Genomic DNA, 57189 nt, shown 5'->3' with positions numbered 1-57189 from the left:
ACAGCAGCCCTGGGATCAGGTGAGGTAAACCGAACAGGGCAAATTGCCGAGTGGGGAAATTATGTGTGGTATTGGTCGCCATAAGTCAGCCCTTTTAATCAAAATCTTGAGCACAGACTACGTTCTGGCTGCATAAAAGAGAAATTGATTATATGGTTATAACCTATCTGAATAAGTGGTTAATCGACATGGGCGGCTTTCATGCTGATTTCTGCAAACGTGGTACCATTAATAGTATTCACCCTGTGCGTTGTTGCCGGTCAGCAGCGCAGATTTTGCATTAATTTCAGTGACTTTTTTCGATGTCACCTTTGCTTAAAACCGAGACGCTATGCATATCACCTTACGTCAATTGGAAGTGTTTACCGAAGTGCTTAAGAGCGGTTCGACCACGCAGGCTTCGGTAGTTCTGGCGTTATCACAATCGGCGGTCAGCGCCGCGCTGGCCGATCTGGAAGGGCAATTGGGCGTGCAGTTGTTTGACCGCGTGGGCAAGCGTTTGGTCATTAATGAGCATGGCAGGTTGCTGTACCCGAAGGCGCTGGCACTGCTGGAGCAGGCGGGGGAGATTGAACAACTGTTCCGCCATGACGGCGGCGCATTGCGCATCAGTGCCAGCAGCACCATCGGCAACTATATGCTGCCGGAGATGATCGCCCATTATCGGCATGATTTCCCCGCTTCACCGTTGGAACTGAACGTCGGCAACAGCCAGGACGTGATCGGCGCTGTGGCGGATTTCCGCGTCGACCTGGGACTGATTGAAGGCCCTTGTCATATGCCGGAACTGATCACTCTGCCGTGGCTGGAAGATGAATTGGTGGTATTTGCCGCGCCGGACAACCCATTGGCCGGGCAACCGCTGACCCTGGAAATGCTGGCCACAGCCCCCTGGATCCTGCGTGAGGGTGGCTCGGGAACGCGCGAGGTGCTGCATCATCTGCTGCTGGCGCACTTGCCGCACTTCCAACTGGTGATGGAACTGGGTAATTCGGAAGCGATCAAACATGCGGTTCGCCACGGCATGGGGATCAGTTGCCTGTCGCGGCGTGTGATTGGCGAACAGTTGGCCAGTGGCGTGCTGGTGGAGCTGAATATCCCGTTACCGCCGTTGATGCGCACCCTTTATCTGATCCATCACCGGCAAAAGCATATCTCCAACGCGCTGCAGCGTTTTCTCGGATACTGTGGGTTTCAGCCTCAATAGCCTCTCCAAAAGCAGTAAAAAAGCATAAAAAGCTGCTCCCTGTCACATTAATGACAGTAAGTAAGGTATTCTGGCCTGTCGCTAATAATTAGCCCTGAATTATGAAGCTATCTTATATCAGTGGAATGTTATTAGTTCGCCGGCGGGTATTTGTTACAATCCGCCCTCATTTTTTTTGACCAGCAGATAGGGTAAGAATGGCTCAGCAGGATATAAAAACAACATCGGAGCAAGCAGTGCCCGGATTACGCCGCGAGCTGAAAGCTCGGCACTTAACCATGATTGCTATTGGTGGCTCTATCGGCACCGGTCTGTTTGTCGCCTCTGGCGCTACGGTTTCTCAGGCCGGTCCGGGCGGGGCACTGCTGTCTTACGCGCTGATCGGACTGATGGTTTACTTCCTGATGACCAGCCTGGGCGAATTGGCAGCCTTTATGCCGGTGTCCGGCTCTTTCTCCACCTACGGTGCCAAATACGTAGAAGAAGGCTTTGGTTTCGCGCTGGGCTGGAACTACTGGTACAACTGGGCGGTGACCATCGCCGTTGACCTGGTGGCCTCGCAACTGGTGATGACCTATTGGTTCCCGGATACGCCGGGCTGGATCTGGAGCGCACTGTTCCTTGGCCTGATGTTCCTGTTGAACTACATCTCGGTCAAAGGCTTCGGTGAAGCGGAATACTGGTTCTCGCTGATCAAAGTGACCACCGTCATTATCTTTATCGGTATCGGCGTGCTGATGATCTTCGGCATCCTCAAGGGGGGCGAGCACGCGGGCTGGCAGAACTGGACTATTGGCGATGCGCCGTTTGCCGGGGGCTTCTCGGCGATGATAGGCGTGGCGATGATAGTCGGCTTCTCGTTCCAGGGGACCGAGCTTATCGGCATCGCGGCCGGCGAGTCGGAAAACCCGGGCAAAAACATCCCGCGCGCAGTGCGTCAGGTGTTCTGGCGTATCCTGCTGTTCTATATCTTCGCCATTTTGATTATCAGCCTGATCATTCCTTATACCGATCCGAGCCTGCTGCGTAACGATGTGAAAGACATCAGCGTCAGCCCGTTCACGCTGGTCTTCCAGCACGCCGGCCTGCTGTCGGCGGCGGCGGTGATGAATGCGGTGATCCTGACGGCGGTGCTGTCCGCCGGTAACTCCGGGATGTACGCTTCCACCCGCATGCTGTTTACCCTGGCATCGGAAGGTAAAGCGCCGCGTATTTTCGCCAAACTGTCGAAGGGCGGGGTGCCACGCAACGCGCTGTACGCCACTACCGTGGTGGCGGGCCTGTGCTTCCTCAGCTCAATGTTCGGCAACCAGTCGGTTTATCTGTGGCTGCTGAACACCTCGGGGATGACCGGCTTTATCGCCTGGTTGGGGATTGCCATCAGTCATTACCGTTTCCGTCGCGGCTATATGATCCAGGGGCGTGATCTGAACGATTTGCCTTACCGTTCCGGTTTCTTCCCGTTGGGCCCGATCTTTGCGTTTGTCCTGTGCCTGATTATCACGCTGGGGCAGAACTATCAGGCGTTCCTGCAAGACCGCATCGATTGGTACGGCGTGACCGCAACTTATATCGGTCTGCCGCTGTTCCTGATTATCTGGTTCGGCTACAAGCTGACGCGCGGCACCCGTGTCGTGAAGTACAGCGAAATGGAATTCCCGAAAATGGACGTGAAGTAATCCCTGTCTATAGCCGTTAAATTTCAGGCTGCAGCTTGCCCTTTGGCTGCAGCCTGAAACTAATCCTTTCCTTTTATCCCCAGCGCTTGCTGCGCCGCCGTCATCAGGCTTGCTACCGTTTTATAATCCTGGGTTAACGCCAGTACTCCGGTATTCAACCGCAACGTCACCTCACCGAATGCGCCAAAGTCGTAAGGCACCTCCAACGGTGGAACGATACGCGCCAAAAATTCGCCTTCGGAACCGTAAGGCAGGCCGTGCACCAGGATCAGAAACTGACCACCGCTATAGCGGCAGACAAAATCACTCGGGCGCACCAGCATTTTCAGGCGCTCGCCGATGGTGCGTAACACGTCATCGCCGATCAGCACCCCGTGGCTCTGGTAGAGCGCCGCCAGTGGGGTGAATTCGATAATAAACAGGTGAGATAGCGGGTGGATAGTCGTGGCGGGATGGCAAATTTCTTGCATCACCGCTTCACCGCCTGCGCGGTTAAGGAAACCGGTCAAATGATCGCGATGGGCCGCTTTTTGTTTTTCTGCGGTGAGGGTGACGTATTGTGCGACCTGACGATGGTAAAACGCGATCAACCCATGGGCCAGCAGCAGCCACAGCGGGATGATATCCGCCAGTAAAAACAAATTTTGTACGCGTGACAGCGGTGCGGCCAACAGATAGGGCAGGGTCAGCAGCATAATTTCCAGCAGGGCAAAACGCGGGGCGGCGGCATGACGCTGCATCAGCCAGAATGCCAGTGCGGTGATCAACAGGCCGGCGGACAGGATCAGTAGCATACGGCCTGAAAGCATCGCCAGCAGTGCAATTGCGCCCACCAGTGCACACCACAGCAGTACCGTCACCAGCATGGCTGTTGGCCTGATAGGGGGAGTGACGCGCGCCAGCCACCAGCGCCCGGCGGTCAGTAATGCCAGCAACGCCAGCAGTGCAGCCGCGATTGCCAGGTTGCTCAGCCAGCCATACGCCAGCAGCAGCAGTGCCACACCGGCGGCATTCAGCCAGGGAGTGGTGGGGGATGGCACCAGCGTAAGCCGCATTTGGCGTTGAAATTGGGCGTTATCAGCCTGATGCGAACTTTGTAGCAGCCAATTCAGTAGCGCAGGTTTTTTAGGCGTTAACGTTGGGGAGCGACTTCTCATGGCGGCCTCTTTAGTAAAGGGCCCGCTAACGGGCCCTAAATATCCGGCATAAGGTGCCTGGTACACCCTTTGCCGGTCTGGCTTTGGATTCTATGTGGTTTTGTTGCAATTTGTCATAGTCGGGCGCGGGGCGGCCAAACTTTCGGAATTATTAACCCTGTACGCCATCGGAAGCTTGTCGGACCTGATTGGCTAATAGTCTTATAAAATAAAGCGTTACACATTAACATGGCAGGTAATAGCTATTGGTATGATTGATAAGTATTATCGTTTGCTTTATTGTTATCGGCTGCTTATCCCGTTCAAGCGGCCGTCTGGCGCGCCGCCATGGTCATTGTCGTAACAGGTATCCGAAATAATGAGCGTATCCACCGATCCTCTGTCTGACGCCAAGGGGCAACCCGACGTCAACGTTATGGGGCGTTATCACCATATTCTCCGCCACCGTTTATTGATGATGGGGGTGTTGGCATTGGCAATTTTGGGGTCGCTGCTGCTGGATTTTACCCTGGGGCCATCCGGACTTTCGCTGTCCTCCCTGTGGCAAACGCTGATTGATCCTGCGGCTGCAGATGCCGGTACGCGGGTGATTGTCTGGGATATCCGTTTGCCTTATGCCTTGATGGCCGTGGTGGTGGGGTTTGCGCTTGGCCTGGCCGGGGCAGAAATGCAAACCATCCTGAATAACCCGCTTGCCAGCCCCTTTACCCTCGGGGTTTCTTCTGCCGCCGCTTTCGGCGCGGCACTGGCCATTGTGCTGGGGATTGGCGTGCCGGGTATTCCTGACCAGTGGTTTATTTCCGCCAATGCGTTTATTTTCGCCTTGTTTGCCGCATTGATGCTGGACGGCATTACACGCTGGACGAGGGTTGCCACCTCCGGGGTGGTGCTGTTCGGGATTGCGCTGGTGTTCACCTTTAACGCGCTGGTCTCCATGATGCAGTTTATTGCCAGCGAAGATACGCTGCAGGGGCTGGTGTTCTGGACGATGGGTAGTCTGGCCCGCGCCTCCTGGGACAAACTGGGCATCCTGCTCGGCGTATTTGCCGTGCTGCTGCCGTTGTCGATGATGAGCTCGTGGAAGTTGACCGCGTTGCGTCTGGGTGAGGATCGGGCGGTGAGCTTCGGCATCGACGTGCGTCGCCTGCGCCTGACCACCTTGCTGCGTATCAGTATTCTTTCCGCATTGGCGGTGGCATTTGTTGGCCCGATTGGTTTTATCGGCCTGGTAGCGCCACATATCGCCCGCATGATTTTCGGTGAAGATCATCGTTTCTATCTGCCGGCCAGTGCGTTGATTGGCGCACTGGTGCTGTCGATGGCCTCAGTGGCCTCGAAAAACCTGATCCCGGGGATCATCATTCCGGTCGGCATCGTCACCTCGCTGGTGGGTGTGCCGTTCTTCCTGAGTATTATTCTGCGTCATCGGGGGAATGTATGAGCCAGGGATTGCGTATCGAGCATTTCTCCGCCGGTTATCCGAAGCGTCAGGTGATCGGCAATTTGGCGGTGCCAATGTTGCCACGTGGCCAAATCACCGTGCTGCTGGGGCCGAACGGCAGCGGCAAGTCGACGCTGCTGCGCTCGCTGGCCGGGCTGAACCCGGCGCAGGGGCAACTGTGGCTCGATGATATCGATCTGATGCAGATGCCCTTTGCCCGTCGGGCCGAGAAAGTGGTGTATTTGCCGCAATCGTTGCCTGCCGGAGTGCATTTGCACGTGCTGGAGTCGATCATTGTGGCGCAACGCGCCTCGGGCGGCCGCAGCAACGCCGGCAGCGAGTCGGAGGTTATGGCATTGCTGCAGCAGCTTGGCATCGCACATTTGGCGCTGAGCTACCTCGACCAGCTTTCCGGCGGCCAGAAACAGCTGGTTGGCTTGGCGCAATCACTGATCCGTCAGCCTTCACTGCTGTTGCTGGATGAACCGCTGAGCGCGCTCGATCTTAACTACCAGTTCCACGTGATGGATTTGGTGCGCAAAGAGACGCGTAAACGCAATATCATCACCGTGGTGGTGGTGCATGACATCAATATAGCCCTGCGCCATGGCGATCATGTGTTGATGCTGCAGGACGGTGAATTGATTGCCGACGGTGCGCCGGAAGAGGTGATCACGCCGCAGAGTTTGGCGCGGGTGTATGGCGTTCGCGGACGTATTGAGCGTTGTTCGCAGGGCACCCCGCAGGTGTTGATCGACGGATTGGTGAACCAGCCGGTGGTTTGAATTGTTCCCTCTCCTTTGGGAGAGGGTTAGGGTGAGGGGATACATACTAACGCGAAAGCCCCTCACCCCGGCCCTCTCCCTCGGGAGAGGGGGACGCCCACTTAAACAACGTCGTACATTCATATTCAGAACTGTACTTAACTGACCGGCATTACCCGATCTCGGGGCCTTTTTTATCGCATCAGAAGTTGTAGGTCATGCCGACGGTGTAACGACGGCCATCCAACACGGTATTGTAGTTATCGTAATCGACGGTTTTATCGAGGATGTTGTAAACCCCACCGGTAACCTGCAGGTTTTTATTCGCCTGGTAGCTAAGGCCAGCGTCAACAAAGGTGTAAGACGGCGTGCTCTTGGCCATCGATGCTCGGCTCATGTAGTCCGATGTCTTACTGCGGAAGTTAACGCGGGACCACAGGCTGACATCGTGAGTGGCCTGCCAGTCCAGCACGCTGTTAACCATATGCTTCGGCATCTGGTTCAGTGGTTTGCCCTGGAAATCCCCACTTTTTTGCTCTGATGAGGTATAGGTGTAGTTGGTGTTCCACTTCCAGTCTTTGCTGATTTGCCAGCCAAAGGTGGCCTCTACGCCACGCATATTGGCTTTATCGACGTTAGTACGGTCGCTGATAAAGTAATAAGGCGTGTCGCCGATCATGCATTGCGCGTCGCCGTCGCCGCTGTCGCAGCGGCGCACTTCGGTAATTTTATCTTTGAAGTCGGTGTTAAACAGGGTAACGCCGGCGTTCAGGTTTTGCTGGTTATCCCACATCACCCCGATCTCTTCGCTCAGGCTTTTTTCTGGCTGCAGGTCCGGATTGCCGATGATGATTGAAGTGCGGCCACCGCCGGTGATTTGCCCCCAATTGGCTGAGGATTGACGCAGATCCGGTGAACGGTAACCGGCAGAAACGCCGCCTTTCAGCGTCCATTGCTCGGCCAGGTGCCAGACGCCGTACATGCGCGGTGTCCAGTGGTTGCCGTAGTTCTGGTCCTGATCCATACGGATGCCGCTGGTCAGGCTGAAATCGTTGGTCATCGCCCATTCGTCTTCGGCAAACAGCGCCCAGCTCCAGCGCGTCAGTTTGTTCAACCCATCCGCTGCTGCCAACTGATTGCCACCGTCGCTCAATTTTTCGTAACGGTACTGGCCGCCGAGATTCAGCATATGGTCGCCGAGGTCAAACTGGGTTTGCGTATTGAAGATAGTGTTGTACATCTTCATGTCGCGGCCCGGGTTATTGGTTTCTTCGCGCTGAATGTAGCTGGTGGTATTGCCGAAGTCGTAATAACCGTTATGGGTTACGGCGTAGTTGGTCCGGGTGTAGAGGCTGTCGCTGGCGCTGTTAGCCGTGCATTTATTGTTACGGCAGTTTTCAGTCGCCATGGATTTGCCCGGCGTACTGTCACGATCCTGCAAAGAGCGGCCAATTTCGAAATCAAAATCGTTCTGTTCGTTTGGCGTCAGGTTGAATACCGCGGTGCCGCTGCGCATGCGCTGCTCGCTGTAGCCATTGAGGATTTGGTCCTCGGCGCGGCGGGACAGCAGGCCATTGACCCGCAGACCCAGCAGGCCTTCAATCAGCGGACCGGAAGCGTAGGCGTTAGTCTGGAACAGATCGCCGGAGTTGCTGTTCTCCTGGAAGGTGGCATCGCCGTGCAATGAACCTTTCCAGCCCTGGGTATTGGAGGTTTTGCGGGTGATCACGTTGATCACGCCGCCCATGGCGTCAGAACCGTACAGCGAAGACATCGGGCCGCGCACCACTTCAATGCGCTCAATGGCTTCCAGAGGCGGCAGCCAGCCCTGCTCAATACCCGAGTTATCGCTGTTCGGGCGGGTGCCACGGGTGTCCACGCGTTTGCCATCGACCAGAATCAGGGTGTATTTAGAGGACATGCCGCGGATGCTGATATCGCTGTTGCTGGCCCCGCCGGTTACCACCACGCCCGGTACGTCTTTCAACGCGTCGGTAATGTCGCGGTAGGCTTTGTCTTCAATCTGTTGGCGCGGGATCACCGAGATAGAGGCGGGCGAGTCCTGGATTTTTTGCTGGAAACCGGAGGCGGTCACCACCATGGTGTCCTGAGCGTCATTCTGCGGTGCGGCGAACGCGCCGGCGCTGCCGAGTGAGGCAATAATCAGTGCGGTGAGCTGGTTATAACGTGGCTTTTCCATGAGGCAAACCTTTCCTGGTCTGATGTAAATCGACAAAGTGTCGTTTTAACGTTTTGAATAATAAGTAGAAACGGAGCCTCGTCGTTGCGAGATTCGTCGTTCCGGCAGTATTTCGTCAGGCCATTGTAAGGATTTCAAACAAAATGTAAACGCAAATGATAATTCGTATCATTTGTATGCTTATAAAAGGAAAGGAGAACTAACGTATGAATTGATGAATTGAGGGGAAAACCGGCGCAGCAGGGCGTGCGCCGGGCAGAATCAGCGTTTCTGGATGTAGGTAATTGCCAACGCCAGGGCCAGCACCAGGCCTTTGATAATGTCCATCGCGTAGTAGGGGACGGAGAGCATCACCAGGCCGTTTTGCAGTACGCCGAGGATCACCGCACCGACCAGCGTGCCGAGCGCGTTCGGTTTGCCGGAGCCGGCCAGCGAAAAACCAATGTAGGCGGCGGCGACCGCATCCATCAGATAACCGCCACCGGCATTGACCTGCGACGAACCAATACGTGACGCCAGCAGTATGCCGCCAAGCGAGGCCAGCAGGGCAGAAATGACATAGGCAGCAACCCTGTAACGTACGGTGCGAATGCCCGACAGGCGTGCCGCTTCCGGATTACCGCCGATGGCGTACATGCGGCGGCCATGCTTGGTCAGCGACAGAAACAGCTGCACCACAACGGTGACCGCCAGCATAATCAGCACGATCACCGGTACCTGGCCCAAAGACGAGAAAATCTCCGGGATCAGGCCTTCTGCCATGTCACCGTTCGGCAGCAGCATATTTTGGGTGATGGATCCGCCGTAGCTGTAGGTCATCGCCACGCCCTGGATCACAAACAGGCTGGCCAGGGTTGCCAGCATATCGGGAATTTTCAGCACCACGATCAGGAAAGCGTTGAACAGACCGACCAGCGTGCAAATCAGCAACGTCAGCACAATCGCGCCGGTAGTGCCGAAGCCGTACCAGACAAACAGCGAAACCACCAGGGCGTTGGCCAGTGACGCGGTAGAACCGACGGAAAGGTCAAATCCGCCGACCGACAGTGAGATGGAGACCCCGATGGCGATCACCGTGACGATGGCGATCGAGCGTAGGATATTGATGATGTTGTTGGGATCGAGAAAGTTGTCCGACGCCAGCCCGAACAGGGCTATCAGCGCGACAACGGTGAGTAACATCCCCCACTTGTAGAGAAACTCAAACAGCTGATGGCGCCAGGGTTGCGCATTCTGCAGGGATAATTCTTTACTCACGCTGGGGTTCCTCCGGTGGAATACAGTAATAGGGTTTCTTCATCAATCTCGGCGGCGTCAAGTTCCGCCACTACCCGGCCATCCCACAGCACGCAGATGCGATCGCATAAACCGACCAGCTCCGAAAACTCGCCGGAAGCATAGATAATGCCTTTGCCGTCGCGCGCCAGCCCGTCGATCAGGGTGAATAATTCCTGTTTTGCCTTGATATCCACGCCCTTGGTGGGTTCATCGAAAATCAGCACTTTGGCGTCGCCGCGTAACCATTTGCCAATGGCCACTTTTTGCTGGTTGCCGCCGGAAAGCCTGGCCAGCCGCTGCTGTGGACCGGAGGCGCGAATATTCAGGCGCTGCATGATATCCCGCGCCCAGCGCAGTTCCTGACGACGGCTGAACAGGCTCCAGCGTGAAAAACTGTCGTCGGCGCTGACGCTCAGATTCATCGGGATGGCTTCATCAATAAAAATGCCTTCTTTACGACGCTCTTCCGGCACCAGCGCCAGCCCTTGTTCAACGCTAAGGTGTGGCGCACGCGGGGCCCAGGGTTTACCCAGCAGTTCGCCTTGTTCAACCCGTGCCGGCGTGGCGCCAAACAGCGCCTTGCACAGTTCGGTTTTGCCTGCCCCGGCCAGTCCGGCAATACCGAGGATTTCCCCCTGATACAGCCGCAGGCTGACGTCGCGCAGCTTGTGACGATCGCTCAGACCCTCCACCTGCAGCAGCGGGCGGGAACCGTGCGGTGGCCGCGGCGGCGGGAAGATATCATTCAATTGATGACCGAGCATTTTCTCGACTATCTGCTCACCGCTCAGGCCCTGCATGGCGTCTTCGCTGACGTGGCGGCCATCACGTAGCACCGTCAGGCGGTCGCAGATCTCACTCAGTTCATGAATGCGGTGTGAAATAAACACCACGCCAATACCTTCGGACTTAAGGCGGCGCACCACGCGGAACAGCCGTTCGCTTTCGGCGCGATCGAGCGGGGCGGTAGGTTCATCGAGCACCAGGAAACGGCAGCGGTGGGACAACGCACGCGCCAGCAGCACCTGCTGTTTTTCCGCCAGCGTGCACTCTGTCAATCGCTGACGCAGGTTAATGGTTAGATCCAACTGGGCCAGTAACTGCGCCGCCTGGCGATACAGTTGCGCCCAGTTCAGCAAATGCCCCGGCTCATTTAGCCAGTCGAGCATGATATTTTCCGCCACCGACAGCGTAGGGATCAGCGCCACATCCACTTCCTGCTGCACCACATGGATCCCGTACTGACGAGCCTGCAGCGGCGAATGGATATCCACTTTTTGCCCGTCGATAAAGATCTCGCCACGGTAATGATTGTGCGCGCCGGAAAGTATCGCCATCAGCGTGGACTTACCCGCACCGTTAGCGCCGACCAGCGCATGGGTAGAGCCGCCCTGCAGGGTGAAGTCGACGTTTTGCAGTGCGTTGAAGCCGGCAAAGGCGATCGAGATATTGCGCATCTCGAGGCGTGAGGGCGTATGGGTTGGCATAGTGTGATTAAAAGACGTTTAGGTGTTTAGATGGCTAAAGTGAGTATTTTGTAACACAGATTTTGTTTTTCTCAACAAACTAAATGGCATAACCAGGATGAAAATAATCTTTCGCCGATGAGGGCGCCCGTTCAGAGGCGATGGCAAAACTGAACGGGATGCCGCGGAAAGGGAATAGCTTATAGCGCCATCCCCTGGTCCGGTTTATCAGAAGGTCGTCGGGGTATGGGCGCTGACGATGCGACAGACGCGCGCCGAGGTATTGCTGAAACTGTGGGGAATGCCGGTGTTGATGGCATAGCTCTGACCGGCGGTCAGGCAGTGAGTCTGACCGTTGATGGTCAGCATAATCTCGCCTTCCAGCAGGGTACCGATCTCCTCGCCCTGGTGCTTGATTTTCTCTCCGGTGGTGGTGCCGGGCTGGTAGGTTTCCAGCATCATTGCCAGATTGCGGGTTGGGTTGCCGTTGTGTACCAGCTTCATCGAGACACCCTGACTGCCGATTTCGATCAGGTCTTCGGCCTCGATCACCACTTTGGGTTCATTGGCGGCCTCTGGCTCGGCAAAGAATGCAGACAGCGACAGTCCATAGACCTTCAGCAACTTTTGCAGCGTACTGATGGCCGGACTGACCTTGTCCTGCTCGATGGTGCTGATTGCGCTGTGGGTTAACCCGGACAGTTCGGCGACCCGGCGCTGCGACAAACCCAATTGCAGACGGATCTGTGACAGGCGCTTACCCGGCGCCAAGCTGACTTCGCTCATAGAGGGACTTCCTTCTGGTAGGGACGACAGGCTGAAATGGATATCGGTGTCAGGTACCTGTTCGAGTGGCTTCGACACAACATGATATCGGTAGTTGCGACCAATTTGGAAAATATATTGCCCATCACCACCCCCGTTCTGGCGGAAGAAATTCTGCACACAAAAAAGCAGTTAACGCCTTTTCGGTCAATATTTTATCAATTTAGCAGTCGGTGGCGAATAATCAAACAGGATTGTAACATTTGCAAACCATTTGTGTTAAGGCTATGTTTCATATTATGGATGTTATTTTGAGCGCCAGTTCTGGCGCAGTCTACAGAGAAATCAGACCATGTGTTGAACCTATCGGCAGGTGAACGCGAACGCGTTCTCAGAGCATAATGGCGGGTGATGTATGCAAACCAATATCGCAGCAGTTGAAAATTTTGCACAGCATAATGAAGAGAGGCGAAGTAGCGCGTTCCAACGTGAGGTTGCTCATTATTTGGAACGCCACCCCTCAACGCAGTATATCGATATCCTTCTCACTGACCTGAATGGTTCCTTCCGCGGTAAACGCATCCCTGTCTCCGGACTAAAAAAATTGGAAAAAGGCTGTTACTTCCCCGCCTCGGTATTCGCTATGGATATTTTGGGCAATGTGGTGGAAGAGGCGGGCCTGGGCCAGGAACTGGGTGAACCGGACCGTGTATGCATGCCGGTGTCGGGTTCACTGACTCCCTCAGCGGCGGACCCGGATAATATCGGTCAGGTATTACTGACCATGCTGGATGAAGATGGCACTCCCTTTGACGTTGAACCCCGTAATGTCCTGAATCGAGTGTGGCAGGCGTTGCGCCAGCGCGGCATGTTCCCGGTGGTAGCGGTAGAGTTGGAGTTCTATCTCATTGACAGGCAGCGAGACTCTGAGGGGTATTTGCAGCCCCCCTGTGCGCCCGGTACCCAGGAGCGCAACATGCAGAGCCAGGTTTACTCGCTGGATAACCTGAATCATTTTGCCGAAGTGCTCAACGACATCGACACACTGGCGCAGATGCAGGGCTTACCGGCAGACGGTGCGGTGGCGGAGGCGTCCCCCGGCCAGTTCGAGGTGAATCTGCAGCATACCGATAACGTGTTGCTGGCCTGTGACCATGCACTGGGGTTAAAGCGACTGGTGCGGATGGTGGCGGAAAATCATCATTTGCACGCCACTTTTATGGCCAAACCCTATGAAGAATACGCCGGTAGTGGCATGCACGTGCATATCAGCATGCTGGACGGCAACGGCAACAACCTGTTCGCGCAAGCAGACGGCGAAGACTCACCCTTGCTGCACCGCGCGCTGGCCGGGATGATCACCCTAATGCCGGCCTCCATGGCGCTGCTGGCGCCCAATGTGAACGCTTTTCGCCGTTTCCAGCCGGGCATGTATGTGCCTACCCAGGCCTCTTGGGGGCACAACAATCGCACCGTTGCACTGCGCATCCCGTGCGGCGAACCGGAAAATCATCGGGTGGAATACCGCGTTGCGGGTGCCGATGCCAACCCTTATCTGGTGGTGGCGGCGATACTGTCAGGCATTCTTTACGGCCTGGACAACGAATTGCCCTTGCCTGAGCCGGTGACCGGCAACGGGCTGGAGCAGGAAGGGCTGCCGTTCCCGATCCGTCAAAGCGACGCCCTGTACGAGTTTGAGCACCAGCATGAACTGACACAGTATCTGGGCGAACGTTTTGCCCACGTTTACCACGCCTGCAAGCTGGACGAACTGATGCAGTTTGAGCGACTGGTGACGGAAACCGAGATTGACTGGATGTTGAAAAATGCCTGAAGCGGCGTAAAATGTGCGTCATTAACTTGATAGGCGATAGAACGATAGCGGATTAATTCACCTGTAAGGGTTGTTTTCCGAACGATCGCGAAAAGAATTTGTGTAACGGGCCTTCCTGATCTTGTCATCAGGAGGGTTTCTGGTGCAAAATATCCTTAATGCAGATAGCCGACGTTTTAACGCGTCGGTTATTTTTTTTGCATTTGTGTTTTACAAACTGTGCGTTTCATACACCAAGCGAGGCCGGACACCGATCCGGATAGATAAATAGTTTCGTGCGCGATCAAATAAAACTTTATGGTCGTGACTCATGAGGATAAGAAAGATGGGGCAATTTTTCACTTTAGCACCGGTGCCCGCCGGTTTCCGCTGCGGTCGCAGCGATTATGGAGCAGCCAAGGCCGCCTTGACTCGTTATCCAGCTTCCAATCCCCTTCTTTTTGAATTCAGTCGCAAGTTGCGAAGTTTCCCCGCAACCTTAAGTCTTGGCGTGTCTACGCTCCGCAAGACCGAAGGTAAGGGGGGGCTGCGTCATGTCCGATAACATCATCAATGCCGCTCCGGCTGAACGCGCACAGCTGCGTAAAACCCTGACTTTAGTTCCGGTAGTGATGATGGGGCTGGCTTACCTGCAGCCAATGACCATCTTCGATACCTTTGGCATCGTATCCGGCCTGACCGATGGTCACGTCGCCACTGCGTACGCCTTTGCTCTGCTGGCGGTCCTGTTTACCGCACTGAGCTACGGCAAACTGGTACGGAAATTCCCGTCCGCCGGTTCTGCCTATACCTATGCCCAGAAAGCCATCAGCCCGCACGTCGGCTTTATGGTGGGCTGGTCGTCGCTGCTGGACTACCTGTTCATGCCGATGATCAACATCCTGTTGGCCAAGATTTACCTGGAAGCCATTTTCCCGGGTGTGCCTTCGTGGATCTTCGTGGCGGCACTGGTCGCGCTGATGACGCTGTTCAACCTGCGCGGCATCAAGCTGGTGGCGAACCTGAACTCCATTATCGTGGTGGTGCAGGTGGCGATCATGATCGTGTTCCTGTTCCTGGTAGTGAACGGCATTTCACATGGTGAAGGTGCCGGTACGCTGATCAGCAGCCGTCCGTTCTGGTCTGAGGGTGCGCATGTGGTGCCGATGATTACCGGTGCGACCATTCTGTGCTTCTCGTTCCTCGGTTTTGACGGTATCAGTTCGCTGTCGGAAGAAACCAAAGACGCAGAGAACGTGATCCCAAAAGCCATTTTCCTGACGGCGTTGATCGGCGGTATCATCTTTATCGTGGTGTCCTACTTTGTGCAGTTGTACTTCCCGGACATTTCACGCTTTAAAGATCCCGATGCGTCCCAGCCGGAAATCATGCTCTACGTGGCCGGCAAGTTCTTCCAGTCGGTGATCCTGGTGTTCTCCTGCGTGACCGTGCTGGCTTCTGGCATGGCATCTCACGCCGGTGTTTCGCGCCTGATGTATGTGATGGGTCGTGATGGCGTATTCCCGGAGCGTTTCTTCGGTTATGTGCACCCGAAATGGCGTACCCCGGCACTGAACGTGCTGCTGGTCGGCGTGATTGCGTTGTCTGCAGTTTCGTTTGATCTGGTTACCGCAACGGCGCTGATTAACTTCGGTGCGCTGGTGGCGTTTACCTTTGTGAACCTGTCGGTGATCTCGCAGTTCTATATTCGCGACAAGCTGAACCGTACCGTTAAAGACACCTTTAACTACCTGATCCTGCCAATTATGGGTGCGCTGACCGTGGGGGCGCTGTGGCTGAATCTGGAAGCCAGCTCAATGACGCTGGGCCTGGTGTGGGCGGCAATTGGCCTGATTTATCTGGCCTTTGTCACGCGCAGCTTCCGCCTGCCGGTACCACAGGCTAGCGAAGACGTAGCCTAAGCTTTATTCGGTAAGTATTAAGAAGGGCGCCTTGGGGCGCCCTTTATTGTTTTTGTCAGCCGACCAGCTCTTTGCCGTATTCAAACAGCGCTTTCAACAGCGCGGTCTTCTCTTGATCGCCTTCATGCAGGTTATACAGCGACTCCAGTTGCAGGACATAGCTCTGCACCCGCTCGGCGCTTAAGGCTTCCTGACGATGCTGTAACCAGCGGCGTTGCTCGGTGTCATCGAGCGTATTGGGGTAGTTGCGGGCGCGGAAACGGAACAGCAGCTCTTTCAGACGGCCATCGTTGAAGGTCAAATCCAGCGCCGGCAGGTTCTGCGGCTTGGTTTGCTGGATAATTTTCATCGTTGCCTTGTCGGCATCGCTGAAGAAACCGTCGTACAGCCGCGCATCGACATCATCAGAACCCTTGAAAGGCTCGGCATCGGCGAACAGTGCGACCACTTTTTCGCGCACTTGCGGATGCTGGCGCAGCAGCAGCAGGTTTTGCAGGCAGGCCTGACGATCGATACCCAGTCGCTCGGCGTTTTCCGGCAACAGGGTTTTCGCCGGTGCCAGCACCGGACATTTATTGATATGTACCAGTTTGATCGGCACCGGCGATTGGCCGGGGGCCAGATCCTCACGGCGGGTATACAGCCGTTCACGCAGCTCGTCGGCGCTCAGCGTCAGCAATGGTGTCATATCACCGGCCAAATCGCACATGATCACCGCATTCTTGTTGTCCGGGTGCCAGGCCAGCGGCGATACCCAACTGGTGTTGCCACGTGCCGCGCCGAACATGCCGGAAACGTGTACCAACGGCGTCATTTCTGCGATGTCGATCAGCGCGTTCAGCTTATGTTTGTTGCGGTGCTGCAACAGGAAATCAAATAACCGTGGCTGCGCCTGCTTGACCAGTTTGGCCATGGCAATGGTGGCGTAAACGTCCGACATGGCGTCATGGGCATGTTCATGTTCGACGCCGTTGGCGCGGGTCAGGTGCTCCAGACGGAAGCTGGGGAAGCCATCTTCGTTCTCCGGCCAGACGATGCCGTCCGGGCGCAGTGCATAACAGGCACGCATAACGTCGAGCAGATCCCAGCGTGAGTTGCCATTCTGCCAACTGTAAGCATAGGGATCGTAGAAGTTGCGGTAGAAAATATTGCGACTGACTTCGTCATCAAAGCGGATATTGTTGTAACCCAGAATACAGGTGCCGGGCACGCTGAATGCCTGATGAATTTGCCGTGTAAACTCGGCTTCGTTAACGCCCTTGGCCAGTGCCAGTTGCGGAGTAATACCGGTGATCATCACCGCTTCGGGATCGGGCAGGTAGTCATCGGCCGGGGTGCAGTAGATGATCAGCGGCTCTTCGATAATATTGAAGTCCATATCGGTACGCACGCCGGCAAACTGCGCCGGGCGGTCCATCGATGGGCTTATGCCGAAGGTCTCGTAGTCGTGGATGTAGAATGTGGCCGGTGCCTTGCTGCTCAAAATCGCATCTCTCGCGTGCGTAGGGAATATGCCCCTATTGTAACGGCGAGATGAACGATGCCAAGCGGTCGTTAGTGTTAATCACCGAAATGCGCTGTATTACGCACCGCGATAGTAGTTCAGGCGTAAATGAAAGTAGGGGCGTAAATAATCGGGCACCTGTTGTTCGGCATTGCTGGCGTCATTGACGGTAATGCCATAGCGTTCGTTGTAAATGACGCTGAGGGCCAGTAAATCGACTTCAATTTTTTCACGTTCTGCTTGCGGTAAGCTATCCAGCTTTCGACCCATATTATTCTCCCTGTGATTCCTGGGGCATCATAGGATCGTTAGCCGCGCTTGTCCCTACCCCATTCTGGGGGGAGCCTCAAGATGTGGGCGACTGTGCCTGGAGGCCGTGGCCTGGAGCCGCTGCACCCTGAACATGTTGCGAGTATCTGACCGTAAATTCCTGCCGGTTTTGCAGATTAGCGTGCTCGAAGGCCCTGTGGGCCGAGAAAACGCTGCCGATCACCGCCAGCCAGAAAACGCTGCACAGGACCAGGATGCCCAACCAGACTTTTTGGTTATAGCTCATAAATACTCCGGATGAGAAAAGGTAATAGAATTTGCCAGGAAATTAAATCAGAGTTTCTCTCAATGGAATGTCAACGGCCACATTATTATGGTTTGTTTTTTGGTTAATGTGTTACCAAATACCTTCGTGATGTTTCAGAACATTCCTTAAGATAATATTAAGAAAAGATAAGTAGATGCCACTGAGTTTTATTTAGTATTCGTTTAATTGTTTCCACATACAATCAGCATCATTCAATACCAATGTGGATACGTATTATGAAAACTCTGCTGTTAACCGGTGCTACCGGCTTTCTCGGTGGTGCAGTTCTCGAGAAACTAATTAAAGAAAATCAGTCTATTAACTATCTTCTGTTAGTGCGGGCTGAAAATGCACAGCAGGGACTGGAACGTATTCGACTGAATATGGAAAAGTTTAATATTGATGCTGATTTATTTTCAAAGATCACGATAGAAAATATATTGTTGGGCGATTTAGGTGAGCCTGCTGAGTTTTTGGCAGACACACGAATTAACAATGTAACGCACGTTATTAATTGTGCCGCAGTAGCCTCGTTTGGCAACAACCCTCTTATTTGGAAGGTGAACGTCGAAGGTACGCTGGCCTTTGCCGAGAGAATGGCGCAGGTGTCTGGATTAAAACGTTTCCTGCACGTGGGTACCGCAATGTCCTGTGCGCCGGAACCGGGTTCTCTGGTGGCAGAGAGCGGTGAATTTGAAGAAACCGCCGAGCATTTGGTGGAATACACCCGCTCCAAATCGACCATCGAGCAGCTAATGCGCCAACGCTGTCCGCAGCTGCCGCTGGTGATTGCCCGTCCTTCGATCGTGGTGGGGCATACTCGCCTGGGTTGTCAGCCTTCCAGCAGTATTTTTTGGGTGTTCAGCATGGCGCTGATGCTGCGCAAGTTTATGTGTTCACTGCAGGACAAGATCGACGTGATCCCGGTCGATTACTGTGCCGATGCGCTGGTGATGCTGTTGAACAGCGAAACGCTGGATAATGATGTTTATCATATCTCGGCCGGTGAAGAGAGCAGCGTCAGCTTTGCGGATATCGACCGGGCCATTGCCGCCGCGCTGGAAAAACCGCCGCTTGGCGATCATTACGCGCAGGTCAGCTACGAAGCGTTGCTGAAGATGCGTAAGCAACTGAAGGATATTTTCGGGCCTTGTAACGAACGACTGATGCTGAAGGCGATGCGCCTGTACGGATCTTTCGCCATGCTTAACGTGCGTTTCAGTAACGATAAAATTCTTAAGCTGGGCATGCCGAAACCACCGCGTTTTACCGACTACATTGACTGTTGCGTACAGTCGACCCGCGGTTTGTCTATCCAGCAGCAAATGGTGGTAGATTTCAAATAACAGCACGGCGCCGATTGGCGGCGCCTGACTGTATCCGCCTCATTACCAGGACGAAGACGACCAGAAAACGCGGCCCAGCACCACCAGTTGGTCTTTGCGCTGCGGGTAACTCAGGTGTTCGTCCTGGTACTCTTCCCGGTTCAGGGAGCGAATAGTGACACCGCCGTCGGGCTGTTCGATCAACACTTTTACCCGCAGCAGATTGCCATGACGAATAGCGTAGGTTTTGCCTTCGCGAATACGTGTGTCATCGGTATTAATCCCTACCACATCACCGTCTTGCAGGCGCGGTTCCATACTGGAGCCGGAAATGCGGATGATGCGTGCGGCATTCACCGCCACCCCCATCTTGTGCAGATAGTAGCGACGGAAGATCAGCGAGAATTCTTCGCGATCGACGATTTCATAACAGCCATCGCCGGCCGAGAAATTAATATCCAGCAGGGGAATTTCCACAAACTCTTCCTTGTCCTGTTCGGTGTCTTCCCATACCACCGGCTTGAGGCGGGCGGGTTGAAAATCCGACTCTGCCGCTACGTTATCAAACGGCCGCACCAGCTGTTTTTCATGGAAAACGTCAAACCAGCCCTTGGGCAGGTTCAGTTTGGCCTCGATCCGCCTGGCGAGGTTATCACCCAGGTTGCGGGAAGACTTTTCACCGCTGATTTGGCTCAGCGTCGGCGAAGAGGACTCTACCAGCAGCGCAAACTCGTTCTGGTTGACACCCTGTCGGGCGTAGCTGGCCATCAGCTCGCGCAAATTATTGCGTCTTATTTCTTTGGTTTCCATCGTCGGATGATCGCACTCTTTAGCAAAAAGGTAAATATTGCTTTCACTAAATATTTCTTGCTTTAACTTTAGCAATTAGCTAAACATGAACGGGTGGACATGGTCCGCAAAGACATTGTAGGGTCGCTGTACGTTGCGGCCGTTTGAGCGGAACGGATCCTGCAATGCTGTGGCACGCGAGTTTAACCAACAAGGAATCTATTATGTTCAGTATGGATTACAACAGCTACCGTTCGGTAGCCAGCTTTGGCCACCGGGTGCGTTTTCTGGTGCTGCATTACACGGCGCAAAACTTTGCCGATTCGGTGCAGTCACTGACCGGTAAGTCGGTCAGCGCCCATTATCTGGTGCCGGATCCTGAAGATCAAAGCTATCAGGCCGCCGGTTTCAACGGCGTGCGCATTTTCAACCTGGTCGATGAAGTGGAGCGCGCCTGGCATGCCGGGGCCAGTCAGTGGGGCAATCGCAATAATCTTAACGATACGTCCATTGGCATTGAGATCGTCAATCTGGCCAGCGGCGATGGCGAAGATATTACCTTCCCGCCGTTTAACCCGCAGCAGATTGCCGCGGTCAGCCAACTGGCGCAGAACATTCTGCAACGCTATCCGGACATCACGCCGGTCAACGTGGTGGCGCATTCCGATATTGCTCCGGGCCGCAAAAGTGATCCTGGCCCGCAGTTTCCATGGCACCAGCTGTATCTGGCAGGTATAGGCGCCTGGTATGACGAAGCAGTAAAGCATCGTCACCAGCATGAATATCAGTGCCAGGGCCTGCCGGCACAGCCTGATTTGCTGGCGCTGTTCGCTAAATACGGTTACGACACCTCAGCAGCGACCAATGCCGAAGGTTATCGCCAACTGGTGCGGGCCTTTCAGCTGCACTTCCGTCAAAGAAAGTATGACGGAGTGATGGATGTGGAAACCGCCGCCATTTTGCGTGCGCTGGTGGATAAATATGCCGCTTAACGTCTGACTGCGGATAGGGGACGCCTTATCCGCCTTTTTCTGCCTGCCTTCCTCCGCTAAACTGATGTTCTTTCTCGCCATCGATAACGGGATGCATTGTGCGCCTCGACAGAAAAATATCGTCGTTTGAACGTCTGACTTACCGCCATTACCGCATTGTGCATGGTGTGCGCATTGGGCTGGCGTTTATACTGACCTTCCTGCTAATCCGCCTGCTTGAAGTGCCGGAAGGCACCTGGCCGTTGATTACGCTGGTGGTGGTGATGGGGCCGATTTCCTTTTGGGGCAACGTGTTGCAAAGGGCGCTGCAGCGTATTGCCGGCACGGTGTTTGGTGCCGCCTCCGGTCTGATTGCCCTGTATCTTGAGCTCTACTCGCTACCGCTAATGCTGGCGTGGTGTGGCGTAGTGATGTTTTTCTGCGGCTACCTGACGCTGGGCAAACGGCCTTATATGGCATTGCTGGTGGGCATTACGCTGGCGGTGGTTTGTGGCGCGGGTGCCGGTGATATGCACACCGCGCTGTGGCGCAGCGGCGACGTGATTTTTGGCTCATTACTGGCGCTGTTGTTCACCAGCATTTACCCGCAGCGGGCCTACATTCTGTGGCGCATGCAGATGGCCGATTGCCTGCAAAGCGCGGGCAAAATCTACGGCGCTTACCTGTCCCCGAATATGATCGAAAGACCACGGCTGGAGCCGCAGCTGAAAGACTTGCTGAATCAGGTGGTCAAATTGCGCGGGCTGATTGTGCCCAGCAGCAAAGAAACCCATATCCCCAAAGCGGTATTCGAAGCGGTGCAGACGCTGAGCCGCAATCTGGTCTGTACGCTGGAGCTGTTGGCCGACGCCTACTGGGCCTCGCGCGAAACCCATTTTATTATGCTGAATGCCAAAACCCTGCGCAGTGCGCAACTGTTGACGCTACGCTCATTGGAAGCGCTGGCGGAAACCATGCGTAACGGCCCGCAGGCTCAGCAGGCGATGGCGGCAGGGGAACTGAGCGAAATCGCTGCGGAGCTGAAAACCCTGATGCAGGAGGCCAGCGTCAGCCAGCATGGTGAAGCGCCGATCTACGGCTACGTATGGCTGAGCATGGAACTGACGCAGCAGTTGGAAGAACTAGGTGACTTGCTCAAGGTGTGTACCGCCGGCGAGCGTGAATAGGGGGCCAGATCATGAAGCAGGCGCTTCGGGTTTTTGTCGTGGCGGTAAAGTGGGTAAGATAGGGCGATGAGTGTTGTGTCTGAGCGCCACAAACCTGTATCTTGGTCTCATTGTGGCCGTAAGCCAATGAATCTGTGTATTACTAAAGCAAGGGTATGAAGATGGAAAATGCAAATAAGCCGAGTTTCCAGGACGTTCTGGAGTTTGTGCGTATGTTCCGACGTAAAAATAAGCTGCAACGCGAAATTATCGACAACGAGAAGAAAGTCCGCGACAACCAAAAGCGCGTGCTGCTGCTCGATAACCTGAGTGAGTACATCAAACCGGGCATGAGCATTGAAGATGTTCAGGGCATCATTGCCAACATGCGCAGCGACTATGAAGATCGCGTTGATGACTACATCATCAAAAATGCCGATCTGTCTAAAGAACGTCGCGAACTGTCCAAAAAGCTGAAGGCTATGGGCGAAGTGAAGTAACCGTTTTTATCGGGCCAGGCGCTCGCCTGGCCCTTTTAATCTGCCCCTCAGTTACTACCCTTTACCGTACATATCAAAATCAAAGTATTTATCGTTCACCTTCTTATAGGTGCCGTTGGCGATAATGGCTTTCAGCGCCGCGTTGAAGGCATCAAGTAATGCGCGGTCCTCTTTACGCACGCCAATGCCATCGCCAATCCCAAAATATTTGCTGTCGCTCAGTTCCGCGCCGGTAAAGGCAAAATCCTTGCCGCCGGGCGTTTTGAAAAATTCGCTGGCGCTGACGCTGGCCAGCAGCGAAGCGTCCAACCGGCCGTTGGCCAGATCCTCATTCACTTCCTGTTGGCTCTGATAGGCAATCACGTTGACGCCGGCCTGGCGCCACATTGCGTTTGCGTAAGCTTCCTGGCTGGAGCCTTGTTGCACGCCAATCGATTTGCCTTTCAGTGAAGCCGCCGTGGGCTGCAGGTCGCTACCCTTGCGGGCCACCAGGCGTGCCGGGGCGTTAGACACCTTGTTCGAGAAGGAGATCTGCTTTTCGCGCTGCGGCGTAATGGTCATTGACGAGGCGATGGCGTCAAACTTTTTTGCCTGCAACCCCGGGATCATCCCGTCCCAACTGCTTTCGACCCACACGCACCTGGCCTGCATCTCATTGCAAAGCGCCTGAGCGATATCCACACCGAACCCGGTCAGGGTTCCTTGCGCAGTTTTGTATTCCAGCGGCGGGAAGGTGGGGTCTATGCCCAGCTTAATCACCTTGCCGCTGAATTCCCCGCCAAGGGCGGCGAAACTGAATGCCAGTGGCAGCAATAAAACCAGGCTACTTTTTGTTTTCATTTGGTTTTCCTCAGCGTAGTGGTGTTCAAAAAGGGATTAAGCCAGGAAGCGTTCCGCCAGCTTGACCCAGTAAGTGGCGCCAATCGGCAAACACTCGTCATTAAAATCGTAACCGGCGTTATGCAGCGAGTTATCGGGCGTGCTTTCCCCGTTGCCAATTGAGATATAACTGCCGGGGCATTTTTCCAGCATAAAAGCGAAGTCCTCACTGGCGGTAATCGGGCGCAGATTGGCGATAACCCGGCTTTCACCGGCCCATTCCAACGCGACCGAACGCGCCAGTTCGGTTTCCGCCGCGTGGTTCACCAGCACCGGATAACCCTGTTGATAATCAATCTCTGCCCGGGCGCCAAAACTGACGGCCTGCGCTTCCACCAGTGCCGTAATGCGGTCTTCCAACCGTTGACGGACATCGGCATTCAGCGCACGCACGCTTAGCGTCATGGTGGCGGTCGAGGGAATGACATTGCTGGCATGACCGGCCTGGATCGCGCCCACGGTCACAATCGCCGTTTCCTGTGGATCGATATTTCTGGAGACGATGGTCTGCAGGCTCATCACGATGGCGGCACAGACCACCACCGGATCGACGGTGTGTTGTGGCACCGCGCCGTGCCCGCCGTGCCCATGCAGGGTGATGTTGACGGTATCGGCCGAACACATGAAAGGGCCGCTGGCAAAGCCCAGTTGGCCGACCGGGAAGCCGGGCACGTTGTGCATGGCGAACACCGCGTCACAGGGAAAACGCTCGAACAACCCGTCTTCCATCATTACCCGGGCGCCGCCGCCGCCTTCTTCCGCCGGCTGAAATATTAGCTGCAATGTACCGGTAAAGTCAGAGTGGTGCGCCAGATAACGCGCCGCCGCCAGCAGCATGGTGGTGTGGCCATCATGACCGCAGGCGTGCATCACGCCGCTGTGAGTGCTGGCATAGGGCAGTCCGCTGGTTTCTTCAATCGGCAATGCATCCATATCGGCCCGCAGGCCAAGAGATTTCCCCTCGCCGCGCTGCAGGGTAGCGACAACTCCGGTTTGTCCTATATGACGCGTGACCTGATAACCCCATTCGGTCAGCAGTTTTGCAACCAAATCGCCGGTGGCAAACTCATTGAACCCCAGTTCAGGATGCGCATGAATATGGTGGCGAATGGCGACCATTTCGTGTTGAACGGCAGCTATTTCAGGTAAAACAAGCGAATTTCTCATCGCGATATCCAAAGTGAATTTTCGGTTCCCGGCGCGATCGATAACCGGGAACAAGGTACTTCGGAGACTAACAAACAACCTTTTGCCCGGGGAGCCGCCGTTCGGTTATGCTGACAACTTATGATTGTCAGGGGGCGTGATGAAACTACATCAGTTACAGGCCTTGGTCGCCAGTGCCGACGGTGGCAGCATCCGCGCCGCCGCACGCCAACTGGGGCTTTCACAGGCGGCGGTCACGCGGGCCTTACGCGAGCTGGAGCAGCAGCAGGAACTGCCATTGCTGATCCGCACGCCGGCCGGACTGGGTTTTACACCTTACGGAAAAACGCTGCTGGCACATGCCCGGTTAGTGTTGAACCAACTGGAACAGGCCAACAATGAAATGGCGGGCCTGCGCGGGTTGGCGCAAGAGCAGGTGAAGGTGGCGATCACGCCCTGGCTGATGTTGACGGTGTTACCGGCGGCGGTGGTGGCCTTTCGCAAAAAAATGCCGAGAGTAAAACTGGAGCTGTTTGAAAGCCTGATGGCCAACGCCCAATCCCAACTGCGAGAGGGCACGATGGATTTCGCCATCACGCCGCTTCCGGCTTCGATGGCACCGCAGGAGTTTCATTGCGAGCCATTGTTGGACTATGAAACGGCGGTGATGGTGCGCCACGGCCATCCATTGGGCCAAAGCACCTCAGTCCACCAGTTGTTGGAGCAGGACTGGGTGCTGAACTATACGCCAGAAAATTATGACGATTTAATCCACCAACTGTTCAGCCGACACGGCGCTCAGCTTGATCCGAACCGCATTATTCATGCGCATTCCCTCGGCATGCTGCAAGCAATGGTGGAGTCGGCAGACATGTGCACCTGGTGCCCGGCACCGTTGCTCGGGCTACCGCAGTTTGCCGGACGCCTGCAACCGCTGGCGCTACAGGAAGGCTGTGACCTGGCGCGGTTGAATATCGTCACCCGGCGTAACAGCATACTCAGCACCGCCGCCCATGCCCTGATCGATAACCTTATCCGCACCCTGCGCCAGCACGCCCGCTCCGCTCGGCTCGAGGACCGACTGATTTATGATCGGGTGAAGTTGTTGGTTTAGGGGAGGGGGCGTTCGGAGTTGTTGGGATAGTTTTGGTTATTGTGGGGACGTCCTGGCCGTCGGCTTTGTGCCAGAAGCGGACGTTGCTAAAACCAGTCTGTACTTACCAATGGGGGCTGATGCGTTTGAGATCTCTGAGTCGATTGAAGTCTAAGATTGTCAGGGCTGCGACAACTGCCCTGTGCCAGTGAAGAGGATAAGAGATCGTTAACGTTTAACAACTGTGATTGCCAAAGGTGGAGGAGAATCTGAAGTTTTGTTGCGCATGAACTAAAGCGTCCTATCGACAATACTTAGAATAGCTATTTTGGATGTTCTTTAACCACTTGCTGTACGTTTAAGATTACGTATTACTCACTCAGGAAAAAACATACAGCAACGATAATTTAACTATGCTACATAGGTCATTCATCTTAGTGATAACTTGTTTTGTGCCCACACCTTGATCTCTACCGTAACCGCATTAAAGGGACTGTAATGAAAAACACGGAGGCTCAATCCCAGCTGTCAAAACACGTACAACCTGAAAAAAATGATGAGCAAAACAGGAAAAAATCTGCAGCGGGAGGGAGTGCTGCGGAGCGCGGGTTGGACTACCAAGCTCGGGTTGCGGCTATTGCTCTTACGCATATCCTTTTAGAACAAAAAGTCAGCTGGATAGATGATGTTTTCAATGGTGTTCCTGTTTTGGTTGATGCTGAAACGGGGGGGCCCGGTGACGACATTTCATTAGCAACGAATACGGGTAAATTCGGCATTATGCACCAGTAGCACAATAATTTCCCGCCCTATTCCTGTATAATACTTCAATATTAACAGATAGTTGGAGGGATTTATGAGTCATGTAGTCTCTGGGATACTGAGTAAGCGTAGTGAGTTGGTAGGTATTATTGAATTAAAGCAGAAAGAGATCAAGTTATTAGAAGAACAGGTATCTGCGTTGGATGTAACGTTAAAGATTTTCGACAATGACATTGATTTACGGAAGTTAGGAGGTAAGCGGGTATATAAAGGTAATAAATTATTTGCACATGGGGAGTTAAGTAAGCTGGTATTAGATACTGTACGAGTTAAGAATATGGATTATAATGAATTATTAGAAGAGATAGTACTAATAAAATCTATATCTGCTGATGAAGTAAAGGTACTGAACAAGGTACTAAAAGTTGCGTTAGCATCTTTAGTGAAAGGTAGTAAATTGGAGAAAGTGGATGGGAAGTACTGTATTGTTAGTATCTAAATAGTAATGCCCCACCACCGGGGGGCATATAGTTAAAACTTATCGAATGGAGTAGCAAGTGACTGGTAATCACTTAACTCACAATCCATTTGATAAAGCATCTGGTTATATATTATTTCGAGTTCGTTATACTTTAATGAGTACTGAATAGCTTCATTAAAGTTATTACTGCTTATAATTAACTCTTTTATTTTATTGAGTTCTTTATCAATTTCTATTACTGTCAATAGAGTTTGATCAAACTCTAATTTATCATATGTCATATAACATCCTTATTACATAATTACAGATAGGGTTCAATAATTAGCTGTCACTAAAATTTGGCCCTATCGCACCTGAGCCATCCGTGGCCCAATAAAATAATACATTCTGACATGGGTGGCGTCAATGAGTATATTATAAAGCATTGTTTTAATTAATGATTAAATTTATAATGATAGTTAAACTTTTTTATAACTTTGTTTTTCAAATACTACTAATGTAATAAATTAAAACTCTTTAGTACTAAATTAGTATCCACACCAATGTTTGTCAGTTTTAGTATTAAGGCATTTAGAAAGAATATCTTTAACAACAATACCGTTAGGAGTAGTTCTCATATCTTCACGGTAAGCAATTTCGTTAGCGTATTCATTTAAATACTTGTTAGAAATTTTATGTACTTGTCCGATTTGCATTCTTCTAAATCTTGAGAAGTAACTTTCGGCGTAGTTATTAGTAGTACCATCATCTGAACGGTACTCTTTTGAATGGTTAACACGTTTTACGTTGTAGTGGCCGTGTAAGATATTATAGGCACTATTTTCATCTGCACATATGGTAGCTGAAGGATCTACATTTTCTTTTACTAATTTTAGTATTTCAGATTCTGATTCAGACTTAATAACAAAAGTACGAGTTTGTTGAGTTTTTTGTCTAATTACGAGGATACAGCATTTATCTTTGGGTTGGTTGATTAGTAAGCGTCTATCAATACGATCTTCTTTTTTGTTTTTAGGACGTAAAGTAGTATGCATGTATGCACCGTCAATATGTACTTCACCTTGCAGTAGTGAAGTATTTTTTTTAGCACTAAGAGATTCTCTAAGCTTGTGAGCGAGTACAAAAGCGGTTCGGTACTGTACACCTAAATCTCTGGATAGTTGTAGTGCTGAGATACCTTTAACGGCGTTTACGAAGAGTACAATAGCGACGAGGTATACTTTGAGTGGTAGTTTATGGTTTGCGAAGATAGTACCGGACGTTACTGAGAAGGTGTAGTCGCAGTGTTTGCATCTCCACTGTTTACGGGAAGTGATATTAAAAGGCTTGTGAACGACACCACAGCGAGGGCATGGGATTTCTTGGTTATCGCCCCAGCGTAGCGATCTGAACAGGTTAAAAGCATCACTGTCGCTCAATGCCATAACTTGCATCAGTGACAATGTTTTAGCTTTCGAGGATAACAAGAAGTGCTGAGACATATGATCTTCCTTGTGCTGTATGGTTGAACAACCTTCACTATGAAGTTAAGATAACACACAAATTAGTGTGCATCAACAGCAAGACACACTAAAATATGTGTTTATTACACTTATTGGTGAAGCTATGGATTATGAAGAGTTCAAACGACAACTCGGAAAGGCCGGATTGTCAGGGAGAGAGTTTGCTGACCTGTTGCAACTGAATCGCAATAGTATTTCAAACTTAGCAGGGAAAGAAAAAGTACCCGATCATTTAGCGATTATTGCATCATTGATGGGAGAAATGGCAGAAAATAAGATTGACTTTAGATCTGTGATCGAACGTATAGATCTAAAGAAAAATGAACCAAGAGGTAAAAACTTTAACAGCAACTAATTTAGTACTGTTATTTTGACTAAGTATATGTTATCAAATTGCTTACTTTGACAATAAGGTAAGCAATATGACAAATGAACAAATGGCTATGTTGTACATGCTATATATAGCAAGAAAAAATAGTAATGCACGAGATAGATTGACGGCAGGAGAGTCGCATAAATTAATGTCAATTATATATAAAAATTATGACTTATTTGAAAAAGATATTATCTCCTTAGAAAGACAAAGTTTTATTAGCATTGTTGGCGTGTCTACCCCAAATTATAATGGTCCACAATATGCTGCTACAGATATAGTTATTACTTATGACGGATATAGTCATGTACACAATAGTATTGATAAATTTATCACTGCATATTCTCTTTTCTAGAGTTGAATAATATAGTGTCAAGATGATAAATTAGATCTTCAGGTATATTATCTTTAGTTGGGATTATTTCAGTTATGGCCATAGGAAATAGTCTGAGTTTAATCCCACAATCTTTCAATTTAAAAGAACCACCAATTGAACCAATTTTAAGTAATGATTCTAACTTGGCGTAACCTACTCCTTCACCCAAGAACAAATAAAATGGTACTTCTGTGTTTGTTTCAAATTGAGTAATACCATTAATTATACCTATTGAAAAAATAATAATGCTATTATTTGGAATCCTTTCCATATAATACTCCTTGTTGTTTATATTAATCTTCAGCCGGTGCCGAAGGATCACTACTAATTCGTAACTTATGTAATTCTATAGCTTTGTTTTTCGTTATAAGCATCTTGTTTTCAGTACTAACAATTTGCCAGTATGAACCACGTTCATTATCGTAAAATTTAGTAATAGCATCCAAAGATAAATCTTTATACTTGATCCAAGCAAGCTGAGATCTTTTTAGACTATCTTTGAATTCTTTACTTAATTCAGTATCAGATATTAGTAACTTGTATTCAGCATTTAGTAGTTTATCCCATGCTTTGGTAGCGGCTTCATAACAGTCAGCCATTGCCATATCAGATACATTCACAGGGTTACTTCTACATTGTGCTAATTCTTTATCTATTACTGATTCTTTCGATAATGCACTACTACTGAAAAATATCAGTAGTATAGGTAATAACTTGTTCATAGCTACACCTTATTTATTATCTATAAATTTAATGAAATAATTGTCATACAGATTATTTAACGTGATACCTAATGTATCTATTGAGGATTTATAACAATCGCCTATTGCTATATCAGTATCGATTACGCATTCAATAGCCGATTTATTAACAAAAAATATACTGCCAAAAAGTACTATCAGTGCAACAAATCCAATGTTCATAGTTATATCCTTATTTTAAGTGGATTAGGAATAGTTTTCCTTGTTCCTAAATATGTAATGCAGTAGCCAAACGAATATCCATAAACCACCAGTAATTATTGTCATAATTAAATGTGCAATATGAGGGAACCGTTTACTGCCAGTTGAACCTTGATTGTTGTTATTATTGTTGTTGTTACTCACTACAATGTTAGATTTGTCCCTATTCGCGTTCTCACGCTTTAAAGACTCTATCTCTCGTAGTTGTGGATTTAAGATCTCTCCACAGTGCTTACACTTTTTAGCCTTGGACGAAATCATCTCATCACAGTAACTGCATCTTGTTTCTAACTGATTAATAACCATTTTTTAGTGCTCCTTGCAAGTTTTCATCTAATGATGATAACCCGATTGAGTACTAAAATTCAAGAAATTGATCGTCACAAACGATCGATAAATTGATTATGATAGCCTATGACTATCAATTGATGTCAATCGATCTGTGAAAGCAATGATAGAAAATGATATCAAATACAGTTGGTTACATCTAAAACTATGAGGAAAACATTTATGAATGAAGAAGATAACTATCTTGAACGAAGAAAATACATGTCAGAATCTGACCGACGTGCTGAACAGTTGTCACGATATGTTCGAAATAAAACAAGAGCGAAAAAAGGCGAAGAACAAATTCCATATCCCGATATTCCTTACTTTACCCATGAAAATATCGAAAATGATTTGAGTGATGATAACCCTTGGTGGATATTCTGTAAGGAAAGAGGCTATTGGGATAATGATCAAGAGTAAATAATTCAAGTAAGTACTTGACTACTTGAGTTTGTACGTAAATTAAACTATAATATTACACGAAGTTGTTCTAAATGTAGTATCTGAAATATATAAGAGGTGCCATGATGGATATGGAAGAGTTATTAAGAAAAGCTAGAGAGTCTGCGGAAAATCGTACTCCTGAAGAACGGTTTAAACTACTTGTTGAGTCAAAAATACTAACAAAAAATGGTACTTACAACACACGTTTTTTTACTAAAGAAACTGTTGAAAAAAGTAAACCAAAGGAATGACTATTTAATAGGAATCTATAATGTACTCATCAAAACCAAGCGTTATATATGGTTTTCATGGAATGGATGAAGATGCAGCATTACCTATTCTGCTAAAAAAAGATGACTTCAAACACAGCAATAACGCATATGATTGGCTTGGTAATGGTGTTTATTTTTGGGAAAATAACTATGAAAGAGCAAAACAATATGCAATTGAAGATAAAGAAAGAAAAAACTCAAAAATAAAAAAACCATTTGTATTAGGTGCTGTAATTGAACTTGGAAATTGTTTAGACTTATTTGATCAAAAACATATTGATTTTCTTAAGTTTTCTTTCGAAGAAATGACCAAATCTCTCAAGTTACAGAATATCGAACCACCTGTAAATAAAATGTTTGGTAAGAGTGATTTTGATTTTAAATGTAGAGAACTCGATTGTGCTGTCATTAGATATGCTCATACTCTTGCCAAAAATTCAGGGAAACAATTCGACTCCGTTAGAGCCGCATTTTTAGAAGGTAATCCTTTATATGAAGGAGCAAAATTTTATGAGAAAAATCATATTCAAGTTGCTATACTAAATCCTAATTGTATTAAGGGTATATTCTACCCGCGAGTATAAACTTAACACTTTAAGTCAAAATGAAAATACAAAACGATCAGCTAGTGATACGTGCAAATTTTTTGTAACTAGCTGATTTTCATATAATTGTGCAACAAGTGCATAATGCCGGGTAAATTGGTAGAGGTCCAGGTTAAGCGTGGCTTGAAACGTGGCACTAATTTATGGGATGCACTATGTGCGTTGGCAAAAGGCATTCGCGATAACAGTATTGCTTGTGGAATATTAGTTGTTTGTCCCAACAGCAGTGTAACCATTCGCTCGAATTTGGCTGAGAATATCGTCCGTATCGGGACCGGAAGAACCGATGGGATCCATGCAATAGGTGATGAATTCATCAAGAGAGTTGGGCTTGAACCCTCGGAATTATACCGAGTGTGTAGTTCGCTTCGAATTGTCACCGTCGATGCAATAGATGGAAATAATAGTGCCGAAATCAATGCCATCAACCAACTAAATCATTTATTCCACGAACCACTTCGAGCATGGTGTGTGCTGATTGAGCAAGCGCGCAAACTCATCAGAATTAGAGGCAGGGCAACAATAACCTCGTTGCTTAATGAGTTCAGGAGTGTCGGTATCGGCATCAAAATGGATACAACAGAAAGTGGTATCCAGCTCAGAGCTGTTGTCTGCAAGTGGCTTGAGAAAAGTTATTCTCAGTTCACTATTCCAGGGCAAGCCAAGCCTGTATCACTTCAGAAGTGTTGGATCCCACTGAAAGCCTCAATCATTAAAGATTTAGAGAATTTCCCTGATGATTTATCTGAAGCTCTAAGTAGTTATCACCAATATGCAGCAAATCGCACGAGTAACATCGACAAGTTCGATGCTTATACACTTGGTCGATATGTTACCCGGGGCATTATTATTGGTGGACCAGGCATCGGAAAATCAGTCCTTCTTCGCCGCATAGCTCTAACTTATGCTGCTGAAGGCCATATGGTGTTACTGGCACAACTTTCGCAAGTTGTCTCTCTTATCAGCCATAAAGGTATTCGTTTTGAGGAAGCCCTGAATGATGTAGCGCTAAGTTGCTCGGGATTGAGATACAAATCACTCGACCTGCAGGATGCTGTCATTTTATGCGATGGTCTTGACGAGTGTGGTGTCAATCAGCACCTTGTTACCGATGCTATTCACAGATTTGCGGTTGCGCATCCCAAAACGAGGATATTACTCACCAGTCGGCCCGTAGGCTACCGACCAGGCCTGCTGGGAAACTGGAGACATTATGAGCTTCTTCCACTGGAGGAATCTCAGGCCGACGATGCACTGATACAAGTGATGGAAGCCTTGCCTTTTGAAAGTCCAGAGGCGCGAAACCAAACCCTTAATGTCGCGAAAGAGCAACTGAAATCATTGCATCTCAAAGGTATCGCGTCGAGAAGCCCACTGATTTTAACTATGCTTGCATCCTTATCTTCCAAAGGCATTGAGCCAGATAGCTCGAGAATCTCATTATATCGGCAGTTGTTTAAGTTGTTAGAAACCGCTTATCCATCTGCACGTTTAGAAGGTTCAGTACCAACTGAACCTGAACGAAATTGGTTCATCTTCTTGCTGGGCTGGATACTATTTGAGCACGGGACTGAACCTTTTGAATTGACGTTCAAGCACTGTGTTTCTGAATGGCAAAAAGAAACGCAAGACGGGTATCTCGCTTGCAGTAATAAGGTCCAGGCTTGTTTTGATTTCTGGGAAAATGTAGGTGTCATTGAGCACATACACACTCTTGATCAGGAGGCTGTAACCTTCATTCATAAAACTTTTGCTGAGTATGCCGCAGCTGTCTTTATTGAACGGCAACCACATAACCTGAAACGTAACTTGCTCATCAAAGTTATTCAGGGGGACTCCAGTCGTGGGACACTTTCTTTTGTAAGCCACCTTGGTTTGGTAGATGAAATTATTGATGTATGGAGCGAATTAATACTCCGAGGGGAAACCACACCAACTAGAGAGTTGAATCAGGTCATAAACTTGATTATTGAAGCCGGAATCCCCGTTAACAAAGATGCACTGCGCACCTTTGCAGACTGTTGCTGGAAAGCCATATCTTCATCATCAAGCATGTTCTCAGCAGGAGAGGCACTTTGCCAAGTATCGATATATAGCTGGGATATCGTAAGCGATAATGTAAGAGCTAACCTTAATTCAAATGATAACTGGCTTTGGTTGGTCTCCTGGGCATGTACCCTCGCAGGTAACCCCGAAGAAGTCAGCTACCAGGATGCAATAATTGCATTGAAGAGTATTCATTCAAAGTGGCCCAAGCGATTGAAACAAAGGAATTCTCTATTTGACTTCACTAATGGTAGGAAGATACAGGATAGTATCATTCTGGGAGCTGCTGAAATTATCCTTCAAAGCCCTGAGGATATTGGACTTGGTACTCTTAATGCCATTATTGATAAAGGCAAGGGAGTATCAGCCAACTGTTTTCTTAAGATTTCGAAACTTTATACACAAGCAGGTATCAAGTTACAGGATGAAGTAAATCGCTCCCCGTATACAGAACAAGATTTTTTAAGATCTTACGATAAAATCAATGCGAAATGGCTCGTTCTTATCTCTGTTTTAGCTGGTGACTATAATACTTCGGGGCAGGACGACATTTTACCTGAAAATATGATAGAACTCGGCGCTTTTTTGAGTGCAAGCGGTTTTCATCACCTCAGTTTGAGCGATCTACGATGCCTTGAGGAGACCGATGAAAAATTCATTCATCGAAGCAAGTTCCTTTATAAGATAGCTAAATCTGCAGGTATCGAACTAGATAAACTGAGGCACCAGTCCGCCATTTTTAAAAGGCAATGTCAGGGAAACCTATCTGTACTTTTTGAATATTCTTGTAGGCTGCCCGTAGTTGATGCGTTCGTAAAACCTGAAAATATCAAAATCAATCCCGAGGATTTCGATGATTTGCTTGCGACTATTTTGTACGGAAGTCAGTTTTACAGTTCTTTAGCAGCCATTATTCTTTATGAGCACAGAAATCACCCAAGGGTTATGGAAGGAATTAAACGAATCCTAATGGAAGGTGAAGGAGCAGCATTGCACATAGGTACTCAGTTCATAAAGGATATGCCGGGTCAAAATTGGCAGCAATTACTCCTTCAAAGACTGCAAACAACCATTCCTGAACAGGGCTCTTCATATTTGTTTGGAGCTCTAACTCAACCTTTTAATTCACAACATGAAAGTGTTGTAACGCTGGGGCTCCGTAATGAATTTCTGAATGTAGTCCTTGCCGCAGCCTCATTTGCAACCAAACTCCCCCAAACAGATGAGTTGCTGCATGAGCTTGGTCTTATATATGAAGAGTGGAAACAGCGGGAGGAACCCTATCCAGAGGATTATGGGGTTATCCCGGACAGTCCGCGTGATGACCTTTCTGGTATTTTGGTCAAGAATAAAGATGTGGTAAATAATGTGGCGCTTATTCTTGATATGGTGCAGGAAAAACGAACGAAAATTCGTGAAACTGGTGAACAGGCTCTCTTGAATGCACTCAATGAGTATGTCGGATTACAGATGAAAATATCTGTATGGGCAAGATATGGCGTGTGCAAACCCAGGCTATTACGACAGATTATCACTGTAGTTCACTTGCATCCTGAAGCCGTTATGTCGCTCATACCTTTCCTCAAAGATGAGTCAGCCGAATTACGATATGCCGCAACAGCACTTCTTAACACGCGGTTCATAGAGCGAGAGAAAATTGAATTGTTCGCCCGTGAGCTTTTAAATGATACTGAAGTCGAGATCAGAGAAAGTGCATCTATAGCACTCGCATCACTTCACTCGGGACAAAGGTACGATTAAGGCTTTATTATCGATAAGAGCAACTGCGAGCGTCCGCTCCTCGCTCATAGCCGCCATCCACCAAAACAAAAGCAAAAAACCCGCTCAGGTTTCCCTGAGCGGGCTTCTCTAATATGGCTCCTCTGACTGGACTCGAACCAGTGACATACGGATTAACAGTCCGCCGTTCTACCGACTGAACTACAGAGGAATCGTGTGAACGGGGCGAATAATAGCGGGGTGGTGCGGCTTTGTCAAAGCACTAAACTGCAAGAAAGGCGCGTTTGCTGATGGAATGAGCATGTTGCGTTGTTTTTCGGCACTCATCCTGTTTAATCACGCTGTTTATCACCACAAAATCCCCGATTTCCTGGTTGCACCTGCCATTGCACGCTTCTGGTGCGCAGGGGGAGAGGTGCTTGGTGAACGGCAGAAAAATTTTGCTGCGAGTTTGCTACCAGATCCCCCCACCGCGCCTCCTCGCGGTAGTGAATCCCCGTGTTTTGCCTCTGATATGTAGGATGAATGAACAGAAAATATGTATTGGCCGTCACAATGGCTGGATTTTTGCTTACCTAAATTCGGGTAATGCGACTGCGCTCTCGCGCAAATTATTTTCCCCGTCTACACATAAAGTGACTGCTCCACGCCCCTGGGCGTTTCGCTAAAACAGTGCTGAGGAATACAACAATGTCATCGAAATTGATTAAAAGTCCGCTCGCTGCTCTGCTTATCGGTTGTTTAGGTTCTGCTTTTTATGCTCAGGCGGATATTGTTATTGGCGTCGCCGGGCCGTTCTCCGGGCCGAATGCGACCTATGGCGATCAGTACTGGCGTGGTGCCTCACAGGCGGCAGCGGATATCAACGCCGCCGGTGGGATTAAAGGGGAAAAAATCAAACTGGTGCAGGGGGATGACGCCTGCGAACCCAAACAGGCGGTCTCGGTCGCCAACCGGTTAGTGGATCAGGACAAGGTCTCGGCGGTGGTCGGGCACTTCTGCTCCTCCTCCACCATGCCGGCCTCCGAGGTGTATGACGAAGCAGGTATTATCGCCATCACCCCCGGATCCACCAACCCGCAGATCACCGAACGCGGCATGACCAACATGTTCCGCATGTGCGGCCGTGATGACCAGCAAGGGGTGATCGCCACCAACTACATGCTCAATACCCTGAAAGCCAAACGCATCGCGGTGATCCACGACAAAGACACCTACGGGCAGGGGCTGGCAGATGCCGCCAGGGCCGAAATGAACAAGCGCGGCGTGAAGGAAGTGCTGTATGAAGGGCTGTCACGCGGTGAAAAAGACTTCAACGCGCTGGTGACCAAGATTGCCTCGGTCAAACCCGACGTGGTCTATTTCGGTGGTTGCCATCCAGAGGCTGGGCCATTGGTGCGCCAGATGCGTGAGCAGGGTGTGACCGCCAAGTTCTTCTCCGGTGACTGCATCGTGACCGAAGAGCTGGTGACCGCTGCCGGTGGGCCGCAGTACACCAACGGCGTGCTGATGACCTTCGGTAACGATCCACGCCAAATTCCTGAGGGCAAGGCGGTGATCGCCAAGTTCCGCGCCAGCGGTTTTGAGCCGGAAGGCTACACCCTCTACTCCTATGCTTCGATTCAGGCAATCGCCGCAGCCTTCAGCGCTACCGGCGGCAAAGACAGCGCCAAGGCCAGCGAATGGCTGAAATCGCATGATGTGGATACCGTGATGGGCAAAAAGGCCTGGGACAAGAAAGGCGACCTGAAGGTATCGGATTACGTGGTCTATCAATGGGACGATAAAGGCAAATATCACCAACTCTAATCAGCCCGAAGGCTCAGGTTTTTCCTGCCCGCATGGGGCTGGATTGACATGACTGACAAGCGGATCCGCGTGTTCGGCGGATCCGCGCCGATACTTCCCTTGGGCCGCGTCTGCACTAGCTTGCGGTCCCACCAGGCGAGACTGCTCATTATGGATGTTTTCTTTCTGCAACAGTTGATCAACGGCCTGACGCTCGGCGCGGTTTACGGCCTGATCGCCATCGGTTACACCATGGTTTACGGCATTATCGGCATGATTAACTTCGCCCACGGCGAGGTGTACATGATCTCCGCCTACCTGTGCGCTATCGGGCTAGCGTTGCTGTCGTTCTTCGGCTTGCAATCCTTCCCGCTGCTGATCCTCGGCACGCTGGTGTTTACCATCGTCGTCACCGGGGTGTATGGCTGGGTGATAGAGCGGATCGCTTACAAACCCTTGCGCAACTCCACTCGTCTGGCACCGCTGATCTCCGCCATCGGCATGTCGCTCATTTTGCAAAACTACGCGCAAATCAGCCAGGGGCCACGCCAGCAAGGGATCCCGACCTTGCTGGACGGCGTGTTCCGCCTCAACTTTGACGGTGGGGTGATCCAAATCACCTACACCAAGGTGTTTATCCTGGTCGCCTCACTGCTGGGCATGGCCATCCTCACTTACATCATTCAGCACACCCGTCTGGGGCGTATCTGCCGCGCCACCCAGCAGGATCGCAAGATGGCGTCCATTCTGGGCATCAATACCGACCGGGTGATCTCCCTGGTGTTCGTGATTGGTGCCGCGATGGCCGGGCTGGCGGGGGTGTTGATCACCATGAACTACGGCACCTTTGATTTCTACGTCGGCTTTATTATCGGCATCAAGGCCTTTACCGCCGCGGTGCTGGGGGGCATTGGTTCGTTACCCGGCGCGATGCTGGGCGGGCTGTTGCTGGGTGTCGCGGAGGCGCAGTTTGCCGGCATGGTGAACTCCGATTACAAAGACGTGTTTTCCTTCGGTTTGCTGGTGGTGATCCTGATTTTCCGCCCTCAGGGCCTGCTCGGTCGGCCAATGGTCGCTAAGGTTTGAGGGGAAAACTATGTCGCAATCTATGGTTCACCCAGGGCTGAACGTTAAACGCAGCCTGCTGGATGCGGTGCTGGCCGGGCTGATCGCCCTGATCGTCTTCGGGCCGATCGTCGGTATTGTTCTCAACGGATACAGTTTTAACTTTGAACCGCGCCGCCTGGCGTGGATTATCGCCGCGGTAATGGCCGGGCGGCTGTTGCTCAGCCTGTTCCTGCAAACTGCGCCGGGGCGGAAATTGTTGACGCGTTTTGACGGCGGCAATGACGGGGTGTATGTCCGGCCGATAGGGGCCAAAACCAGTCTGCGATGGATCATCCCGTTAATGGCGGTGATCGCGCTGCTGTTTCCGTTTGTCGCCACCAAGTACCTGCTGACGGTGGCGATCCTGGGGCTGATTTACGTGCTGCTTGGGCTGGGGTTGAACATTGTTGTCGGGCTGGCCGGGCTGCTGGATCTCGGTTATGTGGCGTTCTACGCCATTGGCGCTTATGGCCTGGCGCTGGGTTATCAGTATCTCGGGCTGGGGTTCTGGGCGATGTTGCCGCTGGGGGCGCTGATGGCCGCGCTGGCCGGTGCGCTGCTGGGGTTCCCGGTGCTGCGCATGCACGGTGACTATCTGGCGATCGTCACGCTGGGGTTCGGGGAAATTATCCGCCTGGTGCTGAATAACTGGATGTCGCTGACCGGTGGCCCCAACGGCGTCTCGGTGCCTGCGCCGACGATTTTTGGCCTGGAATTTGGCCGACGGGCGAAGGACGGCGGGGTGCCGATCCACGAATTCCTCGGTATCGCCTATAACCCCAACCTGAAATTTATCTTTATCTATGCGGTGCTGTTCCTGGTGGTGCTGCTGGTGCTGTACATCAAGCACCGGCTGACGCGCATGCCGATCGGCCGCGCCTGGGAGGCACTGCGCGAGGATGAAATCGCCTGTCGCTCGCTCGGGCTGAACCACGTTCTGGTGAAGCTGTCGGCCTTTATGATGGGTGCCTCTACCGCCGGGCTGGCCGGGGTGTTTTTTGCCACTTATCAGGGCTTCGTCAACCCCACCTCATTCACCTTCTTTGAGTCGGCGCTGATCCTGGCGATCGTGGTGCTGGGCGGTATGGGCTCGACCATCGGCGTAGTGCTGGCGGCGTTTGTACTCACGGTGGCACCTGAGCTGTTACGTAGTTTTGCCGAGTACCGGGTGCTGCTGTTTGGCGTGTTGATGGTGGCGATGATGATCTGGCGGCCGCGTGGGCTGGTGCGCATCAGTCGTTCCAGTTTTGCTCCGCGCAAGGGGGTAGAGCCATGAGCGACGCTATCTTGCAGGTTGAGCATCTGATGATGCATTTTGGCGGTATCAAGGCGCTGAATGACGTGAATCTGGCGGTAGAGCGCGGTTCCATCACCGCGCTGATCGGCCCCAACGGTGCCGGTAAAACCACGGTATTCAACTGTCTGACCGGTTTTTATCGCGCCACCGGCGGCGCGATCCTGCTTAATACCCATAAGCGGCCGACCGACGTGATCCAGGTGCTGGGGCAGAAATTCCACGCCGGTGACTGGGTTAACCCGAAACGCCTGGGCTCGCGCGTTTACTACAAAATGTTTGGCGGCACCCATCTGGTCAATCGCGCCGGGCTGGCGCGCACCTTCCAGAACATCCGTTTGTTCCGCGAAATGTCGGTGGTGGAGAACCTGCTGGTGGCGCAGCACATGCTGAGCAACCGCAATCTGATCGCCGGCGTGCTCAATACGCCGGGTTACCGCCGGGCCGAAAACCAGGCGCTGGATCGCGCCTTTTACTGGCTGGAAGTGGTGGAGCTGGTGGATTGCGCCAACCGGCTGGCGGGGGAGATGTCCTACGGCCAACAGCGGCGGCTGGAGATCGCGCGGGCAATGTGCACCACGCCGGAAATGATCTGTCTCGACGAACCCGCCGCCGGGCTAAACCCGGTAGAGACGGCGACGCTGAGCCGCATTATCCGTTTTCTGCGTCAGCACCACGGCATCACGGTGCTGTTGATCGAACACGATATGGGCATGGTGATGGAGATCTCCGATCGGGTGATTGTGCTCGATCACGGTGATGTGATCGCCGAAGGCACGCCGAAAGAAATTCAGCACAACGATACGGTGATCGCCGCTTACCTTGGCGCGGATGAAGAGGAACTGGCGGGATGAGCAATGTGATGTTGGAGTTTCGCAACGTAGACGTGTTTTATGGCCCGATCCAGGCGTTGCAGCAGGTCTCGCTACAGGTGAATGAAGGCGAAACGGTGGCGCTGATTGGTGCCAACGGCGCGGGCAAGTCAACGCTGCTGATGTCCATCTTCGGCCAGCCGCGCATCAGCGGTGGGCAGATCCTGTTTCGTGGCGAGGATATCAGCCAGCGTTCCACCCATTACGTTGCCAGCAGCGGCATCGCTCAGGCACCGGAGGGGCGGCGTATTTTCCCGGACATGAGCGTGGAGGAAAACCTGTTGATGGGCACCATTACCATTGGCAATCGCTATGTGGATGAGGATTTGCAGCGCATGTTCGAACTGTTCCCGCGCCTGAAGGAACGGCGCAACCAGCGGGCGATGACCATGTCCGGCGGCGAACAGCAGATGCTGGCGATTGCCCGGGCGCTGATGAGCAGGCCCAAACTGCTGTTGCTGGACGAGCCGAGCCTGGGGCTGGCGCCGATCATCGTCAAACAGATCTTCAGCATTTTACGGGAGCTGACCCGTGGCGGCATGACGTTGTTTCTGGTGGAGCAGAATGCCAACCACGCGCTCAAACTGTCCGATCGCGGCTATGTGATGGTCAACGGCCAGATCCGCCTGACCGGCAGTGGTTCGGAGTTGTTAAACGATCAGGAGGTGAGGAAAGCCTATCTGGGCGGGGCCTAGAACTGGCGCTGGATCCAGCGCACGTTCAGCCGCACCAGTGCAATAATGCCGTTGGACAACATCCGCAGCCCGGTGGGTAAATCGCGGCGGCGGATATCCAGCAGCAACACGGTGCGCACCTGGTCGCTGTCGTTCCACACCTCGTGTTCGAAGGTATCATCCCACAGCATAAATTCCCCCTCATTGAGCCGGTATTCCTGCCCGTCGACTTTCAATACGGCGGCGGGCAGACCATCGGCACCCTTGGGCATCGACAGCACCAGATAACCGCGCAGAATGCCACGGAACGGGCCACGGTGCGCCGGCACCTGTTTACCGGGGGCCAGGAAAGACAGCGAGGCGGAAAGCACATCCGGAGAGGAAGCGATCAGGCTGGCCAATAAGGGGCAGCGTGCAAGGTTGCGCGTTATCGGCTGGCCGTAGGCCTGCATGATGAACATGCGCCAGTCACGCGCGTCATTGGCGGAGATCGACGCCTGTTCACTCATAATTTCGTGAAATCGCGGAATATTGTGCAGATCTTGCGCCAGGGTCAGTGCCTCATCACGGATCTGCGGCCACTGGGCGGTAAAACGCTGTGCGTCGGGGAACAGTTGGGCGCTGTCGAGCACCGGCGCACCGCTGATGCGGCGATCGTAAATACGGCGTAATGCCAACACCGACCAATCATAGATAGCTGACATGTGACCTCTATTAGCGTGACCCAAGCTCTCGCCGACCGTTGGTATTATTATTGTTTAATATGCGACCGCCGGACGATTAATTCACCGTTATATAAACGTTGGCCGCCCGGTTCGAAAGCTTGCGTCAGGCAATGGATGCCATCGGCAATCAGCGACTGCATCGGCTGGCGATAAGTGGTCAACTGGTAACTGGGGGAGGCGGCCAGTTCAATGTCATCAAACCCCACCACGGCAATCGGCGCACAGCCCGGTGTGGCGCGGATGGCGTCGATAACCCCCACTGCCAGAATATCGTTCTCACAAAAAATCGCCTCAACCCGTTGTTCCGCCGGGGTGGTTGCCAGGTAGGCCGCGAAGGCTTCCATGCCGCACTGACGTTGATAATGCGGGGCCTGCAGCACCACGCTGACGTCGCGTTGTTTTTCCGCCAGCGCGGCGCGGAAACCGTCAAGGCGGCGTAACTGGGTGGATTCGCTCACCGGCCCAGCCAGATAGCCCATGCGCTGATAATTTTGCGTCAGCAACAGTTCGCCAATTTCACGCCCGGCCTGATAGCCGTTAGTGGCCAACACCTGGATATAGGGGCTTTCGCTATAGCGATACAGCACCACCAGTGGAATATGGTGAATATCCTGTGCCAGCGTAATCAGCCGATCGTTGAGCAGGGTGCCGAGAAACAGCAGGCCATCCACCTGCATTTGATCGGCCAGCGTCAGCACCGATTCATAGTCGTGTTCCGAGGTGATATTCAGCAGCAAGGCCATATAGCCGCGGCTTTGCAACTGCCGGGTGACTTCGTCCAGCAGCGTGAAAATATGCGGGTTTTTTAGCTCGTCCGCCACCAGCCCGATGATGCGGGTGCTTTTTTTCGACAGGCTACGCGCCAGCAGATTAGGGCGATAGCCCAATTCTCTGGCCGCGGTCTGAACGCGCAACCTCGCATGGGGCGAGATCGACGCACCGTCGGTAAAGGCACGCGATACCGTCCATTTGGACACGCCGGCACGGGCCGCCACATCACTGGCCGTTGCCTTGCGTGCAGTGGGCGCGGGGATCGCGCCGGGTTTCTTCGCCATCATCTTTGCTCGTGATGAAAAAACGGTATGGGTTCAACAGATTAGCACAGCCTTGCCGGATGCGGGAGTTGCTGCCGTCAGCGGTGAGATCCCTGGTGCAGGACAGGGCGCCATATTGATCCTTTGATCGGTAAATTGTGATCCTGAGCGGCAGATTTATCATGGCGCATTTGACTTATTTTTAACCCTCTCCAATAGTCCATCGCAAGTGGCATTTGTTTTGCGGTCAAGTTGCCACTCAATTTTGCACCCGGGTGCATTTTAAATTTGCACCCGGGTGCAACACGGCGGAAATATCAGAAACTTTGAGCTTCGGGAGTAACTATGTTGAATGGTGAAAGAAAAACGCCACGGCCTTTGCGTTGGGCGATGGTCGGCGGCGGGCGGTTGGGGCAGGTGGGTTATAAACACCGTTGCGGTGCATTGCGGGATAACACCGCCTTTGCGCTGGTGGCTGGGGCATTTGATATTGTGCCGGAGCGCGGCCGCGAATTCGGCGTCAATCTGGGGGTGGATGCCGATCGCTGCTATGACGATTACCGCACGCTGTTTGCTCAAGAGGCCAGGCGAGAAGACGGCATAGAAGTGGTGTCGGTGGCCACGCCGAATGGCACCCATTACGAAATTACCCGTGCGGCACTGCTGGCCGGGCTGCACGTGATTTGCGAAAAACCGCTGTTTTTCACCAGCCGGGAAGCCTACGAAATCAAGGCACTGGCGGCGGAAAAAAACCGCATTGTCGGCGTGACCTACGGTTTCTCCGGCCATCCGTTGCTGCTGCAGATGCGCGCCATGATTGCCAACGGGCAGATCGGCGAGGTGCGCATGGTGGATCTGCAATATACCCACGGTTTTAATGCCACCGACGAGGTTGACCGTCTCAGCGATGCGCAGAAATGGCGCATTGATCCCCAAATCTCAGGCCCGAGCTTTGTACTGGGCGATATTTCCACCCACACCTATTACCTGTCCCAACTGGTGATGCCGCAGATGCAGATCAGCGAACTGCTTTGCGATCGGCAGAGCTTTATTCCCTCGCGTGCGCCGCTGGAAGACAACGCGCTGGTGATGATGCGCTATGCCAACGGCGCGGTGGGGCGCATGTGGGCCTCATCGGTCAATGCCGGTGCCATGAGCAGCCAGCGTATTCGCATCGTCGGCTCGAAGGCCAGCCTGGAATGGACCGACATCAACCCCAGCGAGCTGAGTTACCAGGTGCAGGGGCAACCCAATCAGACGCTATATCGCGGCATGCCCTATCTGGACGAAACCTGCAACGCCTGGGAGCGGCTGGGGGCGCTGCATACCGAGGGGCTGAGCGAGTCCTGGGCCAACATCTACCTGAAATTCGCCCTGGCGATTGATGCCTGCAACCGGGGCGATCGGCAGGCGTTGGATCAACTGGTGTATCCAGACATCGACGCCGGGATCGACGGTGTGCGCTGGATTGAAAACTGCGTGCGCTCAGCCGATCAGGGTGCTCGCTGGGTAGCCTTTGAATAAACCTTTTTGCGGAGACATAACATGAAGCTTTCTTTCTGTACCGATAGTCTGGGCCACCTGCCGTTTGAAGCCATGTTGGATCGATTGGGCGAATTGGGGGTGTTTGGAGTGGAAATGACCACCGGCGGCTGGTCTTCGGCACCGCATCTGGATACCGTGGCGTTATTGCAGGACGCCGGTAAGCGCCGACGGTTACTGGCGGCACTGGAAAGCCGCGGCATGAAGATTGCCGCGCTGAACGTTTCCGGTAACCCGCTGGAGCCGGGCGTGTTGGGGGAAAAACATCGCCACGATACCGACAACACGCTGGCGCTGGCCGCTGGCCTGGGGGTGAAGAAAATCGTCATGATGAGCGGATTGCCCCCTGCGGCTCCCGGCGACAGCATCCCCAACTGGATCACCTATACCGTCAGTTGGCCGCCGACGCTGAAAAACTGCCTGGATTATCAGTGGAACGAAGTGGCAATCCCCTACTGGCAACGGCTGGTGGAAAAGGCACAGGCGTTTGGCATCGAGAAATTCGCGCTGGAGAACTTTAGCTCGATGCTGGTGTGGAACCCCGACACCTTGTTCAGGCTGCGTGACGCGGTGGGGCCGATGGTCGGGCTGAATCTTGATCCCAGCCACCTGATTTGGATGGGGGCCGATCCGATTGCCGTAGCCCGCCGTTTGGGGGACGCCATCCACCACGTGCACGGCAAGGACGTAAGGCTGGAAAGGGGCGTGGTGGCCGTCAACGGGCTGCTGGAAACCCGGCCGGTGGAGCAGGTGGCGGAGCGCGCCTGGAATTATGTGGCGGTCGGCTGCGGGCAGGATCTGCAGTGGTGGAAAGAGTTTTTCTCGGTGGTACGCATGATGGGCTATAACGACTGGGTGTCGCTGGAGATGGAGGATCTGACCATGTCGGTCGATGCCGGCATCAATACCTCGGTCGAGGCGTTAAAGCACTGTATCAGTCAGTAAACGGCATCCGTTGCTGTCCAGGGTCTGCCATTGTGCAGGCCGTGGATGGCAAAAGGCTGGCGAAAAAAACAGGTTAATAAAAATGTGACGCATGTCGCATTTACCCTACCGATTGGTTAAAATATCGCTACTTCCCGCTCCCGTCCGGATCCCGTTTAACATGGAACAAACTCAGGTCTCTCGCTCAACTGCCTGGTTGCGCGTGGTCATTCTTGCCGTTTCGGCCTTTATCTTCAATACCACCGAGTTCATTCCGGTCGGGTTGCTGAGTGATATCGCCCAAAGCTTCTCGATGCAGACCGAGCAGGTGGGGTTGATCATCACTATTTATGCCTGGATCGTCGCCGCCAGTTCGCTGGTGTGTATGCTGCTGACCAGCCGGATTGAGCGGCGCAAACTGCTGATCGGGGTATTTATCCTGTTTATCGCCAGCCATGTGCTGACCGCCGTGGCATGGAACTTCACCACGCTGGTGATTTCCCGTGCCGGTGTGGCGCTGGCCCATGCGGTATTTTGGTCGATCACCGCCTCGCTGGCGATCCGGGTCGCACCCGCGGGTAAAAAGGCGCAGGCATTGAGCCTGTTGGCGGGGGGGACCGCGCTGGCGATGGTGCTCGGCCTGCCGCTGGGCCGTATCGTGGGTCAAATCCTCGGCTGGCGCATGACCTTTATTGGTATCGCCGTCTGTGCCACGCTGGCGCTGGTGCTGCTGTGGCGTTTGCTGCCGGTGCTGAAAAGCGAGCATTCCGGCTCGCTGGCCAGCGTGCCAATGCTGTTTAAGCGCCCGGCGTTGGTCAGCCTGTATATGCTGACCATCATTGTGGTGACGGCCAATTTTACCGCCTACAGCTATATCGAACCCTTTATTCAGACCGTGGCCGGGCTATCGGAAAACTTCACCACCCTGATGCTGTTGCTGTTCGGTGCCGCCGGTATCATTGGCAGTCTGCTGTTTAGCCGTTTCAGCGAGCGTTTCCCGTCGGGCTTTTTCATCGGCGCCATCGCCTTATTGATGCTGAGCCTGCTGCTGCTGTTACCGGCCTCCGGTGATGAAAACCACCTGACGGTGCTGTTTGCGGTATGGGGCATGGCAATCATGGCAATTGGTTTGTCGATGCAGGCCAAAGTATTGAACCTGGCCCCGGACGCTACCGACGTGGCGATGTCGATCTATTCCGGGCTGTATAACTTCGGCATCGGTGCCGGCGCACTGCTGGGTAACCAGGTCAGCCAGTATCTGGGTATGGGCAACATCGGTTTTGTCGCTGCCCCACTGGCGTTGATCGCCCTTGGCTGGTGCCTGCTGAACTTTTACCGTAGTGAACGCCTGCAACACCACCAAATCCGCTAACTTCCTGCGCTCTGATAGTGGGCCGCCGGCTCATTGTCAGTCTCATCCTAACTTATTGTTAACCCGGAAGACGTACCCGCGTTATTCCTCCACCGACGTGCTATCGTGAGCATGCAAGCGCCCCAATAGCCCAAATATCAGTAACGCGCAGGCGGCAGAGGCTATCGCCAGGATATACAGCAAGTTGCGGAAAGCCTGATCATAGATTTGCAGCATTAACTGGCGTTGCCCGGGCAGCAAGGCGGCGGCACTGTTCAAATCACCCAGTGCCGCGCGGTTGGCCGCCTCAACCAAATGTTGCGTGCCACCATTGCCGGTGAGTGCTGCAAACAGACCGCCCTGGATCAGCATGGCCAGTACCGCACCGGCAATCGCAATGGCGATGCCGTCGGCCGAGACACGTACCGCGTTGAATATCCCGGTGGCCATGCCCGCCCGTTCTTTTTCCACCACGCTGACCGCCATGGCATCCATCAACCCCCAGGGCAGGCCGATACCGGTGCCGATCAATAGCATCGGTGCTATCAAGCCGTGGCCGTTATTTGCTGTCAGTTCATGACCCAGCCAGGCCAGCCCGACGGCGACCAACAGCAACCCGATACCGGAGAGCACGCCAGAGGTAAAACGGTGTGCCAGCAGTGCCGCAAGAAAGGGCACGAACAGCAATGGAGCCGCCAGAGCAATCATGGTTTTACCGGCTTCGAGCGCGCTTTGCCCATCAATACCGATAAAACGCCCTGGCAGCATGACGATCAATATCACAAAAAAGAATGCTGGCGAGGCTGCCAGCACCTGAACCCCAATAAAGCGGGGGCAGCGGAACAGGGTCAGATCGAGCATTGGCCGTGCTACCCGGCGCTCAATCAGTACAAAGGCGATAAAAACCGCCAGCGACAGCAGTAATGAACCGGCCACCGACAGGCTGCCCCAACCGTTTTCCGGTGCCAGCAGAATGGCGTAGGTGAACAACGCCAACGCAGCAGTAAAACTAACGGCACCGGGCCAGTCCAACCCCGCCGCATGGGGATCGCGGGATTCCGTTGCGCTGAGCGCCACCAGTGCCAATCCCGCCAGGCCAATCAACGCGGTGGCGAAGAACACCCATGGCCAGCCTGCGGTCACCACCAGCCAGCCTGAGGCCAACGGCCCAAAAGCCAGGCCAATACCGAATGTGGTGCCCAGCAGGCTAAAAACGCGGGTGCGAACCGGCCCGTAGAAAGTCTGCGCCAGCGACGCCATCGCACCGGCAAAAGCCGCCGCACCGGCCAGCCCCTGCGCCAGCCGCAAAATATCTATTCCCACCACCGAAGGGGCGAAGGGGATCATCATGGTCAGAATGGCGAACGCGCCCAGCCCGAACAACCAGACCCGTTTACGGCCATAAATATCGGCCAGGCTACCGGCGGCCATCATGGCGCTGCCATAGGTAAGAATATAACCATTGACTACCCAACTCAGTTGTACGGCGCTGCCACCCAGCGAATGGCTGATGGAGGGCAAGACCACCGCCGGACCGGTAAAGCTCAGTGGGATCAGGATAGCGGTCAGGCAGGCGGCCAGTAATTGCAGCCATGTCTGGATTTCAAAACGGTCTGCGGTGTAGGTTATTTGCGTCATGGCGCTCATCTGTCTCTGGTGAAAAAAGCCCGCAAGCGGGTACCGCGCAGCGCTAAGCGCCGGGTTATGGTCTGCTGACTGCGTTGCCATTAAGGTAATCCTTCCCGCAGTGGAGAAAAATAGGCTAAATTTCCATAGATATCGGACAAAAATGTCCGGAATAAAGGATCGCGAGTGATGGACAGTCTTAATGGAATTCTGGCGTTTGTGCAGGTTGCGGAAACACGCAGTTTCTCCGATGCTGCGCGGCAGTTAGGCGTTTCGTCTTCTGCGGTGGGTAAGAGCGTGGCGCGTATGGAACAGCGGTTGGCGGTGCGTTTATTTCACCGCAGTACCCGCAGTGTGACACTGACGGCAGAAGGATCGCTGTTTCTTGAGCGCTGCCGCCGCATTTTGGCGGAGATCGCCGCCGCTGAACTTGAGCTGGCCGACAGCCGCGCCGCACCGCGTGGCAAGCTGCGCATTAGCCTGCCGCTGGTCAGTGGGTTGCTAATGCCGGTATTGACGGACTTTATGCATCAGTACCCGGATATCGAACTGGACGTGGATTTTTCCGATCGTATGGTCGACATCGTCGAAGAGGGGTTTGATGCGGTGGTGCGTACCGGTGAGCCAGCCGATTCGCGGTTGGTATCACGCCGTTTGGGCGGCTTTCAACTGGTGCTGGTGGCATCGCCGGATTATTTATCGCGGCGAGGTGTGCCAGAGAAACCGGCGGATTTGCTCAACCATGCCTGTTTACAGCATAAATTCCCTGCCACCGGGCGCTTTGAAACCTGGCCGCTGCTGGGGGAAGACTTACCTGAACTGCCGACGACCATGATCTGCAATACCACCGAGGCGCTGTTGCCCGTGGCGCAGGACGGGTTAGGCATTGCTTGCCTGCCGGATTTTATGGTGAAGGCGGCGTTGCAGCGAGGTGAACTGCAAAAGGTGCTGGAGGAGTTTGTCGAGCACCAGGGTGCTTTTCGCGTTATCTGGCCATCCAGCAAATACCTGGCGCCCAAACTGCGCGTTTTTATCGACTTTCTTGGTGAACGGTTATTCCCGGCCAGTGGGCAATAAAAAGCCCACCTAAGTTACCTTAAGCAGGCTGCGTTACTGCTGTTATTACTTAGGCCAGATCAAAACGATCGAGGTTCATCACCTTATTCCAGGCGGCGACAAAGTCGTATACAAAACTCGCCTGAGCGTCCGAGCTGCCATAGACTTCCGCCAGCGCGCGCAGTTGGGAATGTGAACCGAAGATCAGATCGGCGCGGGTTGCCGTCCATTTGAGTGCGCCGGTTTGGCTATCCTGGCCTTCAAACACGCCATCTTCGCCTGCCGCTTTCCAGGTGGTGCCCATATCAAGCAGATTGACGAAGAAGTCGTTGCTCAGTGCCTGCGGTCGTTGGGTCAGCACGCCGTGCTGGCTCTGGCCGACGTTGGCGTTTAACACCCGCAGCCCGCCCACCAGTACCGTCATTTCCGGTGCCGTCAGCGTCAGCAATTGTGCTTTGTCGACCAGCAAGGCTTCGGCCGGAATGTTGAACTGGCGCTCCAGGTAGTTACGGAAACCATCGGCAACCGGCTCCATCGCTTCGAAGGAGTCGACGTCGGTCTGTTCTTGCGTGGCATCCATACGGCCCGGAGTGAAGGGCACGCTTACCGGATGACCGGCGTTGGCTGCCGCCTGTTCGACCGCCGCGGCACCGGCCAGCACGATTAAATCTGCCAGCGAGACGCGTTTGTTGCCCGACTGGGCATTATTGAACGCCTGCTGGATATCTTCCAGCTTGGCCAGCGTTTGCGCCAGTTGCGCCGGTTGGTTGATTGCCCAGTCCTTCTGCGGCGCCAGACGAATGCGCGCACCGTTGGCACCGCCGCGCTTGTCTGACCCGCGGAAAGTGGAGGCTGAAGCCCAGGCGGTGGACACCAGTACCGAGATCGGCAGACCGGAAGTCAGGATGCTGGTTTTGAGATCGGCGATATCCTGATCGTTGATCAACTGATGATCGACGGCCGGGATCGGATCCTGCCAAATCAGCTCTTCGGCTGGCACTTCCGGGCCGAGATAGCGGGCGCGTGGCCCCATATCGCGGTGGGTCAGCTTGTACCAGGCGCGGGAAAAAGCATCTGCGAGCTGGTCAGGATGTTCATAGAAGCGACGCGAGATCTTTTCGTATGCCGGATCGAAACGCAGCGACAGGTCAGTGGTTAACATGGTTGGGCGCTGTTTCTTTGCCGGATCGAACGCATCGGGAATGGTCTCGCCAACGTCTTTGGCTACCCACTGGTGGGCACCTGCCGGGCTTTGCGTCAGTTCCCACTCGTATTCGAACAGGTGTTTGAAGAAGTCGTGGTTCCACTGGGTCGGCGTGGTGGTCCAGGTGACTTCCAGACCGCTGGTGATGGCGTCCTTACCTTTACCGGTACCAAAACTGCTCTGCCAGCCAAGGCCCTGTCGTTCGAGACCTGCGGTTTCCGGATCGTCACCCACATGCGAGGCCGGGCCTGCGCCATGAGTTTTACCGAAGGTGTGGCCGCCGGCGATCAGCGCCACGGTTTCTTCATCATTCATCGCCATTCGGGCAAAGGTCTCGCGAATGTCACGGGCGGCAGCGACCGGATCCGGGTTACCGTCCGGCCCTTCCGGGTTAACGTAAATCAGGCCCATTTGCACCGCTGCCAGCGGATCTTCCAAATCGCGATCGCCCGAGTAGCGGCTGTTCTGGCCGCCGCTCAGTTCCAGCCAGATTTTTTCCGACCCCCAATAGACGTCATCCGGCTCCCAGGTATCGGCGCGGCCGCCCGCATAGCCGAAGGTTTTAAAGCCCATGGATTCGAGTGCGACGTTACCGGTCAGGACAATCAGGTCGGCCCAGGAGATTTTGCGGCCGTATTTCTGTTTGATTGGCCACAGCAGACGTCGGGCCTTATCGAGGCTGACGTTGTCTGGCCAGCTGTTGAGCGGTGCAAAACGTTGCTGGCCTTCACCTGCGCCGCCACGGCCATCGCCGATACGATAAGTGCCGGCGCTGTGCCAGGCCATACGAATGAACAGGCCGCCATAGTGGCCGAAGTCTGCCGGCCACCACTCTTGTGAGTCGGTCATCAGGGCGTGCAGATCTTGTTTAACGGCGGCCAGATCCAGACTGTTAAAGGCTTTGGCGTAATCGAAGTCAGGGTCCATCGGGTCGGAGAGGGAGGAGTGCTGGTGCAGTGGCTTCAGGCTGAGTTGGTTGGGCCACCAGTCCTGATTCGAAGGGCCACGACGTGGCGTGTTCGGTTTACCGCCACCCGAAAATGGGCATTTGCTTTCAGTTGTCATGATGCGCTCTCTGCTTCTGTAAGTTCGCTCGCCAGGCCCTGTCTGCAGTCCCTGGGGAGCCGTTAGCTTGATATCGCGGGCTAATGCTCGCGTCGGGTGTTGCGCTAATGGTTTGTCTAATCAACTGATTTTAAATAATAAGAAATGAGGCTTCGCCAACCGCTGATGGGGCTCGCACTGACACTCAGTTCTAAGCTTAGTCAGTGGATGCAGATAGATAAAATAGGAATGGTTGAATGTTGTAATAGTCTATGGCTATTGAAATGGTATTAATTGATAGGGTCTTTATGGTGATAAGGCCGGACGGGTTTATCGAATAGTCAAAAATAGCATTATCACCTGCCAGCCAAATGGAATCATTCGTCCTCTATCTATAGGCTATTCCCCCTATAATTGCTGCACGGGTCTAAACTATCAGCTTTGAATATATGTATTTTTTGACTTGCCGATTAAACAGGATGAAAATAATTTATTAGTCAGTGCCCACCACCATCACTAAATAAATCTATGCATTGATAATAAACATCGAAACCAGGGATTTTGCTTTCAGCCAATTCTGGAACCCAATAAAGAGGAGTTTGAATATTGAGTTAATTATACTCATTATATAATGAGGGGTCATGCTTGGTAATATTCATAACGTTGATATCCGATTGTTACAGATATTTTTGACCATAGTGCAGTGTAATGGATTCTCGGCCGCTCAGGCACAGCTGAATATGAGCCAGTCCGCCATCAGTACATGTATGTCGACTCTGGAGACGCGTCTGGGCTTTCGCCTCTGTGAACGGGGTAAAAAAGGATTCAGTCTGACAGCGGAAGGGGAACAGGTGCTGTGTTATACACAACAACTGTTCGCCAAATTAGATGCTTTTGTTTTACAGGTTCATAACCTTTCAGGGCGGTTACGCGGCGAGTTAATGATCGGTCTGTTAGACAGCACATTGACGTTGCCCGAAGCAAAAGTAGTTGAGGCAATAAGACGTTTTTATCAGCGTAATCATGAGGTAAGTCTGCAGGTTTTTATTAAATCACCAACGGAACTTGAACAAGAAATTATCAGCGGCGAACTGCATGCGGCGATATCTTATATTGGACACAGATTAGAAAACCTTGAGTATATCGATCTCTTCAGTGAAAAAATTTCAATCTATTGCGGAAAGCACCATCCGCTGTATTTATCATCAAAAGTGACCTCCGAGGACTTACTGCGCTTCAGTTGGGTGAAGCGTGGCTATCTGATGCCGTCGGATTTAGTGCCTGTAATGCCGCCACTAATCACTGCCACGGCCCACCAGATGGAGGCTGTCGCCTTACTGGTTTTGGCAGGGACACACATTGGCTATCTGCCGCAACATTATGCTCAGCAGTGGGTTGATAAACAGGAAATGTACTTGCTGAAATCTGAAGAATTAAGCTATGAGGTGACTCACTGCCTTATTCTTAACCGAAGTCGCCCGCATAATGAAGCACTCGAAGCCCTGGTTTCTGACATTCTTCTGGAACATGGATGACCCTACTAAAAATAATGCATACTTATATTACAACGCTTTCCGGTTAAACATTCATAAATGATAAAGTCAGCTTTGTTTTATATCTATTGTTAGCTATGTATTTCAGTCTTACGCTCAGTGGCACATCAGTAAATATTCAGATGGGTACAGTGGCTGGAATGCTGCTATCCGTAAAATGGGCGTTTTACCAAACATCGAGGGATATGAAATGAGAGATAAATTTCGCGCCAGACACTATCTTGCCATGCAGGATTATACAGCGGAAGAGATCCGTTATTTGGTCGAGCTGGCAACCGATTTAAAACGCAAATGGACCATGCGTGAGCCACATGAATATTTACGTGGGCGTACCTATGGCATGATTTTCGAAAAAAAATCTACGCGTACCCGTAATTCCTTCCATGCCGCCGCAACGGCGCTGGGGGCTCAGTCTATCTATCTGCGACCGGATGAAATGCAACTCAGCCGTGGCGAGCCAATTAAAGATACCGCACGCATTATTGATCGCTATTTTGATGGTTTGTATATCCGAACTTATGGACAGGAAATTGTTCAGGAGTTTGCGCAATACATGAAAAATCCGGTGATTAACGCGTTAACGGCGCTGGAACATCCTTGCCAGGGGCTGGCCGACCTTCTGACCATTAAAGAAAAATTTGGTGAATGGAAAGGGGTAAAAGTCTGTTATGCCGGCGATGTCTATAACGTCTGTCATTCCCTGATGATCGGCTGCGGCATGATGGGAATGGATATTTACGTTGCTGCCCCTGAAGGGTACGAACCCGTACCGGAAATTCTGGCCTGTGCGCAGCAACACGCGGCGAAAAGCGGTTCCAAAGTCATCGTGACCCGGGACTTCGACGAGGCGCTGCGTGGAGCTGATGTGGTATATGGCAACACCTGGCATAGCATGGGTGAAAACGAAGCCCAGAAAGAAAAACGCATTCAAGACTTTATGCCGTACCAGATCAACGCCCAGGCAATGGCGAAAGCGCGTAAAACGGCGGTCTTCATGCATTGCCTGCCGGGTTACCGTGGCGAAGATATGACAGACGAAGTCATTGAAGGGCCACAGTCCGTGGTGTGGGATCAGGGTGAAAACCGCATGCACACCGTGAAGGCCGTTATGGTGGCTACGGCGGTCTAGCATTCCGGCTCAAAGGCGAGGGAGCCAAAATTCTGGCTCCTCCGCGTAATGCCGTCAGATATCACTTCTACTTTTAGTCGCCATCCGTACTTCACTAAGGAGTTTGTTATGAGCCAATCTGTGGAGAATAAAACACATCTAAAAAAAGCCATTACCTTCAATGGTTTCTTGGGGATGGGTATTGGCTGCGTGTTTGGTGCTTCCTGGTTGGTACTTACCGGCACCTGGCTAAGCACCGCCGGTGGCCCATCCAATGCGGCACTGGCCATTTTGCTCTGCCTTCTCATTGAGCTTCCCCTGGCGCTGGCTTATCTGGAAGCCATCTCGGCGGTTCCGTTGGCAGGCGGAGAGGCTGCGTATTCTTACCTTGCCTTCGGTAGTTTTGCCGCGATGATTGCCGGATGGTTCGGCGTGTTGGTGAATATCATTTTATGCGCCTGGGAAGCGCTGGCGATCACCACCATGCTGGGCTACCTGCTGCCTTCCATGAAGAGTGCGGCGATTCTCTATGAGGTCGGCGGGTTTGCGGTCAGTGCTCCATTATTGATTATCGGGCTGTTACTTGTCGCGGGGATCGGCATGATGCAGCACCGGGGGGTAAAACTTTCATCAACGTTACAGACGGTCATTACAGTGACTGTTTTAACCCTGGTTATCGTCTCGCTGATTGCATGTTCATTCTATATCAACCTTGAAAATCTCAGCCCGTTACAGAGCAAACCGACCTTTGCCGGCGTGGTGGCTCTGCTGGCGCTCCTGCCATTTTCTATTGCCGGATGGGAAACCATAGCCAAGGGGGCGGAAGAAGCCTCTGCCAGCCTAAGCCGTAAAAAAACCGCTCTCGCTTTGATTATCTCTCTGGTCATCGCCACCTTTATGTATCTGATTACCATGCTGGTTCCTTCGGCCATTGTGCCGTGGCAAAGCCTGATGACCATGGATATCCCCTTTGCTCATGCAGCAGAAATAGTGACAGGTACGCCAGTTTGGGGGTTGGTATTAACGGCGGCTGCTTGCTGCGGAGTCGTGGGTGTTTATAACGCCTGTTTTTATGGCGCAACCCGTTTACTCATGTATATGAGCCAGGTGGGTTTAATTCCGGCCGCTTTTTCCCGGTTGCACCCGGTTTACCATACGCCAACGGTAGCCATCCTTTTCGTTTCATTAATAGCCGCTTCTGCCTGTCTGCTGGGTAAAGCCGTGTTTCTCCCACTGGTCACCGTGGCCGCTTTTTCCTATATCGTCTTGTGGGGGTCAACGCTGTTTTCCGTCATGCGACTGCGGAAATTGCGCCCTGAGCTTCCGCGCCCACTTCCCACTCCGGGAGGAAAATTCACCCTGGCTGTGGGGGCCATTGTGACTCTGCTTATGGCTGCGGCCATGTTGGTTCCTGGCAGCCCGGCGTCGCTTAAGTGGCCCTATGAGCATCTTCTATTGGGTGTGCTGCTGGTGATTGGCATGATCCTCTATTTGTTGCGGGATAAATCTGTTTCCGGAGAAGAACAGGCCAAATTGATACTGGAAAATATTCCTACCGAAATAGTGAAAAAAGACTGACTACTCAATATAGGCATTCGGATTAATTCTGTACTCATATCGATGAAAATACCCTGAATGTATCTTGTGAAATAAAGATAATTAAGAGGTTAAAAATGGAAAGAAGCTATGTAAAAAATGCAACTAATAGACTGAAGAAGGTTTTATTATGTCCACCAAAACATTTTTCATTCCAGCCTATTAATGTCATTACTGAAGACTGGCTGGAAAAAGGCGAGTCAGCCGATATTAGCGCATTTCGGCGCGAACATGATGCGCTGGTTCAGGCTTATCGTGAAAACGGCGTTGAAGTGGTATTGATGGATCCTGATCCTGACCTTCCTTATCAGGTTTATGCGCGCGATTTCGGTGCCTGCGTCGCGGAAGGCTTCATTATGGGGAGGTTCCGCGAACCTTGCCGGCAGGGGGAAACGGCAACTTATGAGGCCAAGATGAAACAGCTTGGTATCCCCTGCGTTGCACGCTGTACCAGTGGGGCATTTGAGGGCGGTGATTTCTGGATGATAGATGAGCACACTATTGCTCAGGGCGTGGTGGCAAGAACGGACTATGACGGCTACAAGAACATTGAACGCCAGATGTGGGAACTGGGTTACACCATGGTACCTATCTTCTGTAAGCGTGAAAATCTTCACCTGGACATGTGCTTTAATATTGTTGCAGAGAAAGTCGCGGTCGTTTGCAAAGCCGCGCTTCCCGATGAGTTTTTAAATCTGCTTGCCAGAAGAAAATTCACCCTGATTGATGTTCCGCAACAGGGGGTATTCCGCCATCATTGTAATTTGCAGGCATTGGGTGATGACCGGGTACTGACCTTCAAAAATAATAAAGAGACCAACCAGCAACTTGCTGCTTTGGGAATTAAAACCATTGAAATTGAATTGGAGGAAATTCTCAAAGGTGGCGGTGGGCCTCACTGCATGACTTTCCCATTAGAACGGGCATGAAATAGTCAGCCTTCTAAAGGGGAGGGTAGGGCTTCCCCTTTCTTATCTGTCAGGGAACAGGAGAGGATAATTATGAGAATACTTATAGCATTAGGCGGCAATGCGCTATTAAAACGTGGGGAAGCCATGACTGCGGAAAACCAGCGGAGAAATATCGTTATAGCCTGTGAAGCTATTTCCCGTCTGGATGGCAAACACCAGATAATTATCAGCCATGGAAATGGGCC

Annotated in this window: 54 protein-coding genes and 1 tRNA gene (2 of these 55 cut by a window edge); 33 read left to right on the top strand and 22 right to left on the bottom strand. The window is 52.3% G+C overall.

The window, feature by feature from the left end:
- A protein-coding gene (locus tag ACNT1W_RS18525; RefSeq protein WP_012145942.1) for a YeiH family putative sulfate export transporter crosses the window boundary here: on the bottom strand, window positions 1–82 show its 5' end (the start). It extends 1007 nt beyond the left edge of the window; only the first 82 of its 1089 coding nucleotides appear in the window; its start codon is at window positions 80–82; its stop codon lies off the left edge, out of view.
- 249 nt (window positions 83–331) lie between these two features.
- Here ACNT1W_RS18525 and yieE point away from each other — a divergent pair, with 249 nt between their 5' ends.
- Both yieE and ACNT1W_RS18515 read left to right on the top strand, forming a co-directional pair.
- Window positions 332–1207: a DNA-binding transcriptional regulator YeiE gene (yieE, locus tag ACNT1W_RS18520; protein WP_012145941.1), complete on the top strand. Its 876-nt coding sequence runs from the start codon at window positions 332–334 to the stop codon at window positions 1205–1207.
- Between the two features lie 197 nt (window positions 1208–1404).
- Window positions 1405–2886, top strand: coding sequence for an amino acid permease (locus ACNT1W_RS18515; RefSeq protein ID WP_012145940.1), 1482 nt, complete (start codon window positions 1405–1407; stop codon window positions 2884–2886).
- Window positions 2887–2945: 59 nt separating this feature from the next.
- Here ACNT1W_RS18515 and ACNT1W_RS18510 read toward each other — a convergent pair whose 3' ends face one another.
- Window positions 2946–4043 carry a GGDEF domain-containing protein gene (locus ACNT1W_RS18510; RefSeq protein ID WP_135345142.1) on the bottom strand — a complete coding sequence of 366 codons (1098 nt, stop codon included), beginning with the start codon at window positions 4041–4043 and terminating at the stop codon, window positions 2946–2948.
- A gap of 358 nt (window positions 4044–4401) precedes the next feature.
- On the opposite strand from ACNT1W_RS18510, the gene ACNT1W_RS18505 reads away from it, so the two are divergent.
- Both ACNT1W_RS18505 and ACNT1W_RS18500 read left to right on the top strand, forming a co-directional pair.
- On the top strand, window positions 4402–5484 hold the full coding sequence (locus ACNT1W_RS18505; protein ID WP_012145938.1) for a FecCD family ABC transporter permease: 1083 nt from the start codon (window positions 4402–4404) through the stop codon (window positions 5482–5484).
- On the top strand, window positions 5481–6269 hold the full coding sequence (locus ACNT1W_RS18500) for an ABC transporter ATP-binding protein (protein WP_012145937.1): 789 nt from the start codon (window positions 5481–5483) through the stop codon (window positions 6267–6269). The genes ACNT1W_RS18505 and ACNT1W_RS18500 overlap by 4 nt, the downstream gene beginning before the upstream one ends.
- Before the next feature lie 181 nt (window positions 6270–6450).
- Here the strand turns inward: ACNT1W_RS18500 and ACNT1W_RS18495 are convergent, their stop codons facing one another.
- The 4 genes from ACNT1W_RS18495 to puuR all read right to left on the bottom strand — a co-directional run bounded on the left by ACNT1W_RS18495 (window position 6451) and on the right by puuR (window position 11978).
- Window positions 6451–8448, bottom strand: a complete 1998-nt coding sequence (locus ACNT1W_RS18495) for a ligand-gated channel protein (RefSeq protein WP_012145936.1) — start codon at window positions 8446–8448, stop codon at window positions 6451–6453.
- Window positions 8449–8709: 261 nt separating this feature from the next.
- Complete coding sequence (locus tag ACNT1W_RS18490; RefSeq protein WP_012145935.1) at window positions 8710–9705, bottom strand: ABC transporter permease; 996 nt, start codon at window positions 9703–9705, stop codon at window positions 8710–8712.
- A complete protein-coding gene (locus tag ACNT1W_RS18485; RefSeq protein WP_261097898.1) occupies window positions 9702–11213 on the bottom strand; it encodes a sugar ABC transporter ATP-binding protein in 1512 nt (503 codons plus the stop codon). Before ACNT1W_RS18485 ends, ACNT1W_RS18490 begins: the two co-directional genes overlap by 4 nt.
- Window positions 11214–11420: 207 nt before the next feature.
- Window positions 11421–11978: an HTH-type transcriptional regulator PuuR gene (gene puuR / locus ACNT1W_RS18480; protein WP_012145933.1), complete on the bottom strand. Its 558-nt coding sequence runs from the start codon at window positions 11976–11978 to the stop codon at window positions 11421–11423.
- A 394-nt stretch (window positions 11979–12372) separates the two neighbouring features.
- On the opposite strand from puuR, the gene ACNT1W_RS18475 reads away from it, so the two are divergent.
- Both ACNT1W_RS18475 and ACNT1W_RS18470 read left to right on the top strand, forming a co-directional pair.
- Window positions 12373–13791 (top strand): glutamine synthetase family protein, encoded by a 1419-nt coding sequence (locus ACNT1W_RS18475; protein ID WP_259190832.1) that lies wholly within the window; start codon window positions 12373–12375, stop codon window positions 13789–13791.
- A gap of 533 nt (window positions 13792–14324) precedes the next feature.
- Complete coding sequence (locus ACNT1W_RS18470; RefSeq protein WP_012145931.1) at window positions 14325–15692, top strand: APC family permease; 1368 nt, start codon at window positions 14325–14327, stop codon at window positions 15690–15692.
- A gap of 55 nt (window positions 15693–15747) precedes the next feature.
- Here ACNT1W_RS18470 and sbcB read toward each other — a convergent pair whose 3' ends face one another.
- The 3 genes from sbcB to ACNT1W_RS18455 form a co-directional block, all read right to left on the bottom strand.
- A complete protein-coding gene (sbcB, locus tag ACNT1W_RS18465) occupies window positions 15748–17175 on the bottom strand; it encodes an exodeoxyribonuclease I (protein WP_419245992.1) in 1428 nt (475 codons plus the stop codon).
- Between the two features lie 99 nt (window positions 17176–17274).
- Window positions 17275–17466, bottom strand: a complete 192-nt coding sequence (locus ACNT1W_RS18460; RefSeq protein ID WP_012145929.1) for a DNA polymerase III subunit theta — start codon at window positions 17464–17466, stop codon at window positions 17275–17277.
- Window positions 17467–17542: 76 nt separating this feature from the next.
- Window positions 17543–17752, bottom strand: a complete 210-nt coding sequence (locus tag ACNT1W_RS18455) for a hypothetical protein (protein WP_017893428.1) — start codon at window positions 17750–17752, stop codon at window positions 17543–17545.
- Between the two features lie 257 nt (window positions 17753–18009).
- Here ACNT1W_RS18455 and ACNT1W_RS18450 point away from each other — a divergent pair, with 257 nt between their 5' ends.
- The gene (locus ACNT1W_RS18450; RefSeq protein ID WP_419245991.1) at window positions 18010–19119 is read left to right on the top strand and encodes an SDR family oxidoreductase; all 1110 of its coding nucleotides are present in this window, start codon (window positions 18010–18012) and stop codon (window positions 19117–19119) included.
- 42 nt (window positions 19120–19161) lie between these two features.
- Here ACNT1W_RS18450 and ACNT1W_RS18445 read toward each other — a convergent pair whose 3' ends face one another.
- Window positions 19162–19908 carry a S24 family peptidase gene (locus tag ACNT1W_RS18445; RefSeq protein WP_012145927.1) on the bottom strand — a complete coding sequence of 249 codons (747 nt, stop codon included), beginning with the start codon at window positions 19906–19908 and terminating at the stop codon, window positions 19162–19164.
- 203 nt (window positions 19909–20111) lie between these two features.
- On the opposite strand from ACNT1W_RS18445, the gene ACNT1W_RS18440 reads away from it, so the two are divergent.
- The 3 genes from ACNT1W_RS18440 to tmaR all read left to right on the top strand — a co-directional run bounded on the left by ACNT1W_RS18440 (window position 20112) and on the right by tmaR (window position 22524).
- Window positions 20112–20879 (top strand): N-acetylmuramoyl-L-alanine amidase, encoded by a 768-nt coding sequence (locus ACNT1W_RS18440; protein ID WP_115184948.1) that lies wholly within the window; start codon window positions 20112–20114, stop codon window positions 20877–20879.
- Between the two features lie 98 nt (window positions 20880–20977).
- Window positions 20978–22045 carry an FUSC family protein gene (locus tag ACNT1W_RS18435; protein WP_012145925.1) on the top strand — a complete coding sequence of 356 codons (1068 nt, stop codon included), beginning with the start codon at window positions 20978–20980 and terminating at the stop codon, window positions 22043–22045.
- A 161-nt stretch (window positions 22046–22206) separates the two neighbouring features.
- The gene (gene tmaR / locus ACNT1W_RS18430; protein WP_012145924.1) at window positions 22207–22524 is read left to right on the top strand and encodes a PTS system regulator TmaR; all 318 of its coding nucleotides are present in this window, start codon (window positions 22207–22209) and stop codon (window positions 22522–22524) included.
- A 54-nt stretch (window positions 22525–22578) separates the two neighbouring features.
- Here tmaR and ACNT1W_RS18425 read toward each other — a convergent pair whose 3' ends face one another.
- Both ACNT1W_RS18425 and ACNT1W_RS18420 read right to left on the bottom strand, forming a co-directional pair.
- Window positions 22579–23364, bottom strand: a complete 786-nt coding sequence (locus ACNT1W_RS18425; protein ID WP_017893424.1) for an ABC transporter substrate-binding protein — start codon at window positions 23362–23364, stop codon at window positions 22579–22581.
- A gap of 36 nt (window positions 23365–23400) precedes the next feature.
- The gene (locus ACNT1W_RS18420; protein WP_419245990.1) at window positions 23401–24570 is read right to left on the bottom strand and encodes a M20 aminoacylase family protein; all 1170 of its coding nucleotides are present in this window, start codon (window positions 24568–24570) and stop codon (window positions 23401–23403) included.
- 139 nt (window positions 24571–24709) lie between these two features.
- Between ACNT1W_RS18420 and ACNT1W_RS18415 the strand changes: the two genes are divergently transcribed.
- From ACNT1W_RS18415 to ACNT1W_RS18405, 3 genes are all read left to right on the top strand, one after another.
- Window positions 24710–25663, top strand: a complete 954-nt coding sequence (locus tag ACNT1W_RS18415) for a LysR family transcriptional regulator (protein ID WP_411226946.1) — start codon at window positions 24710–24712, stop codon at window positions 25661–25663.
- 477 nt (window positions 25664–26140) lie between these two features.
- Window positions 26141–26434: a hypothetical protein gene (locus ACNT1W_RS18410; RefSeq protein WP_419245989.1), complete on the top strand. Its 294-nt coding sequence runs from the start codon at window positions 26141–26143 to the stop codon at window positions 26432–26434.
- Between the two features lie 64 nt (window positions 26435–26498).
- A complete protein-coding gene (locus ACNT1W_RS18405) occupies window positions 26499–26903 on the top strand; it encodes a hypothetical protein (RefSeq protein ID WP_419245988.1) in 405 nt (134 codons plus the stop codon).
- A 32-nt stretch (window positions 26904–26935) separates the two neighbouring features.
- On the opposite strand, the gene ACNT1W_RS18400 is transcribed toward ACNT1W_RS18405, so the two are convergent.
- Entirely contained in the window at window positions 26936–27166 is a 231-nt protein-coding gene (locus ACNT1W_RS18400) for a hypothetical protein (RefSeq protein WP_419245987.1), read from the bottom strand.
- Window positions 27167–27412: 246 nt separating this feature from the next.
- Complete coding sequence (locus ACNT1W_RS18395; protein ID WP_419245986.1) at window positions 27413–28366, bottom strand: IS1595 family transposase; 954 nt, start codon at window positions 28364–28366, stop codon at window positions 27413–27415.
- Window positions 28367–28433: 67 nt separating this feature from the next.
- On the opposite strand from ACNT1W_RS18395, the gene ACNT1W_RS18390 reads away from it, so the two are divergent.
- Both ACNT1W_RS18390 and ACNT1W_RS18385 read left to right on the top strand, forming a co-directional pair.
- Complete coding sequence (locus tag ACNT1W_RS18390) at window positions 28434–28742, top strand: hypothetical protein (RefSeq protein WP_419245985.1); 309 nt, start codon at window positions 28434–28436, stop codon at window positions 28740–28742.
- A 67-nt stretch (window positions 28743–28809) separates the two neighbouring features.
- A complete protein-coding gene (locus tag ACNT1W_RS18385; protein ID WP_419245984.1) occupies window positions 28810–29115 on the top strand; it encodes a hypothetical protein in 306 nt (101 codons plus the stop codon).
- Here ACNT1W_RS18385 and ACNT1W_RS18380 read toward each other — a convergent pair.
- From ACNT1W_RS18380 to ACNT1W_RS18370, 3 genes are all read right to left on the bottom strand, one after another.
- Entirely contained in the window at window positions 29093–29407 is a 315-nt protein-coding gene (locus tag ACNT1W_RS18380; RefSeq protein ID WP_419245983.1) for a hypothetical protein, read from the bottom strand. The genes ACNT1W_RS18385 and ACNT1W_RS18380 overlap by 23 nt on opposite strands.
- Before the next feature lie 22 nt (window positions 29408–29429).
- Window positions 29430–29858 (bottom strand): lysozyme inhibitor LprI family protein, encoded by a 429-nt coding sequence (locus tag ACNT1W_RS18375; RefSeq protein WP_419245982.1) that lies wholly within the window; start codon window positions 29856–29858, stop codon window positions 29430–29432.
- A 225-nt stretch (window positions 29859–30083) separates the two neighbouring features.
- The gene (locus tag ACNT1W_RS18370; protein ID WP_419245981.1) at window positions 30084–30404 is read right to left on the bottom strand and encodes a zinc ribbon domain-containing protein; all 321 of its coding nucleotides are present in this window, start codon (window positions 30402–30404) and stop codon (window positions 30084–30086) included.
- 204 nt (window positions 30405–30608) lie between these two features.
- Here ACNT1W_RS18370 and ACNT1W_RS18365 point away from each other — a divergent pair, with 204 nt between their 5' ends.
- From ACNT1W_RS18365 to ACNT1W_RS18350, 4 genes are all read left to right on the top strand, one after another.
- Window positions 30609–30848, top strand: a complete 240-nt coding sequence (locus tag ACNT1W_RS18365; RefSeq protein ID WP_419245980.1) for a hypothetical protein — start codon at window positions 30609–30611, stop codon at window positions 30846–30848.
- A 104-nt stretch (window positions 30849–30952) separates the two neighbouring features.
- Window positions 30953–31123, top strand: coding sequence for a hypothetical protein (locus ACNT1W_RS18360; RefSeq protein ID WP_419245979.1), 171 nt, complete (start codon window positions 30953–30955; stop codon window positions 31121–31123).
- Window positions 31124–31143: 20 nt separating this feature from the next.
- Window positions 31144–31728, top strand: a complete 585-nt coding sequence (locus ACNT1W_RS18355; protein ID WP_419245978.1) for a hypothetical protein — start codon at window positions 31144–31146, stop codon at window positions 31726–31728.
- Between the two features lie 105 nt (window positions 31729–31833).
- The gene (locus ACNT1W_RS18350; RefSeq protein WP_419245977.1) at window positions 31834–35556 is read left to right on the top strand and encodes an NACHT domain-containing protein; all 3723 of its coding nucleotides are present in this window, start codon (window positions 31834–31836) and stop codon (window positions 35554–35556) included.
- A gap of 114 nt (window positions 35557–35670) precedes the next feature.
- Here ACNT1W_RS18350 and ACNT1W_RS18345 read toward each other — a convergent pair.
- Window positions 35671–35746, bottom strand: a tRNA-Asn gene (locus tag ACNT1W_RS18345).
- Between the two features lie 479 nt (window positions 35747–36225).
- On the opposite strand from ACNT1W_RS18345, the gene ACNT1W_RS18340 reads away from it, so the two are divergent.
- From ACNT1W_RS18340 to ACNT1W_RS18320, 5 genes are all read left to right on the top strand, one after another.
- A complete protein-coding gene (locus tag ACNT1W_RS18340; RefSeq protein WP_099063757.1) occupies window positions 36226–37344 on the top strand; it encodes a branched-chain amino acid ABC transporter substrate-binding protein in 1119 nt (372 codons plus the stop codon).
- A gap of 150 nt (window positions 37345–37494) precedes the next feature.
- Window positions 37495–38409, top strand: a complete 915-nt coding sequence (locus ACNT1W_RS18335; RefSeq protein ID WP_017893418.1) for an ABC transporter permease subunit — start codon at window positions 37495–37497, stop codon at window positions 38407–38409.
- A gap of 10 nt (window positions 38410–38419) precedes the next feature.
- Window positions 38420–39706, top strand: coding sequence for a high-affinity branched-chain amino acid ABC transporter permease LivM (gene livM, locus ACNT1W_RS18330; RefSeq protein ID WP_012145917.1), 1287 nt, complete (start codon window positions 38420–38422; stop codon window positions 39704–39706).
- On the top strand, window positions 39703–40578 hold the full coding sequence (locus ACNT1W_RS18325; protein WP_012145916.1) for an ABC transporter ATP-binding protein: 876 nt from the start codon (window positions 39703–39705) through the stop codon (window positions 40576–40578). Before livM ends, ACNT1W_RS18325 begins: the two co-directional genes overlap by 4 nt.
- On the top strand, window positions 40575–41291 hold the full coding sequence (locus ACNT1W_RS18320; RefSeq protein ID WP_261136752.1) for an ABC transporter ATP-binding protein: 717 nt from the start codon (window positions 40575–40577) through the stop codon (window positions 41289–41291). Before ACNT1W_RS18325 ends, ACNT1W_RS18320 begins: the two co-directional genes overlap by 4 nt.
- Here the strand turns inward: ACNT1W_RS18320 and ACNT1W_RS18315 are convergent.
- Together ACNT1W_RS18315 and ACNT1W_RS18310 are read right to left on the bottom strand one after the other, a co-directional pair.
- Window positions 41288–41974: an aspartyl/asparaginyl beta-hydroxylase domain-containing protein gene (locus ACNT1W_RS18315; RefSeq protein ID WP_112362550.1), complete on the bottom strand. Its 687-nt coding sequence runs from the start codon at window positions 41972–41974 to the stop codon at window positions 41288–41290. The two genes, ACNT1W_RS18320 and ACNT1W_RS18315, sit on opposite strands and share 4 nt — an antisense overlap.
- Window positions 41975–42021: 47 nt before the next feature.
- Window positions 42022–43053 carry a LacI family DNA-binding transcriptional regulator gene (locus ACNT1W_RS18310; RefSeq protein ID WP_012145913.1) on the bottom strand — a complete coding sequence of 344 codons (1032 nt, stop codon included), beginning with the start codon at window positions 43051–43053 and terminating at the stop codon, window positions 42022–42024.
- 321 nt (window positions 43054–43374) lie between these two features.
- Between ACNT1W_RS18310 and ACNT1W_RS18305 the strand changes: the two genes are divergently transcribed.
- From ACNT1W_RS18305 to ACNT1W_RS18295, 3 genes are all read left to right on the top strand, one after another.
- Window positions 43375–44553, top strand: a complete 1179-nt coding sequence (locus ACNT1W_RS18305) for a Gfo/Idh/MocA family protein (protein ID WP_419245976.1) — start codon at window positions 43375–43377, stop codon at window positions 44551–44553.
- Between the two features lie 21 nt (window positions 44554–44574).
- Window positions 44575–45516, top strand: a complete 942-nt coding sequence (locus tag ACNT1W_RS18300) for a sugar phosphate isomerase/epimerase family protein (protein WP_012145911.1) — start codon at window positions 44575–44577, stop codon at window positions 45514–45516.
- A gap of 160 nt (window positions 45517–45676) precedes the next feature.
- Complete coding sequence (locus ACNT1W_RS18295; protein WP_041418615.1) at window positions 45677–46867, top strand: sugar transporter; 1191 nt, start codon at window positions 45677–45679, stop codon at window positions 46865–46867.
- 81 nt (window positions 46868–46948) lie between these two features.
- On the opposite strand, the gene ACNT1W_RS18290 is transcribed toward ACNT1W_RS18295, so the two are convergent.
- Entirely contained in the window at window positions 46949–48484 is a 1536-nt protein-coding gene (locus ACNT1W_RS18290) for an MFS transporter (protein ID WP_419245975.1), read from the bottom strand.
- A 177-nt stretch (window positions 48485–48661) separates the two neighbouring features.
- Between ACNT1W_RS18290 and ACNT1W_RS18285 the strand changes: the two genes are divergently transcribed.
- Complete coding sequence (locus tag ACNT1W_RS18285) at window positions 48662–49549, top strand: LysR family transcriptional regulator (RefSeq protein WP_419245974.1); 888 nt, start codon at window positions 48662–48664, stop codon at window positions 49547–49549.
- 49 nt (window positions 49550–49598) lie between these two features.
- Here the strand turns inward: ACNT1W_RS18285 and katG are convergent, their stop codons facing one another.
- Window positions 49599–51797 carry a catalase/peroxidase HPI gene (gene katG / locus ACNT1W_RS18280; RefSeq protein WP_012145908.1) on the bottom strand — a complete coding sequence of 733 codons (2199 nt, stop codon included), beginning with the start codon at window positions 51795–51797 and terminating at the stop codon, window positions 49599–49601.
- Window positions 51798–52417: 620 nt separating this feature from the next.
- Here katG and ACNT1W_RS18275 point away from each other — a divergent pair.
- The 5 genes from ACNT1W_RS18275 to arcC form a co-directional block, all read left to right on the top strand.
- Window positions 52418–53311, top strand: coding sequence for a LysR family transcriptional regulator (locus ACNT1W_RS18275; RefSeq protein ID WP_115184300.1), 894 nt, complete (start codon window positions 52418–52420; stop codon window positions 53309–53311).
- A gap of 208 nt (window positions 53312–53519) precedes the next feature.
- Window positions 53520–54458: an ornithine carbamoyltransferase gene (gene argF, locus ACNT1W_RS18270; protein ID WP_112362543.1), complete on the top strand. Its 939-nt coding sequence runs from the start codon at window positions 53520–53522 to the stop codon at window positions 54456–54458.
- 108 nt (window positions 54459–54566) lie between these two features.
- A complete protein-coding gene (locus tag ACNT1W_RS18265; protein WP_012145905.1) occupies window positions 54567–56015 on the top strand; it encodes an APC family permease in 1449 nt (482 codons plus the stop codon).
- A gap of 95 nt (window positions 56016–56110) precedes the next feature.
- Window positions 56111–56962 carry a dimethylarginine dimethylaminohydrolase family protein gene (locus ACNT1W_RS18260; RefSeq protein WP_012145904.1) on the top strand — a complete coding sequence of 284 codons (852 nt, stop codon included), beginning with the start codon at window positions 56111–56113 and terminating at the stop codon, window positions 56960–56962.
- A 72-nt stretch (window positions 56963–57034) separates the two neighbouring features.
- Window positions 57035–57189, top strand: the start of a protein-coding gene (gene arcC / locus ACNT1W_RS18255; RefSeq protein WP_419245973.1) for a carbamate kinase. Its footprint extends 772 nt past the window's final position; the window shows 155 of its 927 coding nt (coding positions 1–155); it begins with the start codon at window positions 57035–57037; its stop codon lies off the right edge, out of view.

The sequence above is a fragment of the Serratia sp. NFX21 genome (assembly GCF_048517035.1).
Classification (GTDB): domain Bacteria; phylum Pseudomonadota; class Gammaproteobacteria; order Enterobacterales; family Enterobacteriaceae; genus Serratia; species Serratia quinivorans.
This window is presented reverse-complemented; position numbering and strand designations above follow the sequence as displayed.

Coding starts and splice junctions, on each gene's coding strand:
- ACNT1W_RS18360 (WP_419245979.1), top strand. CDS start 30,953: ATGATGGATATGGAAGAGTTATTAAGAAAAGCTAGAGAGTCTGCGGAA.
- livM (WP_012145917.1), top strand. CDS start 38,420: ATGTCGCAATCTATGGTTCACCCAGGGCTGAACGTTAAACGCAGCCTG.
- ACNT1W_RS18305 (WP_419245976.1), top strand. CDS start 43,375: ATGTTGAATGGTGAAAGAAAAACGCCACGGCCTTTGCGTTGGGCGATG.
- tmaR (WP_012145924.1), top strand. CDS start 22,207: ATGGAAAATGCAAATAAGCCGAGTTTCCAGGACGTTCTGGAGTTTGTG.
- ACNT1W_RS18260 (WP_012145904.1), top strand. CDS start 56,111: ATGGAAAGAAGCTATGTAAAAAATGCAACTAATAGACTGAAGAAGGTT.
- ACNT1W_RS18265 (WP_012145905.1), top strand. CDS start 54,567: ATGAGCCAATCTGTGGAGAATAAAACACATCTAAAAAAAGCCATTACC.
- ACNT1W_RS18470 (WP_012145931.1), top strand. CDS start 14,325: ATGTCCGATAACATCATCAATGCCGCTCCGGCTGAACGCGCACAGCTG.
- ACNT1W_RS18285 (WP_419245974.1), top strand. CDS start 48,662: ATGGACAGTCTTAATGGAATTCTGGCGTTTGTGCAGGTTGCGGAAACA.
- ACNT1W_RS18455 (WP_017893428.1), bottom strand. CDS start 17,752: ATGAGCTATAACCAAAAAGTCTGGTTGGGCATCCTGGTCCTGTGCAGC.
- ACNT1W_RS18370 (WP_419245981.1), bottom strand. CDS start 30,404: ATGGTTATTAATCAGTTAGAAACAAGATGCAGTTACTGTGATGAGATG.
- ACNT1W_RS18325 (WP_012145916.1), top strand. CDS start 39,703: ATGAGCGACGCTATCTTGCAGGTTGAGCATCTGATGATGCATTTTGGC.
- ACNT1W_RS18420 (WP_419245990.1), bottom strand. CDS start 24,570: ATGAGAAATTCGCTTGTTTTACCTGAAATAGCTGCCGTTCAACACGAA.
- ACNT1W_RS18385 (WP_419245984.1), top strand. CDS start 28,810: ATGACAAATGAACAAATGGCTATGTTGTACATGCTATATATAGCAAGA.
- ACNT1W_RS18475 (WP_259190832.1), top strand. CDS start 12,373: ATGCAAACCAATATCGCAGCAGTTGAAAATTTTGCACAGCATAATGAA.
- ACNT1W_RS18365 (WP_419245980.1), top strand. CDS start 30,609: ATGAATGAAGAAGATAACTATCTTGAACGAAGAAAATACATGTCAGAA.
- ACNT1W_RS18425 (WP_017893424.1), bottom strand. CDS start 23,364: ATGAAAACAAAAAGTAGCCTGGTTTTATTGCTGCCACTGGCATTCAGT.
- ACNT1W_RS18335 (WP_017893418.1), top strand. CDS start 37,495: ATGGATGTTTTCTTTCTGCAACAGTTGATCAACGGCCTGACGCTCGGC.
- ACNT1W_RS18310 (WP_012145913.1), bottom strand. CDS start 43,053: ATGATGGCGAAGAAACCCGGCGCGATCCCCGCGCCCACTGCACGCAAG.
- ACNT1W_RS18510 (WP_135345142.1), bottom strand. CDS start 4,043: ATGAGAAGTCGCTCCCCAACGTTAACGCCTAAAAAACCTGCGCTACTG.
- ACNT1W_RS18350 (WP_419245977.1), top strand. CDS start 31,834: ATGCCGGGTAAATTGGTAGAGGTCCAGGTTAAGCGTGGCTTGAAACGT.
- ACNT1W_RS18380 (WP_419245983.1), bottom strand. CDS start 29,407: ATGGAAAGGATTCCAAATAATAGCATTATTATTTTTTCAATAGGTATA.
- ACNT1W_RS18460 (WP_012145929.1), bottom strand. CDS start 17,466: ATGGGTCGAAAGCTGGATAGCTTACCGCAAGCAGAACGTGAAAAAATT.
- ACNT1W_RS18290 (WP_419245975.1), bottom strand. CDS start 48,484: ATGACGCAAATAACCTACACCGCAGACCGTTTTGAAATCCAGACATGG.
- ACNT1W_RS18485 (WP_261097898.1), bottom strand. CDS start 11,213: ATGCCAACCCATACGCCCTCACGCCTCGAGATGCGCAATATCTCGATC.
- ACNT1W_RS18415 (WP_411226946.1), top strand. CDS start 24,710: ATGAAACTACATCAGTTACAGGCCTTGGTCGCCAGTGCCGACGGTGGC.
- ACNT1W_RS18275 (WP_115184300.1), top strand. CDS start 52,418: ATGCTTGGTAATATTCATAACGTTGATATCCGATTGTTACAGATATTT.
- puuR (WP_012145933.1), bottom strand. CDS start 11,978: ATGAGCGAAGTCAGCTTGGCGCCGGGTAAGCGCCTGTCACAGATCCGT.
- ACNT1W_RS18395 (WP_419245986.1), bottom strand. CDS start 28,366: ATGTCTCAGCACTTCTTGTTATCCTCGAAAGCTAAAACATTGTCACTG.
- ACNT1W_RS18410 (WP_419245989.1), top strand. CDS start 26,141: ATGAAAAACACGGAGGCTCAATCCCAGCTGTCAAAACACGTACAACCT.
- ACNT1W_RS18400 (WP_419245987.1), bottom strand. CDS start 27,166: ATGACATATGATAAATTAGAGTTTGATCAAACTCTATTGACAGTAATA.
- katG (WP_012145908.1), bottom strand. CDS start 51,797: ATGACAACTGAAAGCAAATGCCCATTTTCGGGTGGCGGTAAACCGAAC.
- ACNT1W_RS18515 (WP_012145940.1), top strand. CDS start 1,405: ATGGCTCAGCAGGATATAAAAACAACATCGGAGCAAGCAGTGCCCGGA.
- ACNT1W_RS18500 (WP_012145937.1), top strand. CDS start 5,481: ATGAGCCAGGGATTGCGTATCGAGCATTTCTCCGCCGGTTATCCGAAG.
- ACNT1W_RS18440 (WP_115184948.1), top strand. CDS start 20,112: ATGTTCAGTATGGATTACAACAGCTACCGTTCGGTAGCCAGCTTTGGC.
- ACNT1W_RS18495 (WP_012145936.1), bottom strand. CDS start 8,448: ATGGAAAAGCCACGTTATAACCAGCTCACCGCACTGATTATTGCCTCA.
- argF (WP_112362543.1), top strand. CDS start 53,520: ATGAGAGATAAATTTCGCGCCAGACACTATCTTGCCATGCAGGATTAT.
- ACNT1W_RS18405 (WP_419245988.1), top strand. CDS start 26,499: ATGAGTCATGTAGTCTCTGGGATACTGAGTAAGCGTAGTGAGTTGGTA.
- ACNT1W_RS18450 (WP_419245991.1), top strand. CDS start 18,010: ATGAAAACTCTGCTGTTAACCGGTGCTACCGGCTTTCTCGGTGGTGCA.
- ACNT1W_RS18295 (WP_041418615.1), top strand. CDS start 45,677: ATGGAACAAACTCAGGTCTCTCGCTCAACTGCCTGGTTGCGCGTGGTC.
- ACNT1W_RS18315 (WP_112362550.1), bottom strand. CDS start 41,974: ATGTCAGCTATCTATGATTGGTCGGTGTTGGCATTACGCCGTATTTAC.
- ACNT1W_RS18340 (WP_099063757.1), top strand. CDS start 36,226: ATGTCATCGAAATTGATTAAAAGTCCGCTCGCTGCTCTGCTTATCGGT.
- ACNT1W_RS18300 (WP_012145911.1), top strand. CDS start 44,575: ATGAAGCTTTCTTTCTGTACCGATAGTCTGGGCCACCTGCCGTTTGAA.
- ACNT1W_RS18355 (WP_419245978.1), top strand. CDS start 31,144: ATGTACTCATCAAAACCAAGCGTTATATATGGTTTTCATGGAATGGAT.
- ACNT1W_RS18320 (WP_261136752.1), top strand. CDS start 40,575: ATGAGCAATGTGATGTTGGAGTTTCGCAACGTAGACGTGTTTTATGGC.
- ACNT1W_RS18375 (WP_419245982.1), bottom strand. CDS start 29,858: ATGAACAAGTTATTACCTATACTACTGATATTTTTCAGTAGTAGTGCA.
- ACNT1W_RS18505 (WP_012145938.1), top strand. CDS start 4,402: ATGAGCGTATCCACCGATCCTCTGTCTGACGCCAAGGGGCAACCCGAC.
- ACNT1W_RS18445 (WP_012145927.1), bottom strand. CDS start 19,908: ATGGAAACCAAAGAAATAAGACGCAATAATTTGCGCGAGCTGATGGCC.
- yieE (WP_012145941.1), top strand. CDS start 332: ATGCATATCACCTTACGTCAATTGGAAGTGTTTACCGAAGTGCTTAAG.